A 53,373-nucleotide genomic window follows, 5' to 3' on the forward strand; every position below is an offset into this window, starting at 1 on the left:
CAAAGGACGGGGTGGCAAAGGGTTCCGTGCCCTACCCCCCCGCCCCACTCCCCCCGATCCCGGTTGTGAGCGATACAACAGCCCAAACCCCCCCCCCCCCCCCCCCTCCCCCCCCCCCCGGGCCCTGTCGGGTCAGCGGGGGCGTCAGGCCGTCGTCCACCACACCGTCGTGTCCGCCGGGACCTTCGCCTCGCCGGCCGCCTCGGTCACCTCGCCGCTGGCCAGCAGCATCCGCCCGTACGCGGGCATCGCCACCGACTCGCCGGTGGTGTTGGCCACGCACACGAAGTCCCCGCGCCGGAAGGCGACGACGCCCTCGGGGGCGCGCAGCCACTCGACGGCGTCGCCCGCGCCCAGGTCGGCCTGCTCGCGGCGTACGGCCAGCGCGGAGCGGTACAGCTCCAGGGTGGAGCCGGGCTCGCCGGTCTGCGCCTCGACGCTCAGCTCGCCCCAGTCGGCCGGCTGCGGCAGCCAGCTGCCGCCGTCGCCGAAGCCGTACGACGATCCCGTGCGTGTCCAGGGGATCGGCACCCGGCAGCCGTCGCGGAAGCCGTCCTGTCCGGCGCCCCGGAAGTACGCCGGGTCCTGGCGCACCTCGTCGGGGAGGTCGACGACGTCCGGCAGGCCGAGTTCCTCGCCCTGGTAGACGTAGGCCGAGCCGGGCAGCGCCAGCATGAGGAGGGTGGCCGCGCGGGCGCGGCGCAGGCCGAGTTCGCGGTCGCCGGCCAGGCGGAGCTGGGTGCCGAGACCCGCCGGGTTGGCGAAGCGGGTGGCGTGCCGGGTGACGTCGTGGTTGGAGAGGACCCAGGTGGCGGGGGCGCCGACCGGACGCATGGCGTCCAGTGTGCGGTCGATGACCGTGCGCAGCTCCTCGGCGTCCCAGTGGGTGCCCAGGTACTGGAAGTTGAAGGCCTGGTGCAGTTCGTCGGGGCGGACGTAGTTGGCGGTGCGCTCGACGGTCGGGGTCCACGCCTCGGCGACGAAGATGCGCTCGCCGGAGTACTCGTCGAGGATGCGCCGCCACTGGCGGTAGATGTCGTGGACGCCGTCCTGGTCGAAGAAGGGCGTGACATCGTTGCCCAGCAGCCGCAGTTCGTCGTGGGAGCCCAGGTCCGGCAGGCCCTCGGCCTTCACCATGCCGTGGGCGACGTCGATGCGGAAGCCGTCGACGCCCATGTCCAGCCAGAACCGCAGGATGGAGCGGAACTCGTCGCCGACGGCCGGGTGCTCCCAGTTGAAGTCGGGCTGCTCGGGGGCGAACAGGTGCAGGTACCACTCCCCCGGCGTGCCGTCGGGCTCGGTGACCCGGGTCCAGGCGGGGCCGCCGAAGATGGACTCCCAGTCGTTGGGAGGCAGTTCGCCGTTCTCACCCTTGCCGGGACGGAAGTGGTAGCGGTCGCGGGCCGGCGAGCCGGGGCCCTCGGCGAGGGCGCGCTTGAACCACTCGTACTGGTCGGAGGAGTGGTTCGGGACCAGGTCGACGATGATGCGCAGGCCCAGCGCGTGGGCGTCGCGGATCAGCGCGTCGGCGTCCAGCAGGTTGCCGAACATGGGGTCGACGGCCCGGTAGTCGGCGACGTCGTAGCCGGCGTCGGCCTGCGGGGAGGCGTAGAAGGGGCTGAGCCACACGGCGTCCACGCCGAGGTCGCGCAGGTACGGCAGGCGGGTGCGGACACCCTCCAGGTCGCCCATGCCGTCGCCGTTGCTGTCGGCGAAGCTGCGCGGGTACACCTGGTAGATGACGGCGTCCCGCCACCAGTCATGGCGCCCTGCGACGGTGGCGACGGCGGAGGTGGGGGCCGGTGCGGCGGAGTGCTGCTGGCTCATGACGTCCTTGTGATGTGACGGAGTTCCGGTCATGGAGACATGGGTGCGGGAGGGTGGGGGCGAGGCGGCCGGCCGCGGTGCTGCGGGGTCGGATGGGCACCGCGGCCGGACGTTTTCCCGGGCGGGCGTCAGCCCTTGGTCCCGCCGGCGGTCAGGCCGGTCACCAGGTTCTTCTGCACGAGGTAGAAGAACGCGGAGACGGGTATCGCGACGAGTACGGCGGTGGCGGCCATCAGGTGGCGCTGCGCGTCGTGCTCGCTGACGAAGCTCTGCAGACCGACCGCGAAGGTGTACTTCGTGTCGCTCAGCATGAACGTCGAGGCGAAGGCGACCTCGCCGAACGCGGTGATGAAGCTGTAGAAGCCGGCGACCGCGAGGCCCGGCCGGGCGAGCGGCAGGATCAGCCGGAAGAAGGTGCCGAAGGGGGTCAGCCCGTCGACGCGCCCGGCCTCGTCGATCTCGAACGGGATGGTGTCGAAGTAGCCCTTGAGCAGCCACGCGCAGTACGGCACCGCGGTCGAGCAGTAGACGAGGATCAGGCCGAGGTAGCTGTCGACGAGCTGGAGCTCGGACAGGATCTGGTACATCGGCACGATCAGCACGGCGATGGGGAACATCTGGGTGACCAGCAGCACCCACATCAGCTTCTTGTAGCCGGGGAAGCGCATCCGCGAGACCGCGTAGCCGGTGGTGGCGGCGACCATGACGCCGATGACCGTGGTGCCCAGCGACACGATCAGCGAGCTCTTCAGCCAGTCGAAGAACTGCGTGTGCTGGAGCACGTACGCGTAGTTGTCGAAGGTCATCTTCGACCAGATGCGCTCGGGGTGCAGGTAGTCGTTCTTGTCCGGGCCCAGCGACAGGTAGACCAGCCAGGCGACCGGGAAGAGCGCGATGAGGCTCGCGACGGTCAGGATGCCGTGGGAGGCGAGGGACGCGGCCCGGCTGCGTTCGCCGCGGCCACGCCCCGGGCGGGGCGGCTCGGGGGACGCGGTGACCTGCTCCGCCGGAGCCTTGGTGTGCGCGGTGGTGGTACTCATGGCGGCTCCTGCCTCAGTTCGCGAGCTGCTGCTCATTGCGGTTCAGCCAGCGGCGGTAGAAGGAGGTGAAGACGATCAGGATGGCCAGCAGCAGGATGCCGTAGGCCGCGGACTGCGCGAAGTCACGGGGCTGCTGTCCGAAGCCGAGCTGGTACGCCCAGGTGACGAGGATCTGGGCCTCGGGGGCGGTGTTGCCGAACAGCAGGAAGATCACGGCGAACTGGTTGAAGGTCCAGATGACGCCGAGCAGGACGACGGTGGAGCTGACGGACCTGAGGCCGGGCAGGGTGACGTAGCGGAACCGCTGCCAGGCGTTCGCGCCGTCCATCTCGGCGGCCTCGTACAGGCTGTTGTCGATGGACTGCAGGCCGCCGAGGAGGGAGACCATCATGAACGGCACACCGCACCAGGTGTTGACCATGATCGCGGCGAAGCGCTGCCAGAAGGTGTCCTCGAGCCACGCGGGCGTCGGCAGGTGCAGCCAGTCCAGGCCGGAGTTGATGATGCCCTGGTCGGCGAGCATGAAGCGCCAGCCGAAGACGGTGACGAAGGTGGGCACGGCCCACGGCAGGACCAGGATCAGCCGGTAGAAGGTGCGGCCGCGCAGCTTCTGGTTGAGCAGCAGGGCGAGGCCGAGGCCGATGAAGAAGTGCAGTCCGACGCAGACCGCCGTCCACACGATGGTCCAGATGAAGTGCGACCAGAAACGGTCGTACGCGGTCGGGCCCCACAGGATGTCGGCGTAGTTGTCCAGGCCGACGAACTTGTAGGTGGCCTCGATCTCGTTGACGCCGATCGTGCGGCCCGTGTTGAGGCTGTTGGCGTCGGTGAGGGTGAGGTAGAGGCCGTACCCGAGCGGGTACAGCACGAGGACGCCGATCACGACGGCCACCGGCGCGATCATGGCGTAGGCGTACCAGTGCTTCTGGTAGCCGTCTTTCAGACGCCGGCCAAGGCCGGGCCGCGGGGTGCGGTCACCGCGGCGCTTGCCGGTCGCGCGGTCGATGGCGACTGTCATGGTTCGACACCTTCGGGAGCATCGGGACGAGCGGGACGATCAGGGGGTACGGCGCCGGGGGCTGCGGCGCGCAGGCCGGTGGCCGCCGGGTCCCCTCCCCCCACGGCGGGGGACCCGGCGGCCGCGCGGACCTACTTGCTGAAGTCCGGCACCAGCTTGGCGATGGCGGTCTCCGCGTCGCCCAGGCCCTCGTCCAGGGACTTCTTGCCGCCGGCGATCTGCGGCAGCTCGTCGTCGAGCGGGGTCAGCAGGGAGCTGTACTCCGGCAGCGCGGGGCGCGGCTGGGCGGAGGGCAGGACCGTCTGGTAGCCGGCGATGCCCGGGTCGGTCTTGACCTTGTCGGTGTAGGCGTCGTCGCGGGTCGGCAGCGTGGAGTTCTTCAGGGCGACGGTCTCCTGCGACTTCGCGGAGGTCATGAAGTTCACGAACTTCAGCGACGCCTCCTGGTGCGCCTTGTCCGAGCCGGCGTACACCGAGAGGTTGTGGCCGCCGGTCGGGGCGCCCGCCTTGCCGGTGGAGCCGGCCGGGACGGTGGCGATGCCGAGGTTGTTCTTGTCCTTGAAGGCGGTGCCCTTGTAGAAGTTGGTGATCTCCCACGGGCCCTGGATGATCGAGGCGACCTTGCCGCTGACGAACGCCTCCTGGATGTGGGCGTAGGCGTCGGCGGTGGTGTCGGCCTTGTGCAGGCCCTTGCCCTCGAACAGGCTCAGCCAGGTGCCGTAGGCCTTCTTCGCCTCGGGCGACCTGACGGTGATCTTCTTGGCCTCGACGTCGACCGTGTCGGTGCCCTCGCCGTACAGGAACGGCTGCGCGTAGTAGCCGGCCGTGGAGGCCCAGTAGCCGTCGACGCCGGTCTTGTCCTTGATGGTGGCGGCGGCCTTCTTCAGGTCGTCCCAGGTCTTGGGGGCCTCGACGCCGGCCTTCGCGAACAGTTCCTTGTTGTAGACGAAGGCGAGGGTGTCGGTGACCAGCGGGACGCCGTAGGTCTTGCCCTCGTACTTGGCCTGCTCGATCAGCTTGGGCTGGAACTTGTCCTGCTCGGCGAGGGCCTCGGTGCCGTCCAGCGGCAGGAAGAAGCCCTTCTTGGCGAAGGCGGCGGTCCAGCCGACGTCCGTGCGCAGCACGTCCGGGGCGCCCGAGGCACCGGCGGCGGTGTCGAACTTGTTCTGCGCCTGGTCGAAGGGGACGTTGACGTACTTGACCTTGATGTCCTTGTTGGCGGCCTCGAACTCCTTGACCAGGGCCTTGTAGGTCGGCGCCTCGTTGGTCGCGTTCGAGGTGTCCCAGTACGTGATGGTGACCGGTCCGCCCGACCCGCTGTCGTCGCCGTCCCCGCCGCACGCCGTCGCCGTGAGGGCGAGGGACGCCACCAGAGCGGTGGCCGCTATGCCACGCCGCATGAGTTCTCCTTGAGGGTGAAAGCCCGAGTGGTGCAGGGTGCGGGCCCGTCCGCCGCTCCTGCCGACTGCCGACCGCGCCTTTGCCGCCGTCGGGCGACGTGAACGTAACAGCGCCGCAAGCTCGACGGAAAGGTCTTGCAGCAAAAAAGTGCAAGAAGTCTCTGAAGTTATCCGGGCGTGACCTCCCGGCGACCGTCGCGAGACGCTTGATTGCGGGGATCGAGCGGTATCGGGCCGGTTGTGCAAGACTCTGCAAGCTCTTGCCGTCACTTTTCCTGAGGGAGCGCGATGACGCAGCAGCCCGCGCCGGGCCGTCCGACGGGCCGTCCAGCAGGCCGCCCAACAGGCCGCCCACGACGCCCGATCGGTGTGCAAGGCAGCGGCCGACAGGTACAGTCCACCCCTGTGACCACACGGCTTGCCGACATCGCCGCCCAGGCGGGGGTGAGCGAAGCGACCGTCAGCCGCGTTCTCAACGGCAAGCCGGGCGTCGCCGCCACCACCCGCCAGTCCGTACTCGCCGCTCTCGACGTGCTGGGTTACGAGCGCCCCGTGCGGCTGCGGCAGCGCAGCGAGGGCCTGGTGGGCCTGATCACCCCGGAGCTGGAGAATCCGATATTCCCGGCGCTGGCCCAGGTCATCGGCCAGGCGCTGACCCGCCAGGGCTACACACCGGTCCTCGCCACCCAGACCCCGGGCGGCTCCACCGAGGACGAGCTGACGGAGATGCTGGTCGACCGGGGGGTCGCCGGGATCATCTACGTCTCCGGTCTGCACGCCGACACCACCGCCGACATGCAGCGCTACGAGCGGCTGCGCGCACAGGGCGTGCCCTTCGTCCTCGTCGACGGTTTCTCGTCGAAGGTGCAGGCGCCGTTCATCTCCCCCGACGACCGCGCCGCGATGAACCTCGCGGTCACGCATCTCGTCTCGCTGGGGCACACCCGCATCGGGCTGGCTCTCGGCCCGAAGCGGTTCGTGCCGGTGCAGCGCAAGATCGAGGGTTTCGTCCGCACCGTCCAGGACCAACTGGGCATGGACGCCGAGGCCGTGGAGAAGGAGCTCGTCCAGCACTCCCTCTACACCCTGGAGGGCGGCCAGGCGGCGGCCACCGCGCTCATGGAGCGGAGCTGCACCGCGGTGGTCTGCGCCAGCGACATGATGGCGCTGGGCGCGATACGGGCGGCCCGGCAGCGGGGCCTGGAGGTGCCCAGGGACTTCTCGGTCGTCGGCTTCGACGACTCACCGCTGATCGCCTTCACGGACCCGCCGCTGACGACCGTCCGCAAGCCGGTCCCGGCGATGGGACAGGCGGCGGTGCGCACGTTGCTGGAGGAGATCGGCGGGACGCCCGCGCCGCACAGTGAGTTCGTGTTCATGCCGGAGCTGGTCGTGCGCGGCTCGACGGCGTCGGCGCCCGGAGAGCGCCACCGGCCCTGAGTCCTCCCGTGGTTTGGCCGGATGCGACCCCGGTCCGCCGGGGGGATGATCGGGGGGAGAAGGCTTTTCTGGCAGACTTCATGCCTATGGGTGACACGACCGTGAGGACCACGGAACGCCAGGAAGAGGCCGTTCCGCACCCCGTCACGGAGGAGACGGGGCGGGATCTCCTGCGCCGGCTCCGCGCGCCGCGCCGGCCCCGCCTGTGGTTCGAGATCCTGTTGATCGCGGTCAGTTACTGGACGTACTCCCTCGTCCGCAACGCGGTACCGGAGCAGCGGACACAGGCGCTGCACAACGCGGACTGGATCTGGCGGGTCGAGCAGCAACTCGGCGTCGCCGTCGAGCAGTCGGTCAACCACGCCGTGAACTCGGTGACTTGGCTCATCATCGGCATGAACTACTACTACGCCACGCTGCACTTCGTGGTGACCCTGGGCGTGCTGGTGTGGCTGTACCGCAGCCATCCCGGCCGCTACGCGGCGACCCGGCTCGTGCTCTTCGCGACGACGGGCGTCGCCCTGGTCGGTTACTACCTGTATCCGCTCGCCCCGCCCCGCCTGATGAACGGCGAGCACTTCATCGACACCGTGATGGTCCACGAGACGTGGGGGTCGATGGCGTCCGGCGACCTGAAGAACATGTCGAACCAGTACGCGGCGATGCCGTCGATGCACATCGGGTGGTCGGTGTGGTGCGGGCTGACGATCTTCGCCCTGGCCTCGGTTCCGTGGGTGCGGGTGCTGGGGCTGGTGTATCCGGTGCTCACCCTGGTGGTGATCGTCGCCACCGCCAACCACTTCTGGCTGGACGCGGTGGGCGGGGTGCTGTGCCTGGGGTTCGGGTACGCGGTGGCGGCCGCCTGGTACGGGCGCCTGCCGCACGCGCTGCCGCGGACGGTGGTGGCGCGGCGAGGCGCGGCGCCTTCGCCCACACGGGCGTAGGACCAACCTCCACCGCCCCGCCCTCCTACCGCCCTTCACCCTTTCTGACGGGCCGGTCCCTCAGGCGCTCCCGGGGGCGCGGGTGACCTCCCAGGCCGCCTCGATCATCCGGAAGACCTCGTCCACCGCGGCTTCCGGATCGGCCGCCTCACGGGCGAGCGAATAGGCGTCGATCGCGAACCTCGCGATCGCCCGGCAGGCCGTCGTGGTCTGCGACAGGCCGGGATCGGCGGCGAGGGCCGCCGCCAGCGACTCCGCGTGGCGCAGCCTCATCGACTCCTCGTACTTCCGCAGGGCGGGTGATCCGTCGATCATGCGCCGGATCGGCGCGGCGCCGTCCGCCGTGCAGTGCCGCACCAGCGCCAGGACCTCGCGGCGCAGTGCGGGGACGAGCGACTCGTGCGGCGCACGGCCGGTGACCGCCTGCGTGAGGCGTCGCTCGAAGTCCTGGTCCTGCTCGAACACCAGGGCCTCTTTCGAGCCGAAGTGGGAGAAGAGCGTGGTGACGGCCACGTCGGCCTCGGCGGCCACGTCCCGGATGCCCACCGCGTCATAGCCGCGTTCCAGGAAGAGCCGCAGGGCGGTGTCGGCGATCTTCTGGCGGGTCGCGGCCTTCTTGCGCTCACGGCGTCCGGACTGCACGGTCATGCGCCTGACACTACCAAATACAAAACCGCAACCGTTCCTAAAACCTAACCGTTAGTGTTACGGTCGCCGGCATGAGGAAAGTGAGCTTCGCCGAGTTCGGCGGTCCGGACGTTCTGCAACTCATCGACGCCGAGGAGCCCCACGCGGGCCCCGGCCAGATACGCATCGCCGTGCGGGCGGCGGGCGTGAACCCCGTCGACTGGAGGGTCCGGGAGGGCCAGGTCCTGGGCGCCCATCCGATCCGGTTGCCCGCCGGAGTCGGGCTGGACGCCGCGGGGGTGGTGGACGAGATCGGTGAGGGCGTCGAAGGGATCGAGGTGGGCGACCACGTCTTCGGCGAAGGTTCGAGCACCTACGCCGAGTTCGCCGTGCTGGGGGCCTGGGCCCGGATGCCCGAGGGGCTGACGTTCGACGAGGCGGCCGGGTACCCCTCCGTCGTGGAGACCGCGCTGCGCGTCATCCGCGAGGTCGGTGTGCGGCCCGGGCAGACGCTGCTGGTCAGCGGTGCGTCGGGGGGAGTCGGGTCGGCGGTGCTGCAGATCGCCCGCGACCGCGGCATCACGGTGATCGGCACGGCCGGGGCCGCGAACCAGGACTACCTGCGGAGCCTGGGCGCCCTCCCCACGACGTACGGGGAGGGCTGGGCCGAGCGGGTGCGGCGGCTCGGCCGGGTCGACGCGGCTCTCGATCTGGCCGGCTCGGGTGTGATCCGCGAGCTCGTCGAGCTGACCGGGGATCCCCGGAGGGTGGTGTCCATCGCCGATCTCGATGCGCCGGAGTCCGGTGTCCGGTTCTCCGGAGTGGCCGGGAGCGTGCCCGACGCGCTCGCCGAGGCCGTCGGCCTCATCTCACGGGGACGGCTGCACATCCCGGTCGAGAAGTCGTACCCGCTCGCCGAGGCCGCGGCGGCGCACATCGACAGCCAGGCCGGTCACACGCGCGGGCGCCGGGTCATCGTCGTCTGAGCCGCTTTCCCGCGCGGCGGCACGGCCCGGCGAGGGGCCCTGGACCCTGGATCACCAGGGTTCAGGCGTAGAACAGGTCCTCCATCACCACTCTGGCCCGGCGGGCCGTGCGGCGGTACTCGTCGAGCATGTCGCCCGCGTGGCCGGGGCCGTGCCCGAGGTAGCGGCCCACCGCCGCCAGTTCGCGGGGGTCGCTCGGGAACGTGTCCCCGGCCCGTCCGCGCACCAGCATCACCGCGTTGCGGACGCGCGTCGCCAGTACCCACGCCTCGTCGAGCGTCCCGGCGTTCTCCGCCGAGACGAGGCCGGCGTCGCACGCGGCGGCCAGGGCCCGGCGCGTCCGGGTGGTCCGCAGCCCCGCCTCGGTGTGGCCGTGCCGCAGCTGGAGCAGCTGCACGGTCCACTCGACGTCGGACAGTCCGCCCGGCCCCAGTTTGGCGTGCAGCTTGGGGTCCGCGCCGCGTGGCAGCCGCTCGGACTCCATCCGGGCCTTGAGCCGCCGGATCTCCCGTACGGCGTCCTCCCCGAGCCCGTCCGCCGGGTACCGCAGCGGATCGACCAGCTCGGTGAACCGCCGCCCGAGATCCGCGTCGCCGGCGACGAACTCGGCCCGCAGCAGCGCGTGCCGCTCCCACACCAGCGACCAGCGCCGGTAGTAGGTCTCGTACGACTTCAGGGTCCGCACCAGCGGCCCGGACTTGCCCTCGGGCCGCAGGCCGGCGTCGATGAGCAGGGGCGGGTCGGCGCTCGGCACCTGGAGCAGGCGGCGCATCTCGGAGACGACCTTGTTCGCCGCGTCCGCCGCCTCCCGCTCGTCGACCCCGTCCCGCGGCTCGTGCACGAACAGCACGTCCGCGTCCGAGCCGTAGCCCAGCTCGTGCCCGCCGAACCGGCCCATGCCGATGATCGCGAACCGGGTCGGCAGGGTGTCGCCCCAGCCCTCCCGCACGACCGCCCGGAGCGTCCCGGCCAGTGTCGCCGCCGTCAGGTCGGAGACGGCGGCGCCGACCCGGTCCACCAGGGCGCCCTGGTCGGCCTCGACGGGCTGCGCGTCGGTGCCGTAGGAGCCGACGATGTCCGCGGCGGCCGTACGGAACAGTTCCCGGCGCCGGACCCCGCGCACCGCCGTGACCGCCTGTACCGCGCCGTCCGCGCGGCGGACCGCGGCGAGTGCCTCCTGCTCCAGCTGGAGCCGCCCGCGCGGCGCCAGCCCGCCGGCGTTGCCGTCCCCGAGCAGTGCGACGGCCTCGGGCGCCCGCATCAGCAGGTCGGGGGCGAGCCGCCCGGCGGAGAGCACGCGGGCGAGGTTCTCGGCCGCCGCTCCCTCGTCCCGCAGCAGCCGCAGGTACCAGGGCGTCGTGCCGAGCGCGTCGGAGACCTTGCGGAAGTTGAGCAGGCCGGTGTCCGGGTCGGCGGAGTCGGCGAACCAGCCGAGGAGCACGGGCAGCAGGGTCCGCTGGATGGCCGCCTTGCGGGTGACGCCGGACGCCAGCGCCTCCAGGTGCCGGAGCGCGGCGGCCGGGTCGGCGTATCCGAGGGCGACCATGCGTTCCCGGGCCGCCTCCGCGCTGAGCCGGGCCTCGCCCGGCGCCAGCTGGGCGACGGCGTCGAGCAGCGGCCGGTAGAACAGCTTCTCGTGCAGCCGGCGCACGACGGAGGCGTGCCGCTTCCACGCGCGCAGCAGCCCGGTGACCGGGTCGTTGCGCAGGCCCAGCGAGCGGCCGAGGCGCCGCAGGTCGGGCTCGTCCTCGGGCACCAGGTGGGTGCGCCGCAGCCGGTGGAGCTGGATGCGGTGCTCCATGGAGCGCAGGAAGCGGTACGCCTCGTCGAGCTGGGCGGCGTCGGCCCGGCCGACGTACCCGCCCGCGGCCAGTGCCTCCAGCGCGTCCAGCGTCGTGCCGCTGTGCAGGGAGGTGTCGGACCGCCCGTGCACCAGCTGGAGCAGCTGCACGGCGAACTCGACGTCCCTGAGCCCGCCGGGACCCAGTTTCAGCTGCCGGTCGACCTCGGCGACGGGGATGGTCTCCACCACCCGGCGGCGCATCTTCTGCACGTCCGGGACGAAGTTCTCGCGGTCGGCGGCCTGCCACACCAGGGGCTGGAGGGCGGCGACGTACTCGGCGCCGAGGCCGGGGTCGCCGGCCACCGGGCGGGCCTTGAGCAGCGCCTGGAACTCCCAGGTCTTGGCCCAGCGCTGGTAGTAGGCGAGGTGGCTGCTGAGGGTGCGCACCAGCGGGCCGTTGCGTCCCTCCGGGCGGAGGTTGGCGTCGACGGGCCAGATGGAGCCCTCGACGGTCGTCTCGGAGCAGATCCGCATCAGGTGCGAGGCGAGTGCGGTCGCGGCCCGCAGCGCCTTGGTCTCGTCGACGCCGGGGACGCCCTCCGCCGCCTCGCCGACGAAGATGACGTCGACGTCGGAGACGTAGTTCAGCTCGTGTCCGCCGCACTTGCCCATCGCGATCACCGCGAGCCGGCACAGCGCCGCGTCCTCGGGCGCGGCGGCCTCGGCGAGGGCGAGGGCGGCACGCAGGGTGGCGGTGGCGAGGTCGGCCAGCTCGGCGGCGGTCTCGGCGACGTCGATGGTGCCGCACACGTCGCGGGCGGCGATGGACAGCAGGCAGCGCCGGTAGGCGACGCGCAGGGAGACGGGGTCGGTGGCCTCGGCGAGGCCGCGTTCGAAGTCCTCCACGCCGCGGTGCAGGTCACGGGGTTCGTAGGTGACGAGGGCCTGCCAGTCACCGGCGTGCCGCGCGAGGTGGTCGGCGAGCGCCTCGGAGGCGCCGAGCACACCGAGGAGACGGTCGCGCAGCGGCTTGGCCGCTATCAGGGTGTCCAGCAGCTCCCGGCGGGCGGTGGGGTCCGGCTGCGCCTCCAGGAGCCGGACCAGGCCGTGCAGGGCGAGGTCCGGGTCGGCGGTGGCGCCGAGCGCCTCCAGCAGGACCGGGTCGTCGCGGACCGGGGCCAGCTCCACGCCGTCCAGCAGCCGCTCGGCGGCCGAGGGATCGGTGAAGCCGTGCCGCAGCAGCCGCGTGAAGGTACTGCTCCTGCGCCCCGGCGCCGTCATCCCGGCCTCCTGTCGGACTGGCGTTTCGTCGAACCCACGGACCCACGGCTCCACGGCTCCACGGACTGTCGGACCCTCGAACCGTCGGATCAAGGTCGTACGCCTGAGCGTAACCGGGAAGGCGTGCGCGGGCGCCGGGGCGTACCGGTCTCGGTCTCCGGTGACCGTTCCGGTAGACCGCTCCACACTCGTACGATATCTTGTACAAGCCGTGAAGGGAGGCACCGGTATGTCCATTACCGCGAGTGAGGCCCGTCAGAACCTGTTCCCTCTGATAGAGCAGGTCAACGAAGACCATGCCCCGGTACACATCACCTCCCGCAAGGGGAACGCCGTACTCATGTCCGAAGAGGACTTCACGGCCTGGACGGAGACGGTGCATCTCCTGCGTTCCCCCAGGAACGCCCGCCGCCTGCTCGACTCCATCGCCGAGGCCGAATCCGGCGGTGCGCGGCGGCGTGAACTGATCGATCCGGACACGGAGCGCCCGTGAAGATCACTTTCACGTCGCACGGCTGGGAGGACTACGTCCACTGGGCCGAGAGCGACCGGAAGGTGACCAAGCGGATCAACAAACTGATCACCGACATCACACGTGACCCGTTCAAGGGCATCGGCAAGCCTGAGCCGCTGAAGGGCGACCTGTCGGGCTACTGGTCACGGCGCATCGACGACACGCATCGCCTGGTGTACAAGCCGGTCGACGGCCAGCTGGTCATCGTCCAGGCGCGATACCACTACTGACAGCGAAGACCGACAAGACAACCGGCAACCGACAACCGACGCTGACACTGACACCGACACCGACACTGACAACTGAAACTGACATCGTGCTCGGCAAGGACACCGAAGGAGCCAGGCCATGGACTTCACCCTCGAAGTGATCCCGCTGCCCGTGACCGACATCGACCGCGCCCGGGACTTCTACCGGGACAAGGTCGGCTTCCACGTCGACATCGACCAGGAGGTCATGCCGGGGATGCGCATCGTCCAGCTGACGCCGCCGGGCTCGGGCTGCTCGATCGCCCTCGGCGACGCCATCTGGGACATGGCGCAGGGGCAGACCGCGCCGGCCCCCGGCACGTACCAGGGCCTGCAGTTGTGCGTCGCCGACATCAAGGCGGCCCACGCCGAGCTGGTGGGGCGTGGCCTGGACGTCTCCGAGCCGGTGCAGTACTCCCCGGACGACGGCGCCACGTTCATGTACTTCAAGGACCCCGACGGCAACGGCTGGGCGGTCCAGGAGTACCGGCGCCGGGAAACTGAGCCGCTGCACCAGCTGCTGGCGGACCTCAAGCGGCAGCGCTAGGGGCCCCCGGTCGACGGGCGGGCCCCCGGTCAGGTGGCCGTCTTCCTGGGCCACGGCAGGTGGTAGAGGCCGAGCGGCGCCGGGGGCGGCAGGGGGGCCGCCGCCGGGCCGGAGGAGTCCGCCCGGAAGGAGTGCAGCAGGAGGGCCACGAGCCGGCGGGACGCCGCGAGGGCGGCTTCCGTCGACCGGGCGTTGATGCCGTTGTTGGCCATGAACACGAGCGTGAGGTCACTCCGGTCGAAGTCGGCGCGCAGCCGCCCGGCCTCCTTCGCCCGCCGGGCCAGCACCGCGAAGCCCTCCTCGGCGCGCACCCGGGTCTCCTCGAACTCCGACGCGTCCGGGAACCGGGTGAGGAACGCCGCGGCGAAACCCCGGTCCAGGATGTTCAGCGCGCACACCTTCTCGACGACCCCGCAGAAGCCCGCCCAGGGATCGGGGTCGGCGAGCGCCTCGTCGATGGTGCCCACGCAGGCCGTGAACTGGTCGGCGAAGACCGTCGTGACGAGCGACTCGCGGGTGGGGAAACGCCGGTAGAGCGTGGCGATCCCGACACCGGCGCGGCGGGCCACGGCGGCCATCGGCACGTCCAGGCCCCGGGCGGCGAACAGGCCGCGGGCGGCCTCCAGGATGCGGTCGCGGTTGTGGCTCGCGTCCGCGCGCAGTCCGGACGGCATCCGAGAAGAACCAGCGGCCATGTCTCTCACATTAGCCGAAGTGGACGACCCCGTCCGGTTACGGGCCTAGCGTTCGGGACATGAGTGAGATGCGCGCGGCGCTGTACGACAGGTACGGCCCCCCTGAGGTCCTGTACGAGGGCACCGTGCCCAGGCCGGTCGCCGCACCGGGCGAGATCCTGGTGCGGGTCCTCGCCGCCAGTGTCAACGGCGGTGAACTGGCCGGACGGGCGGGGAAGGTCAGGCTGGTGACCGGACTGACGGGACGGGGCTTCCCCAAGCGGACCGGCATGGACTTCGTGGGCGAGGTCGTGACCCCGGGGCCGCCCGGGTCCGGCGTCGCGGCGGGCGACCGGGTGTGGGGGCTGCTGCCCCGCCACCGTATGTTCGGCAGCGCCGCGGAGTTCGTGGCCGTACCTCCGGAGCGGGTGGCCCCCGCCCCCTCCGCCCTCGATCCGGTCCAGGCCGTGTCCCTGCCCGCCGGGGGCACGACGGCCATCACCGCCCTGCGGGACAAGGCCCGCCTCCGGGTGGGTGAGCGGCTCCTGGTCCGCGGGGCCGCCGGAGGGGTCGGCAGCGTCGCCGTCCAGCTCGGCCGGGCCTACGGGGCCCACGTCACGGCTCTGGCGGGGGCCCGGAACCTCGGCTTCGTCCGTGACCTCGGCGCCGACGAGGCCTTCGACTACGCCACCACCGGTGCGGCCGGTCTCGGCCGGTTCGACGTCGTCCTCGACACGGTCGGCACCGGACTGCGCGCCTACCGCCGGCTGCTTGCCCCCGGGGGCCGCATGGTGGCGATCGCCTTCGACCTGGCGCACCCGGCCGCGTCGATCGCCTACCTGCTGGCGTCGACGGCGTTCGGCTCGCGCCGCGTACGGTTCTTCAGCGGCAACCCCACCCGCGCCCTGTTCACCGAACTGACGGCCCTGACGGAGAGCGGCGCCCTGCGTCCCGTGGTGGACACGGTGCACCCGCTGGCCGACATCGCCGCCGCCCACCGGGCGTTGGAGCAGGGGGGCGTACGCGGCAAGCACGTCATCCGCGTCGGCTGAGCCGCGACCGGGCAGGCCGGCGTGCGTACCGCCGACCGCCTCACACCCGCGGCCTCACACCCGCGGCTTCGCGCCCCGCTCCGCCAACAGGTCCGTCATCAGCCGGATCTCCGACTCCTGCGACTCCACCATGCCCTGGGCCAGCCGCTTCTCCACGCCGACCGTGCACCGGTCGGCGCACCCCTCGGCCATGTGGACGCCGCCCTTGTGGTGCTCGGTCATGAGCTGGAGGTAGTAGACCTCCGCCTGCCTGCCGTCGAGCGTCGCCAGCTTCTCCATCTCGGCGTCGGTGGCCATCCCCGGCATCAGAGAGCCCTCGCCGGCGGAGGGCGCGTCGCCCATGCCCATCCAGGTCATCGGCGGGTCGGACGACACCTTCGGCAGCCCCCACAGGTCGAGCCAGCCGATCATCATGCCGCGCTGGTTGGCCTGCGTCTGCGCGATGTCGTAGGCGAGCCGCCGCACCTCCTCGTCCTTCGTGCGGTCGCGCACGATGTACGACATCTCCACGGCCTGCTGGTGGTGCACCGCCATGTCCCGCGCGAAGCCGGCGTCCGCCGAGTCGGCGGACGGGACGCGGCCCGCGCCGTCGTCCCCGGCGACGGCGTAGGTGATCCCGCCGGCCAGGACGAGGACCGCCGCGGCGGCCCCCGCGATCCAGCCGGCCTGTTTCGGTGTCACTCGGACAGCCCGTTCGTGCAGGCGGCGCCCGGCTCGGGGGTCTGCTCGCCCTGGACGAACTTCTCGAAGAACTTGTCCACGTTCGGGTCGTCGGCGCCCGTCACCGTGCGCTGGTGGCCCCAGGCGGTGAGCATGATCGGGTCCTTCTGCTTGTCGTCCGGGCTCATCAGGGAGTACGGCGTCTTCTTCACCTTCGCCGCGAGCTTCGCCACGTCGGCCTTCGGCGCCTTGTCGGTGTACGTCACCCAGACGGCGCCGTGCTCCAGCGAGTGCACGGCGTTCTCGTTCTTCAGCGGCTTCGTGTAGACGTCGCCGTCGCAGTTCATCCAGACCTGGTCGTGGTCACCGCCGACCGGGGGCTCGGCCGGGTAGGACACCTCTTCGGTGACGTGGTTGCGGCCGAGCGTCCCCTTCCAGGTCTGCACCCCGTCCTCGCCGGCGACGAACTTCCCGGAGGTCTTGCCGTCGGACGCCGTGTCGGAGGAGGAGTCGTCGGACTGCGACCGGACGAGGACCACCCCGCCGACGACGAGACCGGCGACGACCACCGCGCTGACCGCGATGGTGAGGATCCGGTTCCGGCGGTCGCGGGCCTCCTCGGCGCGCCGCATCTCGGCTATGCGTGCCTGTCTCGCCGTGTTGCTGGTCTTCTTCGCGGAACCCATGAGGTGTGCCCTTTCGGGAAAAGGGGGGCGGTGGAGTCCGCTGATCGTAATGGCGGTGGAGGGATGAATCGTAGGGAGATCACAGGATCCGTCGCCGGGGGAGCCCAGGAATGGCCCGATCGAACAGGTGGCCTCTACCCTGCGGGGAGGGCCCGTGGGCCGATCGAGGCCCGCAACGCGTACGAAACCGTGCTGTGGTGTGATGCTCGGGTGCGGGGCCGCCTTCCGCCGTACCGGAGACAGGCGGCCTGACCAGCGAGGATGGGGAAGCGGAAGATGGACAAGCAGCAGGAGTTCGTGATCCGGACGCTGGAGGAGCGCGACATCCGGTTCGTACGCCTGTGGTTCACGGACGTACTGGGCTTCCTCAAGTCCGTCGCCGTGGCCCCGGCCGAGCTGGAGCAGGCCTTCGACGAGGGCATCGGCTTCGACGGCTCCGCGATCGAGGGCTTCGCCCGGGTCTACGAGTCCGACATGATCGCCAAGCCGGACCCGTCGACGTTCCAGGTCCTGCCCTGGCGCGCGGAGGCCCCGGGCACGGCCCGCATGTTCTGCGACATCCTCATGCCGGACGGCTCCCCGTCCTTCGCCGACCCGCGCTACGTCCTCAAGCGCGCCCTGGCCCGCACCTCCGACCTGGGCTTCACCTTCTACACCCACCCGGAGATCGAGTTCTTCCTGCTGAAGGACAAGCCGGTCGACGGCTCGGTACCGACCCCGGCGGACAACTCCGGCTACTTCGACCACACCCCGCAGAACATCGGCATGGACTTCCGCCGCCAGGCCATCACCATGCTGGAGTCGATGGGCATCTCGGTGGAGTTCTCCCACCACGAGGGCGCCCCCGGCCAGCAGGAGATCGACCTGCGCTACGCCGACGCGCTCTCCACGGCCGACAACATCATGACGTTCCGCCTGGTCATGAAGCAGGTCGCGCTGGAGCAGGGCCTGCAGGCCACCTTCATGCCGAAGCCGTTCTCGGAGTACCCGGGCTCGGGCATGCACACCCACCTCTCCCTCTTCGAGGGCGACCGCAACGCGTTCTACGAGTCGGGCGCCGAGTACCAGCTCTCCAAGGTCGGCCGTTCCTTCATCGCGGGCCTGCTGCGGCACGCGGCGGAGATCTCCGCCGTCACCAACCAGTGGGTGAACTCGTACAAGCGCATCTGGGGCGGCTCCGAGCGCACGGCCGGCGCGGGCGGCGAGGCCCCCTCCTACATCTGCTGGGGCCACAACAACCGCTCGGCCCTGGTCCGCGTCCCCATGTACAAGCCCGGCAAGACCGGCTCGGCCCGCGTCGAGGTCCGCTCCATCGACTCCGGCGCCAACCCGTACCTGACCTACGCCGTCCTGCTGGCCGCCGGCCTGAAGGGCATCGAGGAGGGCTACGAACTCCCGCCGGGCGCCGAGGACGACGTCTGGGCCCTCTCCGACTCGGAGCGCCGCGCGCTGGGCATCGAGCCCCTCCCCCAGAACCTCGGCGAGGCCCTCGCCCTGATGGAACGCAGCGACCTGGTCGCCGAGACCCTCGGCGAGCACGTCTTCGACTTCTTCCTCCGCAACAAGCGGCAGGAGTGGGAGGAGTACCGGTCCCAGGTGACGGCGTTCGAACTGCGGAAGTCGCTGCCAGTGCTGTAGGGACAGGCCGGTCGGACGGCCTCCTCCCCATGTGAATGGGGAGGCTGGGCTTTCGGCGGCAGTGCCCGGCGCGAATGGCGCGGTTCTGTCTCCTTGTTCCCATTCGGCTGTGTTCGCTCGTTATTCCAGGCGGAATTGCACGAGAGTTGAGTGATCGTTTTCGTGGTAGAGTTTCGGTGAATTCGCAGAACGCCGCGAAAAAAGGGGAATGGTGTGAACACCGAGAAGGTCACGGCTCGACGTCTTACGGCCGAAGAGCTTACGGGATTGAGTCCTCAGGACGAAATCTTCGTCTCGGCGGAGATGGACGGCCTTCCTCTCGACTGCTACGCCCCGGCCTCCCTGACGGAGCCGGGTAAAAATTTCGAGGGGGGCTCCTTCACCGCGAGGACGGTATTCGGTCAGGAAATCCGTGTTCTCCCGGACAATGCCGAGGAGCCCGGGATCTGGGTTGCCGACAAGACCGGGGAAGAGATCGAGGTTCTCCAGAATGCCGGCGTACTCCTGAACCTCGCCCTCTTCGTTCCCAACGGGAGCAAGGAATCCCTGGAGTCGCTCTACTCCGCGGCCCGGGACGCCTTCGGCGCGGGAATCGTCCAGCGCTGGAGCGAGCAGGTCATCACGGTGCCGGACGTCAAGGTCGACCTGTTCGAGGAGCCGGCCCGGGCGCGGAAGAACGCGAGCGGCCAGATCCGCGACCGCCGCGCCCTGGACATCTATCCGACCCGAGTGCGGTTCATGGAGCCCAGCGACGGCTGGAAGTTCATCGTCGAACCGCACAAAGAGGTCATCGACGAGACTCCGACCATCTGACCTGATGGCACTGACCTGACGGCACTGACCTGACGGCACCTTGACCTCAGCACTTCGCGAGAGCCCGCCGGCCTGCCGGCGGGCTCTTCCGCTGGGCCGGCCGCGACCGTCCGGCCTTCCGGCACGGCTCCGAGCGGCTGCTCGACCCCGGTCGAACCCCCTCCGTCGTGTCACACCCCCTTGTGCCGGAGTCCGACCCGAAACGTCCCTCGGACCCACACACCGTTCATCACACGGCCGCATGGAACGCGGGGGAAAGAGGCGAACCGGGTCCACCATGCGCGTCCTGGGCCCGGAGGGCACCCACTACCGACGGGTATTGTGAAGGCGCGGGCCATTTCCATAACGGCATTCGCACACTGATGAATACGGCGACGCCGCGCGGGAGATCCCGACAGCGCGCGGCTGGTCGGAAGATCACCGGCGTGCTTGGATCAGTGCGCGGCACGCCGGTGAGCGGTTCCGGATCCCCACTCCGGATTCCAGGCGTGCTTCGCCGCTCTGAATTCGTGCATACGAAAGGAAAGACCTGCCATGAACCTCGTCCCCCAGGTCGAAACGGCTGAAATCTCCGACGCGGACCTGGACCAGGTGTCCGGCGGCCAGATCGGCATCGACGCCGGCGCGGCCGTCATCACGGTCGGTGGTACCGCCGGCGCGGGCCTCTACGCGGAGGCCGGCCCGCTCGCCGTCAGCGGCGGCCTCGGCGCCTCGGTGACGCCCGGCGGTGCCGCGGAGGGCCACGCACGCACCACCAGCTTCTGAGCCACACCGCTGACGTGCGCTGACAACAGGTGAAGGCGGGCCCCGGACCGACAGCATCCGCCGTCGTCCGGGGCCCGCCCATGTCAGCTCAGTCCTCGCCGACGCTGCGCTAGGTGGAACCCGGGCGCTGCTGCCGGGCCTCGTCCTTGAGGTGCCGGCCGGAGTCCCGCGCCTGACCGGCGACCTCGCCGCCGCGGTCGCGGGCCTCGTCCTGTGTGGTGCGGGCGGCCTGCGCCGCGCTGTCCTTCACCTCGGCGGCCGCGCTCTGCGTCACCTCCTTGGCGCCTTCCTTCAGGTGCTGCGCGGACTCGGCGGCGGCCTGCTTCACCGGCTCCAGGGCCTCGCCGCCGCGCTCCATCAGCTCGGCGGCCTTCTCCTGCTCGGTCCGGGAGGCGGGCAGCAGGGAGGACGCCAGCAGGCCGACGCCGAAGGCGACCAGGCCGGCGGCCAGCGGGTTGCCCCGGGTCTGGCGGCGGGCCATCTCGGGCGCCTGCTGTGCGGCTTCTCCCGCCTGGCCGGCCGCGCCGCGCGCCGCCTCGGCCGCCCGCCCGGTCCCTTCCTGGACCGAGCCCGCCGCGGAGTGCGCGGTGTCCGAGACCGAACCCGCCGCGGAGTGCGCGGTGTCCGAGACCGAACCGGCGGCGGAGTGCGCGGTGCCGGTGACACTGTGGACGGTGTGCGACGCCGTGCCCATGACCCGGTCGCGCACGCCCGATACCGCGCCGCGCATCCTGGCCCGGCGGCGGCGGACCGCCCGCCGGGGACTGGTCCGCTCGGCGAGCTGGTCCACGTCCGTGGAGAGCTGGCCGCGCGTGGCCTCGATCTCGGCCCTCATCTGGTCGGGTGACGTGCCCATTCCGCGTTCTCCTTCATGGTCTCGACGGTTCGCTCGGGCTTCGGGGAGACCGTGCGCATGCCCGCGCGGCCCTTCATGTACAGCACGGCCGCGACGACGGCCCACACCGCGGTCACGATCAGGGCCGCCCATCCCCCGTCCATGACGTTGGCCAGGCCCAGCACGGCGGCCAGCGAGAGGAACAGGAGGACCATGTAGCCGGCGAAACCGGCTCCGCCGAACATTCCGGCGGCCTTGCCCGCCCTCGTTCCCTCCTCCTTGATCTCGGCCTTGGCCAGCTCGATCTCCTGCCGGAAGAGGGTCTGCAGGTCCGCGGTCACGCGGGACATGAGCTGCCCGACGGACCTGTCGTCGACGTGCGGTTCGGTGGGGCGTGCGGGGCGGGGCGCGGGTCGGACGGTGGCCATCTCACACCCCCGGGTGCGCACGTCCCGGCGCGCCGCCCGGCGGTATACCGGTGGCGGGTGGGACCGGTGCGCTGGCGGGGGCCACCCGCGGCGGGGCACCCGGCGCGGGGCCGGGCGGCAGCGGCGCGGTGTCCGGGGCGGCGGCCAGGCCGTCGCGGCCCGCCGGACCGGTGGCCGGCCCCTGTCCGGAGCCGTCCGACCGGGCGGCGCTGCCCGCCTTCGCCAGGCGCCCGACGGCCAGTCCGGCCAGTAGCGCGCCACCGAGGAAGGCCCCGGGGCGCCGGCGGGCGAAGCCCTGGAGGTCGGACACGAGGCCTTCGGCCCCCTGCCTCTCCAGGTAGCCGGCCGCACGGTGCCCCCGGTCGGCCGCCTGCGTCGCCAGGCCGCGGACCGCGGACTCCTTGTGGGCGTTCTCGGCGAGGTCGGCGAGGTCGTCCGCCCACTGCCGCAGCGTGCCGGCCGCGCGCCTGGTCTGGCCGTTGGCCTCGGTCATCGCACGGCCGCGCAGGTCCTGGATGGCCGTACCGGCCTGCTGCCGGGCCTCGTCGGCCACGTGCCTGGCCTGTTCCGCCGCGGTTCCGGCGACCTGGCCCGCGGCCTGTCCGGCCTGCCCGGCCGTCGCGGCGGCCTCTGTTCTGACCTTGTCCCCGGTTTTGCTCCTGGGGCCGGTCTGTACGGACTCACTCATCGGCGACTTCCCCTCGTCGGATGTCCTGTGTGAGGTCCCGTGTCCGTCTCCCGGACGACCCGGCGTGTGCCGGAGGGCGCACACCGGGCGTCACACGTGACCGTCCGTCTCACGACGAGTGGCTATTTGTCGGCCTTTGACACACTTTCCGCCCCAGTAATCTCCCGCTCCTCGCGCTCCTGCCCTCCCCCACCGGGCGGGCCCCGCGACGATCGGCGGACCCGGGCCGGCCGGTCGCGCGGAGAAAACCGCAGGTCGCCATCGCCGGGCCCGGCCCGGGCCCTCCCGGCACCTGTCCCTGGGAGACGGGCGCCGGACGTTACCGGCGGACCGTTTCCGCGGGCTCCGGCACGTGGCCCGCGACCACGCGTTCCCGCCCGGCGACCGGAGCGGAAGCGGCACGGCGGCGGTCCACCGCGTAGGCCGCGCCCGCGACCGCCACGCCGAGCACCGCCAGCGCCGCGCCCGCCGTCGCCGGGGAGGTGGCGCCGAAGCCCGCCGCGAGGGCGAGGCCGCCGATCCAGGCACCGCCGGCGTTGGCGAGGTTGAAGGCGGCCTGGTTGGCGGAGGAGGCCAGCGAGGGGGCCGCGGACGCCTTCTCCATGACCATCAGCTGGAGCGGGGAGCCGGTGAGGAAGGCGGCCATGCCCAGGAGGGCCACCGCGACGGCCGCGGTGACCTCCGTGCGCATCAGGAGCGGGAAGAGGGCGAGGACCAGGACCAGCGAGGCGAGGCCGCCGAAGAGGGTGCCCCGCAGGGAGTGGTCGGCCAGCCGGCCGCCCAGCAGGTTGCCCGCGGTGGCGCCGACGCCGAACAGCGCCAGCAGCAGCGTCACACTGGCCTCGGCGAACCCGGCGGCGTCCGTGAGCATCGGGGTGATGTAGCTGTACGCGGAGAACAGCGCGCCGAAGCCCGCGACCGTCGTGCCGAGCGCCAGCCAGACGGGGAGGGAGCGCAGGGCGGCCAGTTCGCCGCGCAGGCCGGTGGTGGGTGCGGGGGCGTTCTCGCGGGGGATCAGCGCGACGAGTGCCGCTATGGCCGCGACGCCGATCGCGCTCACGCCGAGGAAGGTGGCCCGCCAGCCCAGCTGCTGGCCCATGGCCGTGGCCGCGGGCACGCCGACGATGTTGGCGACCGTGAGGCCGAGGAACATCAGGGAGACGGAGCGGGCCTTGCGTTCCGGCGCCACCATCCCGGTGGCGACCACCGCGCCGACGCCGAAGAAGGCACCGTGCGGCAGACCGCTGACGAAACGGGCGGCCAGGAGGGAGCCCTCCCCGGGCGCGACCGCGGAGAGCGCGTTGCCGGCCACGAAGAGGACCATGAGGGCGATGAGGACCGTACGGCGCGACATCCGGGCGGTCGCCGCCGCGAGCAGCGGGGCGCCGATGACGACGCCGAGCGCGTAGGCCGAGACCAGGTGGCCGGCGCTGGGGATCGAGATGTTCAGGTCTTCCGCGACGTCGGGCAGCAGGCCCATCATCACGAACTCGGTCGTACCGATGCCGAAGGCGCCCACGGCAAGGGCGAGCAGGGCCAGGGGCATGAGGGGTCTCGCCTTTCGAGCGGAGGTGTCCGTACGGGATGGGCGTCTGTCTGGACGCCCCATCCGGACGTCGTTATGTTCCCGTACGGAACAAAGCCTCTCAGGGCGAGTATTCCACCGGCGAATCTCAGGAAGCCGTTGTGTCGACCTTCACACGGGCGGCGATCGGAAGGTGGTCGCTGCCGGTCTCGGGGAGGGTCCAGCTGGTCACCGGGTCGACGCCGGTGACCAGGATCTGGTCGATGCGGGCCATCGGGAACGACGCGGGCCAGCTGAAGCCGAAGCCGTTGCCCACGGCACCCTGCGGGGAGCGCATCTGGGAGGTGATCGCGGTGAGCGCGCGGTCGTTCATGGTGCCGTTGAGGTCGCCGAGCAGGATCTTGCGGGGCAGCTTCTCGTGGGAGATGGCCTCGCCGAGGGCCTCGGCGCTCTTGTCCCGCTGCCGGGCGGTGAACCCGGCCTCCAGTTTCACCCGTACGGAGGGCAGGTGGGCGACGTACACCGCGACCGGGCCGGACGGGGTGGCGACGGTGGCGCGCATCGCGCGCTTCCAGCCCAGCCGGATGTCGACGGCCTTCACGTCGCTCACCGGGTACTTGCTCCACAGCCCGACGGTGCCGACGACCGCGTGGTGCCGGTACTTCGGCTCCAGCGCCCGCTCGTACGTCGGCACGGCGGACGCCTTCAGCTCCTCCAGGGCCAGCACGTCCGCGTCGGCCGCGGCCACGGCGCGGGCGGTGCCGGCGGGATCGGCGTTGTCGGCGTTGACGTTGTGCGTGGCCACCGTGAGGTCACCGCCGGCGCCGGTCTTGTCGAAGAGCAGGCCGCCGAAGAGGTTGAGCCACACGCTCACCGGCAGCACCAGCGCGATCAGCGCCGTCGCCGACTTGCGGACGACGGCGATCACCAGCAGGACCGGGACCAGCAGGCCGAACCACGGCAGGAAGGTCTCCGTGAGGCTGCCGAGGTTGCCGATGGCGTTCGGGATGCGTGAGTGGGCCGCCATGACGCCGGCCAGGAGCAGGGCCACCGCGGCGGTGACCAGGCCCCGGCGCCAGATCCGCCGGTCGCCGCGCCAGCCGGTGACCAGCCGGTCGAACAGACGCCGAATCCGGGTATCCCGGCGCTCGGGACCCGAGTCGCCGTTGTCCGTCTCCGTCATGTACGCCTGCTGCGCCATACCGTTGCCTCACTGACTGCCGTGCACACCGTCGCCCCCCGTGACTCAGCACCCTAGGGGATGATCGGTTCCGATCCTGCCGTCCCATGACGGCCGTACGGGCACGAGGACGCACGAGGCGGAGTCCGGAGTTCCGGTGACCGTCGACACGGTCGGCCCTGTGACACAACGGGCACATTTCACCCCCTCCCTCCCCTTTCCCTCCCTCCCCTTTCCCCGCGCGAATTCCCCCTCGCGCTAATTTCCCCCGCGCGTCCTTCCCGGCGCGCGACGTTCCGCGTGCGCGGCCTTCCCCCCGCACGCGACATCCCCCCTCGCGCGCCCCGCGACGGGGGCCCCTAGCCGCCGGGGCTCACGAGGTGCCACCATGGAAGGGATCCGGGGACGCCGTCAGGGCGCCTCGAGATGACATGAAGGAGCCGTTGCCATGACGCAGCTCTCGGCTGCCCAGACGCCTCAGCGCAAGCCCGCCGACGGGAACAAGGCGCTGTACGGAGGCAAGAGCAACCGTCGTATCACCGTCCGGGACATCACCGCCGCCAAGGAGCGCGGCGAGAAGTGGCCCATGCTCACCGCGTACGACGCGATGACCGCGTCCGTCTTCGACGAGGCCGGCATCCCGGTCATGCTCGTCGGCGACTCCGCGGGCAACTGCCACCTCGGCTACGACACCACCGTGCCCGTCACGCTGGACGAGATGACGATGCTCTCGGCCGCCGTCGTACGGGGCACCAGCCGCGCCCTGATCGTCGCGGACCTGCCCTTCGGCTCCTACCAGGAGGGTCCGGTGCAGGCGCTGCGCTCGGCGACCCGGCTGGTGAAGGAGGCCGGGGCCGGTGCGGTCAAGCTGGAGGGCGGCGAGCGCTCGCACCGGCAGATCGAACTGCTGGTGGAGTCCGGCATCCCCGTGATGGCGCACATCGGCCTCACCCCGCAGTCCGTCAACGCCATGGGCTACCGGGTGCAGGGCCGGGGCGAGGAGGCGGCCCAGCAACTGCTGCGCGACGCCAAGGCCGTGCAGGACGCGGGTGCCTTCGCGGTCGTCCTGGAGCTGGTGCCGGCCGAGCTGGCCGCCGAGGTGACGCGGACGCTGCACATCCCGACGGTCGGCATCGGGGCCGGACCCGGCACCGACGCCCAGGTGCTGGTGTGGACCGACATGCTCGGGCTGACCGGCGGCCGGGTGCCGAAGTTCGTCAAGCAGTACGCCGACCTGCGCAAGGTCATGGGCGACGCGGCGAAGGCGTACGCCGAGGACGTCGTCGGCGGAACGTTCCCGCAGGACGAGCACTCCGTCCACTGAGCCATCGCGGCACCGAACACCGGCCCCGGGGGATATCGATACCCCGGGGCCGGTGTCGGCCGGATGTCGGTGGTTTGTCGGCGGGGGCTGACAACGTCGTCGGCATGAAGCGAATCGACGACAACCCCCCGGCCGCGGGCAGCGCGGTCACCGTGCGGGGGCTGGTCAAGCACTACGGCGAGACCAAGGCGCTGGACGGTGTCGACCTGGATGTGCGCGAGGGCACCGTGATGGGTGTGCTCGGGCCGAACGGCGCCGGCAAGACCACCCTCGTCCGCATCCTGTCCACCCTGATCACCCCCGACGCCGGCCGGGCGCACGTCGCCGGCTACGACGTCGTACGGCAGCCGCGGCAGCTGCGGCGGGTGATAGGGCTCACCGGGCAGTACGCGTCCGTGGACGAGAAGCTCCCCGGCTGGGAGAACCTCTACCTGATCGGCCGGCTGCTCGACCTGTCCCGCAAGGACGCGCGCGCCCGGGCCGACGAGCTGCTGGAGCGGTTCTCGCTCACCGAGGCGGGCAAGCGGCCCGCTGCCACCTACTCGGGCGGCATGCGGCGCCGCCTCGACCTCGCCGCCTCCATGATCGGGCACCCGGCGGTGCTGTACCTGGACGAGCCCACGACCGGTCTGGACCCGCGCACCCGCAACGAGGTGTGGGACGAGGTCAAGCGCATGGTCGGCGACGGCGTCACCGTGCTGCTCACCACCCAGTACATGGAGGAGGCCGAGCAGCTCGCCTCCGAGCTGACCGTCGTGGACCGCGGCAAGGTCATCGCGAACGGCGGCATCGAGGAGCTGAAGGCCAAGGTCGGCGGCCGCACCCTGCGCATCCGCCCGGCCGACCCGCTCCAGCTGCGCCCGCTCGCCTCCTACCTGGACGAGCTGGGCATCACCGGGCTCGCCAGCTCCACCGTGGACACGGAGCGCGGCGCCGCCCTGGTGCCGATCCTCAGCGACGAGCAGCTGACCGCCGTGGTCGGCGCGGTCACCGCGCGCGGCATCACGATCGCCTCCATCACCACCGAACTGCCCAGCCTGGACGAGGTCTTCCTGTCCCTCACCGGCCACCGCGCCAGTGCCCCGCAGGACACCGCGCCCGCCGACGCCCGCGAGGAGGTCGCCGTATGAGCGCCACCACCACCGCCCCCACAGCTCCCGCCTCCCCGGTCCCCGTGCGGCCGGCCGGCGACGCCCGGATCTCGGTGCGCGGGCATCTGCGGCACACCAGCGCCCTGGTCCGCCGCAACCTGCTGTGGATCCGGCAGGACCCGGAGTCGATGTTCGACGCCATCCTGTTCCCGATCGTCTTCACGCTCCTGTTCGTGTACGTCTTCGGCGGCTCCATCGGGCAGTCGCTGGGCGGCGGCCAGGAGGCGTACGTGCAGTACGTCGTCCCCGGCCTGATGGCCATGATGGGCATGACCATGGCCCAGGGAGTCGGCACCGGCTTCAACCAGGACTTCAACTCCGGTGTCATGGACCGCTTCCGGTCGCTGCCGATCGGCCGCGGCTCGGTGCTGTTCGCCAAGATCGCCGTGGAGCTCCTGCGGATGCTGTTCGCGACCGCGGTGCTGATGGTCGTCGCCGTTCTCGTCGGCTTCGACATCACCAACTGGGCCGGGCTGCTGGCCTCGGTCGGTCTGTCCGCGGTGTTCGGCTCGGCCCTGATGTGGGTGTTCATCACCCTCGGCGTGATCATGAAGAACGCGCAGTCCGTGCAGGGGATGGGCTTCCTGGTGCTGATGCCGCTCCAGTTCGGCTCGTCGATCTTCGCGCCGACCGACTCAATGCCGGGCTGGCTGCAGTCGTTCACCGACTACAACCCGCTCTCCGCCCTCGCGGACACCGCGCGCGGGCTGATGGTGGGCGGCCCCGTCACGCACGACCTGTGGGTGACGCTGGGCTGGTCGGCGGCCCTGACGGCGGTGATGGCGCCGGTCGCCATCCACAAGTTCCGTACGAAGAGCTGAGTCGCGTTCGCCTCAGACGAGGGCGGTGGCCTCCTCCACGGAGAGACCGCCGCCCTCGGCGTACGCGGCCTCGTACGCCTCGGAGTCGAGCACCTCGCGGACCCGCTCGGCGGCCCGGTCACGCGCGTCCCGCTCCAGGCCCATCGGGACGTGGTCCGGCGGCAGCATCGCCTCGGCGGCGCCGATGCAGCGTGCGGCGTCCACGGCCCGGCGCCCGCCGTCCACGCGGGCCAGCGCCATCGCGGCGATGGTCAGGTAGCCGGAGCGCATGTGCGGGGCGATGGCCGCGGACAGCGGGTCCTCGGCCCGCTCCAACGACTCCCGGATCTTGGTCAGGCACTCCTCGTGCCGGTCCTCCAGCGTGGCGATCCACGCCTCGGCGGCGAGGATGAAGGCGTCGAAGACGATGAAGTGCGAGATGACGAAGTCCTTGCGCAGCAGCCGCAGCTGCATCCGCGCCTCGGCGGTCCGGCCGGTCATGCCGAGCCAGCCGGCGAGGAAGAGCCGGGCGGCCGGCATGGCGCCGCTGTGCCCGGCCACGTCGGCGCGGTCGACCACGGCGTACAGGATGCGCTCGCCCTCCTCGCCGTCGCCCGCCTCCAGCAGCACACTGCCGAGGCGGGCCTCCAGGACGTCCACCTGGGCGTGCGCGCCGAGCCGCTCGGCGTGCTGCGCGGCGGCCCGGTAGTCGGCGGCGGCGAGCCGGAACTCGCCCTTGCGCTCCCGGGCCTCGCCGCGGGCGGCGAGGGCCTCGGCGGTGCCCCAGGCGTCGCCGAGGCGGCGGTAGATCTCCAGCGCCTCGTCGGCGTCACTGGTGGCGTCGCCCGCCCACTCGGCGCGGTTGGCGAGGAAGTTGGCGCGCATCTGGAGGCTGCCGGCCAGCGCCCAGTCGTATCCCGGCGTCTCGCGGCAGGTGCGCACGGCGCCGTCCATGATCTCGCGCAGCCGCTCCATGTCGCCGGAGAGCACCACGGCGAAGAACCAGAGCAGGCCGGGAGGGAAGCAGGTCTGGGGCATGCCCGGTTCGTACGTCTCGGTGATGGCGCGCAGCTTCCGCTTGGCCGCCGGGCTCTGCCAGGCGTCCAGCTCGGTGTCCATGCAGGCGAGATGGGCCAGGTGGACGCCGCGGCGGGCCTCGGCGAGCACTTCGCCGGTCATCGGGGGCGGGGCGGCCGTGCACCGCTCCCACACCGGCTCGGCGCGGCGGACCGGCTCGGCGAACGGGTCCGGGCCGAGGGTCATGACCTCGCTGAACCAGTTCCGGGCCTCCACCCGCATGTCGCGCATCTGCCAGTACCAGCTCAGCGACAGGGCCAGGCTCAGCGCCTCCTGCTCGTCGCGCTCGGCGACGGCGTGGCGCAGGGCGGTGCGCAGGTTCTCGTACTCGCGCTCCAGCCGCTCGACGGCGGCGAGCTGCCCCGGGCCGCGCAGCAACGGGTCCGTGGTGCGGGCGAGTTCCCGGTAGTACGTCAGGTGCGCGCGCTCGGCGGCGGGTCGGCCTCCGGTCTCGTCGAGGCGTTCACCGGCGTACTCGGCGACGGTCTCCAGGAGCCGGTAGCGCATCCCGTCGCTCCCGGACGGCGCGGCCACGACGAGGGACTTGTCGACCAGGGAGCCGAGCGCGTCCAGGGTGGCGGGCCCGCACACGGCCTCGGCGGCGGCGAGGTCGCAGCCGCCCGCGAAGACGGACAGGCGTCCCAGCACGTCCCGTTCGTGCCCGTCGAGCAGGTCCCAGGACCAGTCGACGACCGCGCGCAGTGTCTGCTGGCGGGGCAGGACGGTGCGGCTGCCGGAGGTGAGCAGGCGGAAACGGTCGTCGAGGCGGTCGGCGATCTGGCGCGGGGTCAGCATCCGCAGCCGGGCGGCGGCCAGTTCGATGGCCAGCGGCAGGCCGTCGAGGCGGCGGCAGATCTCGGCGCAGGCGGCCGCAGTCTCCTCGTCGGCGTCGGTACGGAAGCCGGGGCGGGCGGCGGCGCCCCGGTCGGCGAGCAGCCGCAGCGCGGCCGGCTCGGGCAGCGGCTCCACCGGGCGCAGCAGCTCCCCCGGTACGCCGAGGGGTTCCCGGCTGGTGGCGAGGACGGTCAGGTTCGGGCAGCGGGCGAGCAGTTCCTCGGCGAGGCGGGCGGCGGCGTCGACGACGTGCTCGCAGTTGTCGAGGACGATGAGCATGCGGCGCCGGCCGCAGTGCTCGACGAGGCGCTCGACGGCGGTGGCCTGCCGGTCGGTGGCGGCGACGGCCCGCATCTCCTCGGCGCCGGCGCCGTACAGCACGGTCTCGCGGGCGCCCAGCGCGGTCAGGACGGCCTCCGGTACGGCGTCGGGGTCGTCGACGGGCGCGAGTTCGGCCAGCCACACGCCGTCCCGCGCCGTGTCCCCGGCGCCCTCCGCGGCCTCCTGCGACAGCCGGGTCTTGCCCGCACCGCCGGGCCCGAGGAGGGTGACGAGCCGCGTGGTGGCCAGGTCGGAACGGAGGGCCTCCAGGTCGGCGGCCCGGCCGACGAACGAGGTCAGCCGGGCGCGGAGGTTGCCACGGGGGCGGGGCGCCGCGGCGGCGACAGGGGGCTCGGGAGCTCCGGGGGCGGCGGGAGCTCCGGGGGCGGCGGGAGCCGGGGACGGCAGGGACGGCGGGGAGGACGCCGGGGACGCCGGGGACGCCGGGGACGCCGGGGACGCCGGGGACGCCGGGGACGCCGGGGACGCCGAAGGTATCCCGCCGGTCTCGTGTGTCGCGGGCGTCGCGGACATGGGGGGCGTGGGGGGCATGGGGGGCTTCGCGGCCACGGGGGTCGCGGCCACGGAGGGTTTCTCGGGCGCCCCGGGATTGAGCAGCGCCCCGTGCAGGGCCCGCAGTTCGGGCCCGGGATCGGTGCCGAGCCGGTCCGCGAGCAGCCGGCGTACGGCCTCGTAGGCGGCCAGCGCCTCGGCGGCGCGGCCGGTGTCGCGCAGGGCGCGCAGCCGAAGGGCCTGGAGAGGCTCGTCCAGTGGGTGCTCGTCGCACAGCGCGGTCAGCTCGGGCAGGGAGGGCTCGGCCTGTCCGAGGGCCAGGGCGGCGGTGTGGCGCGCGCGCAGGGTGTCCAGGCGCCGGGTCTCCCAGCGGGCCGCCTCGGCGGTGCGGTCGGGCAGGTCGGCGAGGGCCGGACCGCGCCACAGGGCGAGGGCGTCGTCGAGCGCCGCGGCCGCCTTGGCGGGGTCGCCGTCGGCGAGGGCGCGGGTGCCCTCGCCGGCCAGCCGGTCGAAGCGGTGGAGGTCGACGTCGTCGGGGGCGGCGGTGAGCCGGTAACCACCGTCGGCCGAGGCGACCGCGTCCGCGCCGAGCGCCCGGCGCAGCCGCCCGACCAGCGCCTGCAGGGCGCCCGGTGCGTCGGCGGGCGGGTCGCCGTCCCACACCTCCTCCACCAGCAGCCCCGCCGGCACGGCCCGGCCGGGCCTGAGCGCGAGCACGGTCAGCAGCGCGCGCAGCCGCGCCCCGCCTACCGGGACGAGGGTGCCGTCGGGGCGGAGTACCTGAGTGGTGCCGAGGATGCGATAGCGCACGGGGTCCATTGTCCCCGCTGCCGTCGAAGCCGGTCACGGGGTTTCGACGGTGCGGCGCGTGGAGCCGCGGGTACCGGCGGCGGGACCACCGGCTCCGGGCGCCGGCGGGACCACGTCCCGGAACCTCCCGCCGTTGTTCCGGAACCCCCCGCCGCCCGCGAGACGTTTTCCCGGTGCGCCCGGTACGGTCGGGCAGTCCCGCCGGTCCCCCGGCCGGCCCCGCAGGCCCCATGTGTGTCCGACAGCCAGGGAGTCCCATGACCACCGCCACCTCCCGCCCCAGCGACCGGCGGATCAGTCCCGTGTTCCTCGGGATCGTCGCCGTCACCGCGGTCACGGGCTGGGCCACCTGGACCGGGTACGCCGAGCAGCCCGGCGTGGCGGTGTTCCTGTTCGTGACGGGCGCGTGGGTCGTGTCGCTGTGCCTGCACGAGTACGCGCACGCGCGCACCGCCCTGCACAGCGGGGACATCTCGGTCGGCGCGAAGGGCTACCTCACGCTGAACCCGGTGAAGTACACGCACGCCCTGCTGAGCATCGTGCTCCCGGTGCTGTTCGTGATCATGGGCGGGATCGGTCTGCCCGGCGGTGCGGTCTTCATCGAGCGCGGGCGCATCCGGGGACGTTGGCGGCACAGTCTGATCTCGGCCGCGGGTCCCCTGACCAACGTGCTCTTCGCGATCGTCTGCACGGCGCCGTTCTGGCTGGACGCGCTGGACGGCGTGCCGCGGGACTTCCGGATGGCGCTGGCCTTCCTGGCTCTGCTCCAGGTGACGGCCGCGATCCTGAACTTCCTGCCGGTGCCGGGCCTGGACGGCTACGGGGTGATCGAGCCGTGGCTGTCGTACAACGTGCGGCGGCAGGTGGAGCCGCTCGCGCCGTTCGGGCTGCTGATCGTGTTCGCGCTGCTGTGGATCCCGGCCCTCAACGGCGTGTTCTTCGACGCGATCGACGCGATCCTGCGCTCCCTCGGGATCGGCGAGATCGACACCTACTGCGGTTTCGAGCTGTACCGCTTCTGGCAGACGGACGAGCTGTGCACCGTCAGCCCGTGACGGACGTGGCGCGCCGGGCGTCGCGGCCCCGCTTCACGTAGTACCAGCACATGTTGGACGACACGCCGGACAGCAGCACCCACACGACGCCGATCACGACGCTGCCCTGCACGAAGGAGACGACGGCGGCGGCCACCGCGAGGACGCAGACGGCCAGGGCGTAGAGGGCGAGGCGGGGCATGGGGCGGGCTCCTGTCGGGGGACACGTGCGGGTACTGCGCCGGCGCGGCCGGCACCCCCAGTGTCCCCCATCGCCTCACACGTCGGTGACGCGGAGCCCGGCGTGCGCCTTGTAGCGGCGGTTGACGGAGATCAGGTTGGCGACGAGCGACTCGACCTGGTGGGCGTTGCGCAGCCGTCCGGCGAAGACGCCGCGCATGCCGGCGATGCGCCCGGCGAGGGCCTGCACGATCTCCACGTCGGCGCGCTCCTCGCCGAGCACCATGACGTCGGTGTCGATCTCGTCGATCTCCGGGTCCTGGAGGAGGACGGCGGACAGGTGGTGGAAGGCGGCGGCGACCCGGCTGTCCGGCAGCAGGGCGGCGGCCTGCTCGGCGGCGCTGCCCTCCTCGGGCTTGAGCGCGTAGGCGCCCTTCTTGTCGAAGCCGAGCGGGTTGACGCAGTCGACGACGAGCTTGCCGGACAGTTCCTCGCGCAGGGCTTCGAGGGTCTTGCCGTGGCCGTCCCAGGGCACGGCGACGATCACGACGTCGCTGCGGCGGGCGGTCTCGGCGTTGTCGGCGCCCTCGACGCCGTGCCCGATCTCCTCGGCGGCGGCCCGGGCGCGCTCGGCGGCGCGCGAGCCGACGATCACCTTCTGGCCGGCCTTGGCGAGGCGGTAGGCGAGGCCCTTGCCCTGGGGGCCGGTGCCGCCGAGCACGCCGACGACGAGCCCGGAGACGTCGGGCAGGTCCCAGGGGTCCTTGGCGGGGGCCTTCTGTGCAGCACTGTCGGTAGAGGTCATGGGCCGACCCTACGTCCGTACCGGCCGCCGGACGGGTTCGGGTTCCACCCGGTGTCGGGCCGTTTCCGGTGCGTCCCCGGTGCGTCCCCGGTGCGTCCCCAGAGCGCCCTCGGTGCGTCCCCGGAGCGCCCTCGGTGCGTCCCCGGAGCGCCCTCGGACCGTCTCCGGGGAGTCCCGGGCAGTCCTCCGGCCGTTCCCGGGCCGTCCCCGGGTCGGGCGAATTCCGGGCGAATCCCGGGCCGCGCGGGCCGGGTTGCGGCAGGATGCGGGCCCATGGACGCCGTACGGGTCGCGCTGCTGCGGGACGTGCTCGCCGGAACCGAGTGGCTGGGGGCCACCCGGAGGTTCGCGGGGGCGCTGCGCGGGTCCGTGGTCCCGCACGGCGGCGGGCTGCTGCTGGTGGGCACCGCCGGGTACGAGCCCTGGCACCTGGCGGCGCACCTGGTGGACGAGGCCGCCTGGTCGGGGACGCCGGAGCTGGCCCCCACGCTCGTACGGCACGACGCGCGCCCGTCGGACCCGGCGCACCTCGCGGTGGGTCTCGGGCGGCTGGCGGCGGCCCGGCGCGGGGAGACGCTGCTCGTGGTGACACCCGACGATCCGGGCGCCCCGCTGCTGGAACGGGTGCACGACGCCCGCCGGGCCGGCGCGACGGTGCTGGCGCTCGGCACCGGCGAGCGGGAGCTGACGGCCCTGGCGCACGAGACGCTGGCCGTGCCGGACGGCGCCGAGCTGGACCTGGACACGGTGCAGCACCTGGTCAGCGCGGCGGCCGGCGAGAACGCGGTGCCGCCGCCCCGGGGCCGCCGCCGCTTCCGGGACCGCCTCTCCCGCCTGGCCGACCACCTGACGGCCCCGCCTCCGTCCCGCTGGTGACCGGACGTCCGGGCAACGGCTGTCAGTCCTGTCAGCCCTGTCAGCCCTGTCAGCCCTGTCAGCCCTCGTCCGCGCGCCCCTCGGCGGAGGCGTCGTGCCACCTGGGGTCGTTCTCCCACTCCAGGTTGCGCTCGCGGGCGGTCTGCATCGCCTGCTCGGCCTCCGTGCGGGACGCGTACGGCCCGAAACGGTCCTTGCCCGGGCAGTCCGGCCCCTCCTCGACCTTCCGGTGCTCCAGGCAGTAGTACCACTCGCCCGGTTTTCCGACCGTGCGCTTCTTGAACAAGGCCATGACCGGCTCCTTTCACCCACCTGCCGGGGACATGCTCTCGCAGGCCCGCTGGTTAGACTCGCTGACATGTCTGGCCAGTCGCTGCTCGTACCAGGGGAGCTTTCTCCCACCCGTTCCGTACCCGGAAACATCCGCCGGCCCGAGTACGTGGGCAAACCCGCGCCGACGCCCTACACCGGACCGGAGGTGCAGACGCCCGAGACGATCGAGGCCATGCGCGTGGCCGGCCGGATCGCGGCGCGGGCGATGGAGGAGGCCGCGAAGATCATCGCGCCCGGCGTGACGACGGACGAGCTGGACCGGGTGGCGCACGCGTACATGTGCGACCACGGCGCCTACCCCTCGACGCTCGGCTACCGCGGTTTCCCCAAGTCCCTGTGCAGCTCGGTCAACGAGGTCATCTGCCACGGCATCCCCGACTCCACGGTGCTGCGCGACGGTGACATCGTCAACCTCGACGTGACGGCGTACATCGGCGGTGTGCACGGCGACAACAACGCGACCTACCTCGTCGGCGACGTCGACGAGGAGAGCCGGCTGCTGGTCGAGCGCACCCGCGAGGCGCTGGCCCGCGCGATCAAGGCGGTCAAGCCGGGCCGGCAGATCAACATCATCGGCCGGGTCATCGAGTCGTACGCGAAGCGGTTCGGGTACGGGGTGGTGCGGGACTTCACCGGCCACGGGATCAACTCGTCGTTCCACTCGGGGCTCATCGTCCCGCACTACGACAGCCCGCACGCGACGACCGTCATCCAGCCCGGGATGACGTTCACCATCGAGCCGATGCTGACGCTCGGGACGCACGAGTACGACATGTGGGACGACGGCTGGACGGTCGTCACGAAGGACCGCAAGCGGACGGCGCAGTTCGAGCACACGCTGGTGGTGACGGACTCGGGGGCCGAGATCCTCACCCTTCCGTAGCCCCGCCGCGTCTCTTCCCCAGGCCCGCTCTCCTCGGAGGGCGGGCCTTCGCGCGTCCGGGTACGCTTTTACCGACAGGGCGTCGGAAAAGTATTGACTTAGGTAAGCCTAACCATAGAAAATCGGCCTCATGGACTCCTTCTCGACCCTCATCCGCACGGCCACCCACGAGCAGCACGTGGAGGCGGAGACCTCCACCTTCATGAGCGACCTGCTCGGCGGCCGGCTCGGCGTCGACGCGTACGCGCGCTACACCGAGCAGCTGTGGTTCGTCTACGAGGCACTGGAGGGCGGCGCCGGGCGGCTGGCCTCGGACCCGGTGGCCGGGCCGTTCGTCCGGCCGGAGCTGACGAGGCTGGCCTCGCTGGAGCGGGACCTGGCCCACCTGCGCGGCCCGCGGTGGCGCACGGGGCTGACCGCCCTGCCCGCGACCGAGGAGTACGCGGCCCGGGTGCGCGAGTGCGCCGAGCAGTGGCCCGGCGGGTACGTCGCCCACCACTACACGCGCTACCTCGGCGACCTGTCCGGCGGGCAGATCATCCGCGACAAGGCGGAGCGGACGTGGGGCTTCGCCAAGAAGGGCGACGGGGTCCGCTTCTACGTCTTCGAGGAGATCACCAACCCGGCCGCGTTCAAGCGCGAGTACCGCGAGCTGCTGGACGGCATCCCCGCGGACGACCTGGAGAAGCAGCGGGTCGTCGCCGAGTGCAAGCGGGCCTTCGCCCTGAACACGGCGGTCTTCCAGGGACTGGGCGAGGAGTTCCCGCTGTCGGCGTGAGGAGGACCGGCCGGGCCGGCACGACGGCTGCCGGCACGACGGCTATCGGCACGACGGCTGCCGGCACGACGGCTGCCGGTGCGAGGGCAGCCGGCACGACGGCGGCCGGTCCGCGGGCGCGGCGCCGGGCCGCCGTCACCGCCGTCACCGCCGTCACCGCTCCAGGCGTACCCGTCCGCCGATCTCGACCCAGCCCTCGGGCTGCGGGGCCGTGAGGATCTGCGAACCGACACCCTGGGTGATGTTGAGGGCACGCCCCAGCCGCTCGGTCAGCAGCAGCGCCGCGGCGCCCGTCGCCTCGTCCTCGTCGATCCCGTCGTCCCGCCCCGGGAAGGCGCGGGCACGGATACGCCCGGCCGCCTCGTCCTCCCAGGCCCAGGCGTAGATCCACTCCCCCGGTGGCGGCACCCGCAGGTCGTCGACCTCGGCGACGGTGGCGTACTGGCGCAGGGTGCGCGGCGGCGCCCACTCGGGGCGGGCCTCGATCCAGCTGAACTCGCCGTCCAGTCGGGCGCCCACCGCTCCGGCCGGGGTGACGAGTTCGGGCACGTCGAGCAGCCAGGCCGTGCCGACGCAGGGATGGCCGGCGAACGGCAGGCGCAGGGTGGGTGTGTAGATGTCGACGACGCCGCGCTCGGGGTCGTCGACGAACACGGTCTCGCTGAAGCCGAGTTTCGCGGCGAGCTCCTGCCGCTCGGCCCGGTCCGGCAGCACGGAGCCGTCCCGGACGACGCCGAGCTCGTTGCCGTAGCCGCCGTTCGGCGCGCAGAAGACGCGCAGTACGTCGTAGTCAGTCACCGGCGCATTCAAGCATCGCCGGGGCGGCGGGCGCGTCCCGGCCACGCGGGTCTCCGGGCCGGGGCCCGGAGACGGTGCGGGCCGGGACGCACGGTCCGTTACGCCTGCGTCCGCCGCCTGCGCGCCGCGAACACCGCGCCCGCGCCGACCGCGACCGCGACGCCGGCCGCCGTGCCCAGGGCCGGGCCCGGGATGTCCGCGCCGGTGGAGGCCAGGCTGCCGCCGCCGCTCGAGCCGCCCGTGGTCGTGCCGGTGCCGCCGATGGTGGAACCAGTGCCTCCGGTCGTCGAGCCGGACGCGCCGCCGGTGCCGCCCGTGGTGCCGGAGCCGCCGCCCGAGCCGCCGGTCGTGCCGTCGCCGTCCGGCAGCTGTGCGTCCTCGCTCAGCGCCACGGACAGGTCGACCGCGTCGAGCGCGGTGCCGGCCCGGTAGTTGCCGAAGACCTGCTCGCCGGCGGCGGTGAGGGTGGCGGCGACGCCGTCGACGGTGATGACGTCGTTCCGGGCGGTCAGATCGGCGGACTTGGCCTTGAGGTCGGCCAGGACGACGCCCCTGGTCCGCGTGCCCAGGCTGTTCACGTCGGCGGTCAGTGTGCCGGTGCCGCCGTCGAGGGTGGCCTTGAGGTTGCTCAGGGTCAGGTCGAGGCCGTACGTGCCGTTCGTCTCGTGGCCCTTGAAGTTCACGGCGCCCTGGTAGGAGGCGGTGAGTGTGTCGGCGTCCGTGTCGTAGGTGCCGGTGGCGTCCTTGAAGGTGAAGGCGCCGTCTCCGGCCGCCTGGGTGGCCCCGCCCGAGACGGTCACCCCGCCCTTGGCGTGGCCGTCGACGACGTAGGTGCGGAAGGTCTCCTTCACGCCCCAGCCGAGGGTGCCGTCGGCTATCTCGCCCTTGGCGGGGGCCGCGGTGGCGGGGGCGGTGGCGGAGGGGGACGAGCCGGTGCTCGCGGTCGCGGTCACGCTCGGGCCCGGCGCCGTCGAGGTGGGCTCGGTGGCCGTCGGCTCCGGGCCCTCCGGCTGGGTCTGCGTCGCCGTCGGTGAGGGGATGGTGGAGGGCTCGGTGGTGGGGGCGTCGGTGGTGGGCGTGGGGCGCGCCGGCCGGGTCGCGGCCGGCGGGCCGCCGGCACAGGTGCTCTCCGAGCAGCTGCTGTCCGAGGTCTACGACCAGCCGGTGGAGGTGCTGCCGCACCCGCGCACGGGGGCGGTGCTGGTCGTCCCGAGGCGCGTGCCGTGACGGGAGGTCACGGTGTGGCCGCTGTACCCGGTCCCGGGGTTCGCGCGCCGCCTCGCCCCGGTAGGGTTCGCCTCCGGGAAGGGGAAGGTGAAGAAGACCTGATGAGCAGGGATCGCGGCCCTCGTAGGCCCCGCAGGCTTGACCAGTGCGCGCTCATAGCCGCCTCGGCGACCGCTTTGTCGTTGACGGCGAGCGGCTGCGTGGTGGTGCACGGAGAGCGCGAGGTGCTCCCCGCGACCACCCGGGCCGAGGCCGCGAAGGCGCTCCAGGAGTTCACCTCCGCGTACAACGCGGCCGACAAGGCGTACGACGCCTCCCTCGACGCCGAGCACACCACCGGCGCCCTCGCCGCCATCGACTCGGCGCGGCTGAAGGCGGGCCGGGCCAACAACCCGGGCGGCAACGCTTCGCACACGCCGCTGGAGCTGACGGACGCGAAGTTCACGATCCCGAAGAAGGCGGGCTGGCCGCGCTGGTTCGTCGCGGACGCCAAGGGCAACAAGGGCGGCGACTCGCGCTGGGTGCTGGTCTTCACCCGGGACGGCCTGGAGGAGACCTGGCAGGCCGCGTACCTGACGCTGGTCGCGCCCGGGAAGATGCCCGAGTTCAAGACCGACCGGGACGGCTGGGCCGAGGCCGTCCCCGCGAACACCACCGGCCTGGCCGTCCCGCCCGCCGGCCTGAGCAAGGGCTACACGACGTATCTGAAGGACGGCGGGAAGGCCTTCGCGGACGGCACCCACACCAGTGCCTGGCGGCAGTCGCGGGAGAAGCGGTCGATCCGCCCAGGCCTGGTCACGCAGTTCATCGACGAACCGCTGACGAACGGCGACTACGCGCCGCTGGCGCTGCGTACGGAGGACGGCGGGGCGCTGGTGTTCTTCACCACGCGGCACTACGAGAAGCGGACCGCCGCGCAGGGCACGTCGGTGCCGGCGCCGAACAAGGACGTGCTGGCGCTGACGGACGGCGAGATCAAGCAGTCCCTGACGATGGAGTTCGTCTCCAACCAGATCGCGCTCGACCCGGCGGACGGCTCGGGCGCCGGGCAGGTGTCGGTCCTGGGGCGGGTCCAGGGTCTGACGTCGGCGAAGGGCGAGTAGCGGCGGCGGGTGGCACCGCGCCGGCTCAGCGGCGCAGGGGCCAGGCCTCGCCCGCCTGGTCGCTCTCCTCGCCGGCGTGCCGGGCGCACGCGTCGGTGAGGGTCTCCAGCAGCGTCAGCGGGTCCGGCAGCGGGTGCTCGGGGCCGCGCACCCAGTGCACCGTCCGGCCCTCACCGGGCAGCCGGGCGGGCGGTACGAGGACGTACGAGCCCCGGCAGTGCCAGCGCAGACCGGGATGCTCGTCCATCGTCTCGGGGTGGCAGTCCAGCTCGCAGGGCCACCACTCGTCCTCGTCCTCGGGGGTGCCGCGGGTGAGGGTGAAGAGCAGCATGCGGCCGTCGTCGCTCTCGGCGACCGGGCCGACCTCGATACCCGCGTCGAGCAGGCGCTGAAGCGCCTCGCGACCGGCCTGGAGGGGGACGTCGAGGACGTCGTGCACCATGCCGGTCGCGGTGATGAAGTTGGCCTCGGGCTGGTGGCGGGCCCAGCGCTCGATCTGCGCGCGGTCGGTGGTGGACTGCGTCTGCCAGGCGAAGGACACCGGGTGCCGGGCCGGCGTGGGGCAGCCGACGCGGTCGCAGGAGCAGCGGTATCCGGCCGGGTGCGCGGCGGGCGCCAGCGGCAGTCCCGCACCGGCGGCGGCGAGCAGCAGGTCCTCCCGGCCACCGTCACCGGGGGCCTCCTTGGGGCGGCGTCCGCGCAGCCACTGGGAGAGTTTGCCCTGCAGGCCGCTCCGACCGCCGAACTCCGCGCTCATCTATCCCCTTCGCCTCGCCGTCGTGCGCACCAGCATGCCCTATGGTCGCACCATTCCGCGCTTCGGGGTCGGGAAGGGACAAACTTCCCCGGTCGGGTTTCCCGTGTCGGGTTTCCCGTGTCGGGTTTCCCTGGCCGGGTCTCTTCGCCGGGCTCCGTCGGTCATCGCGGCGCGAGCCCGTGGAGCGCGTAGTCGACGAGTGTGTCGGTGTAGGCGTGGGAGATCGGCCCCGTGTGCTGGAGCCAGCGCTGGGCGAGCGGGGAGACGAAGAGCTCCAGTCCGATGCGCGGATCGATATCCGGCCGTACGTGGCCGGCCTCCTGGGCGGCGCGCAGCCGGTCGGCGTGGAGCTGGAGCGACGGCTCCAGGAGCCGGGCGACGAACTCCCGGCCGAGCTGTTCGTTGACGACGCCCTCCGCGGCCAGGGCGCGGTAGGGGGCTTCGAACTTCGGATCCCCCAGTTCGTCGACGGTGGCGCGCAGCACGGTCTTGAGGTCGGCGGCGACATCGCCGGTGTCCGGGATGGTGTACGCCTCCTCGCCGGCGGCCTGCACGGCCCGCTCGCCCAGGTCGAGGAATGCCTCCAGCAGGACGTCCGCCTTCGAGGACCACCAGCGGTAGATCGTCTGCTTGCCGACGCCGGCGCGGGCGGCGATGCCCTCGATGGTGGTCTTCGGGTAACCGACCTCCGCGACGAGCGCGAGGGCGGCGTCGTAGATGGCCTGGCGGGACCGCTGACTGCGACGGGTGGCGTCGGGGTTCTGCCGGTCGGGGGCTGTTGTCGTCTGGGTGGGGACTGCTTTCTGGACGGCCATGTATCGAATTTACCAGGTTGACAAGACGGTGCGTCTCGCCGGACAGTGGACCGTGGAAGCAGTCGAGACGATACGTCTCGTACTCATGCTCGTACCGAGAGGGGAGAGTCCCATGTCCCGAGGTGGAGCCGGAAACATGCTGGGCGTCGGCGGCACGCGCCGCAAACTCACCCGCGACGCCCTGCGCGGCGGCGACCGGACCGGCCGGATCGGCGGCGGACCGGACCCGCAGGCGCAGAAACGCGAACTGCTGCGCAGGCTCCAGGAGCGGCAGCAGAAGGACCGGGAGGAGGCCGCCGCGAGCGACGGGACGTCGTGAGGGAGGGGTAGGCGGACGGCCCTCCGGGCGGCGCCGGCAGGGCGTCGGCGGCAGGCGTCGGCCGGTCGGCGGCGCCCGGGAGGCCGCCATCGGACCGGCCCGGGGTGCGGCAGGCCGCACCCCGCCGGTCAGTGGGGCTGCGGCCGCGCGTTCTCCAGGTAGTGCAGGACGGCCGCCACGCGCCGGTCGACCTGGTCGGCCGGGGACAGGTCGAGCTTGGCGAAGATGCTGCGGATGTGCTTGTGGACCGCGCCGTCGGTGACGACGAGCCGTCCGGCGATGGCGCTGTTGCCCAGGCCCTCGGCCATCAGGGCGAGCACCTCCCGCTCGCGCGGGCTGAGACGCTCCAGGCGGGTGTCCTGGCGGGTCCGGGTGAACAACTGGGCGACGACCTCCGGGTCGACGGCGGTGCCCCCTGCCGCGACCCTGCGCAGCGCGACCATGAACTCCTCGACCCGCCCGACGCGCTCCTTGAGCAGGTAACCGAGGCCGCCGACCCCGCCGGTGAGCAGGTCGGTGGCGAAGGACTGCTCGACGTACGCGGACAGCACCAGGACGGCCGGCGCGGGGCGGCGGCGCCGGGCCTCGACGGCCGCGCGGATGCCCTCGTCGGTGTGCGTGGGCGGCATGCGTACGTCCAGGATGGCCACGTCGGGCTCGTGCTCGTCGATGGCGTCGAGCACCGACTCGGCGGTGTCCGCGGTGGCGACCACGTCCAGGCCCTCCGCGCGCAGCAGCAGGGCGAGGCCCTCGCGCAGCAGGGGGTCGTCCTCGGCGATCACGATCCGCAGGGGGCGGTCCGCGCCGCCGGTCGTGCCACGGTCCATTTCACGTTCCACGGGGGAGGTCCACTTCCAGGGTCGTCGGTCCGCCGGGCGGGCCGGCCCGGCGCGGGGTGCCGTCGTGGGCCGCGAGGCGGCGCCGGACACCGGTCCGGTGCGAACCGCCGCCCTCGTCCGCACCGCCCCGGCCGTCGTCCCGGAGGGAAGCTCGCCGGCCGTGCCGTTCCGCGGTACCGCCGTCCGCCCCTCCCCGTCCTTCGGCCGACGACCCTACTGGCTCCGGGGGTTGGCCGTCATGTCCGGCCGGACGCCGTGCCCGCTCACGCCTCCGACGGGGGCCAGGGATCGCCCCAGTCCGCGTCGCGGGCGGCCTTGTACAGGTCGCCGTGGCGCTTGGTGACCGTCCGGCGGCCGAGCCGCTCGTGCGGGCTGGACGGCGACGTCTCGCACAGGTCGAGCAGGACCTGGCCCTTGCGGATCTGCGGACGCCGGACCACCCGGGAGGGGGCGGGGCCGGCCGGGAACCGGGTGGCGGCGACGTAGCTGAACTTCTCGTCCTCGTAGGCGAGCGAGCCGCCCTTGACCTGACGGTGCAGGGAGGAACGGCTGACCCGGGCCGCGAAGTGGCACCAGTCCGTGCCGGGCACGATGGGGCAGGCGGCGCTGTGCGGGCAGGGGGCGGCGACCTGGAAGCCGGCGGCGATCAGCCGGTCGCGGGCCTCGATGACCCGGGCGTAGCCGTCGGGGGTGCCGGCCTCGACGATCACGACGGCCTGCGCGGCGGTGGCGGCGGCGTCGACGAGCGCGTCGCGGTCGGGGCCGGTCAGCTCGTTGAGGACGTAGGAGACGGTGACGAGGTCGGTGCTCTCGACGGTGAGCGCCGCTCCGATCCGGGAGCGCTGCCAGCGGACGTCGCGCAGGGCGGGACGGGCGGCGGCGATCTCCCGGCCGAGGGCGAGCGCGGGCTCGGCCCAGTCGAGCACGGTCACCGGGCGAACGCCCTCCCACGTGTCGCTGACGGCCCAGGTCGCCGCGCCGGTCCCGCCGCCGATGTCGACGTGGCTCCCGGGCGCCCACCCGGGCACCGTGTCCGCGAACGCCGCCAGCGCCGACCGCACGGCCGCGAAGGTCGCCGGCATGCGGTACGCGGCGTAGGCGACGACGTCGGCGCGGTCCCGCAGGATCGGGGCGTCGGTCGGGGTGGCCCCGCGGTAGCTGGCGATCAGCCGCTCCACGGCCTGGGCGGCCTGCCGGGGCGGCAGCCCGTCGACCAGGTCGGCGAGGGCGGCACGCAGGGCGTCGGCGGGGGTGGCGGGGTCGTTCACCCGGTGATTCTACGGGGCGGGCCGGGTGGGCCGAGTGGGCTGGGCGGGCCGGCGGTGAGCGGGGGCGGGGATGCGGGCGGCCTCCCCCGCCGGACCCGGCTCGCGCAGGCCGCCGCGGGCGCCCCGCTCAGGTCTCCCGCACCGCCCGCACCGCGCGGGCCACCCGCGTCCCCAGCGCCGCCCGGGGCCGGTTGTCGGGGGCGCGGCGACGGGGATGGACCGTGTTGGCGAGGAGGATCGCGAACGTGTCCGTCGCCCGGTCGAGGACCAGCATCGTGCCCGTGAAGCCGGTGTGTCCGGCCGCACCGCGCCCCGCCAGCCCGCCCATGAACCACGGCTGGTCCAGGGCGAACCCGAGCCCCGGCTCGGTCAGGAGCAGTTCCACGAAGTCGGGGCCGAGGATGCGCGCCGGCCCGTACGAGCCGCCCGCGAGCAGCGTGCGGCAGAAGACCGCGAGGTCCCGGCCCGTGGAGAACAGCCCCGCGTGGCCGGCCACCCCGCCGAGTGCCCACGCGTTCTCGTCGTGGACGACGCCGCGCAGCATCCCGCGGTCCGCCTTGGCCCACGGCCGCCGCTGGTCCTCCGTCGCCGCCGCGCCCGGGCACGGCCCGAAGTGCGTCGCCGTCATGCCCAGCGGCCGGGTGATCCCGTCGTGGACGAGGACGTCGAGGCCGCGGCCGGTGACGCGTTCCAGGACCTGCTGGAGGAGGAGCATGTTCAGGTCCGAGTAGCAGTACGTGCCGGGCACTCCCACCGGTGGCTCCGCGCGCAGCCGCCGCAGCCGTTCCTCGTCGTCGGCGCAGTCGTACAGCGGCAGTTCGGGCCGCAGCCCGGAGGTGTGGGTGAGCAGCTGCCGTACGGTGACGCGGTGTGCGGCGGCCGCGCGGAAGTCCGGCAGGTAGGCGCCGACCTCGGCGTCGATGCCGAGGGTGCCCCGTTCGATCTGCTGCACGGCGGCGACCGCCGTGAACACCTTGGTGAGGGACGCCAGGTCGAAGGGCGTACGGACGGCCGTCGGCACGCGGGAGCGGGCGGGCAGCTCCACGCCCGTGTCGGTGCGCGGGTCGTAGGACGCGTAGCGCACGGCCCAGCCCGCCGCCTCCTCGACGGCGAGCACGGGTCCGCGGCCGACGGCCACGACGGCGCCCGCCGCCCAGGGACGCTCGCCGGCGGTGAGGCCGTGCACCTCCTCGACGACACGGCGGAGCTGCTCGGGGTCGAGTCCGGCCCGCTCCGGCGAGTCGCTGCGCAGTCTCGGAGCGCTCAGCTCTCTTCTCCCTTCCCGGGCGCACGCCCGGCCGCCGTCCGTCCCGCCGCAGGCCCGGCCGCCCGTCCTGCCGCCCGTCCTGCTGCCTTTCCTACCGTCTGTCCGGCGGCAGGACGGCACATCCCCACCAGGAACGCGAGCGCCACCAGCGCCGCCACCAGCTGGACGACGGCCATCGGCAGGGCGGTGTCCTCCCCCGCGATCCCGACGAGCGGGGAGGCGATGGCGCCGATGAGGAAGGAGGACGTGCCGAGCAGCGCGGAGGCGGAACCGGCGTTCTTCTTGACCCGCATCAGGGCGAGGGCCTGGGTGTTGGGCAGGCTGATGCCCATCGCGGACATCAGCACGAACAGCGCGACGGCGACCGGCGCCAGGCCGACCTCGCCGAAGACGCCCAGCGACATCAGGAGCAGGGCGGTCGCGGCGGCGATGACGATCAGGAGGCCGAGGCCCAGCACGCGGTCCAGACGGGCCCGTCCGACCAGGATCTTGCCGTTGATCTGACCGACGACCACCAGGCCGATCGAGTTGATGCCGAACAGCAGGCTGAACGTCTGCGGGGAGGCGCCGTAGATCTCCTGGATGACGAACGGGGACGCCGAGACGTAGGCGAACAGCGAGGCGAAGGCGAAGCCGCCCGCGAGCATGTACCCGGTGAAGGCGCGGTCGGCGAGCAGGCCGCGCATCGCGTGGAGGGTGTCGCCGACGCCGCCGGCGTGCCGTTCGGCGGCCGGCAGGGTCTCGGGGAGCTTGGCCCAGACGATCCCGCCCAGCACCACCCCGACCACGGTGAGCACGACGAACACGCCCCGCCAGTCCGTCACGCGCAGGATCTGCCCGCCGATGAGCGGCGCGACGACCGGGGCTACACCGGAGATCAGCATGAGGGTGGAGAAGAAGCGGGCCATGGCCATGCCGTCGTACAGGTCGCGGACGACGGCCCGGGAGATGACGATCGCGGCGGCGCCCGCGAGTCCCTGCACCAGCCGGAAGGCGATGAGGAGTTCGACGGAGTGGGCGATCGCGCACAGGGCGGTGGCGACGACGTAGACGGCGAGGCCGGCCAGGAGCGGGCGGCGGCGGCCCCACTTGTCGCTCATCGGTCCGACGACGAGCTGGCCGAGGGCCATGCCGGCCAGGCAGGCGGTGAGCGTGAGCTGGACGGTGGCGGCGGATGCGCCCAGGGTCCGGGTGACCTCCGGGAGCGCGGGGAGGTACATGTCCATCGCCAGCGGCGGCGTCGCGGTCAGGCTCCCGAGGATGAGGGTGACGAGCAGCCCGGTGCGGCGGGTGGCACGCAGCGTGCGGGCGGCCGGTCCCGTTTCCGGACCGGCCGCCTGTGCGGTCTGCGTGGTCTGCGTGGTTTTGGTGGTGATCTCCGTGGCCTGCGTGGCCTGCGTGGTTTTCGTGGCCTGCGTGGCCCGGGTGGTCTTCGGTGTGGTGTCCGGTGCGGTGGTCGTGTCCGGTGACTCGTGCGGTATGGACGGCCCGCGCTCGGGCATGTGCCCCTCCCTCTTCGACAGATCCGGCACCTATGCTCTCAGCTCGTACGGACTTGAACGAACAGACTTGAACGAACCTGAACGAGGGTGGGGCAGGGTGTCAGTGGAGACCGGGCAGAAGGTGCGCTGGGGAATTCTGGCGACCGGCGGTATGTCGGCGAGGTTCACGGCGGATCTGGTCGATCTGCCGGACGCGGAGGTCGTGGCGGTGGCCTCGCGGACCGAGGCGTCGGCGAAGGCGTTCGCGGAGCGGTTCGGGATACCGCGGGCGTACGGCGACTGGGAGACGCTGGCGCGGGACGAGGACGTCGACGTGGTGTACGTCGCGACCCCGCACTCGGCGCACCGGGCGGCCGCCGGCCTGTGCCTGGAGGCGGGGCGGAACGTGCTGTGCGAGAAGCCGTTCACGCTGAACCTGCGCGAGGCGGAGGAACTGGTCGCGCTCGCCCGGCGGGGCGGCAGCTTCCTGATGGAAGCGATGTGGATGTACTGCAACCCGATGGTGCGGCGGCTGAAGGCGCTGGTCGACGACGGCGCGATCGGCGAGGTCCGCAGCCTGCAGGCGGACTTCGGGCTGGCGGGGCCCTTCCCTCCCGCGCACCGCCTGCGGGACCCGGCGCAGGGCGGCGGCGCGTTGCTCGACCTGGGCGTGTACCCGGTGTCGTTCGCCCAGCTGCTGCTCGGTGAGCCGTCGGACATCGCGGCGCGGGCGGTGCTCTCGGAGGAGGGCGTCGACCTCCAGACGGGCGCGCTGCTCTCCTACGAGAGCGGCGCTCTCGCCTCGGTGCACTGCTCCATCACCGGTGGTACGCCCAACAGCGCCTCGATCACGGGCTCCCAGGGCCGTATCGACGTCCCGGACGGCTTCTTCTTCCCGGACAGCTTCGTGCTGCACCGGGACGGCCGGGAGCCGGAGGAGTTCCGGGCCGACCCGGCCGACGGGCCCCGGGCCGGCCTCCACCACGAGGCGCGGGAGGTGATGCGCGCCCTGCGCGCCGGCGAGACCGAGTCCCCGCTGGTCCCGCTCGACGGCACCCTGGCCGTGATGCGGACGCTCGACGCGATCCGGGACCGCGTCGGCGTCCGCTACCCGGGCGAGACGGGCGCGCCGGTCGTCACGCCGGCTTGAGCCCCTGCTCCCCCGCCTCCGTCACGAACGACGCGGCGGTCGTGAGCGGCGCGCCCTCGGTGGTCACGTGGGACACCGTCTTGAAGTCGACGCGCGCCAGCCGGCGGTCGAGCGAGACGGTCGCGTAGCCGCGCCGCCCGTCGAAGAACTTCAGGTGCGGGTTGGCGGCCATGAGCGTGTCCCAGTTGGACGGCTTCTCCGAGCCGTCGCGGCCGCTCGTGACGGAGGTGGTGACGATCTCGGTGCCCAGGGTCCGGGAGCCGGGGTCGTCGAAGTCGCGCTTGATGTCGAAGCCGTAGTGCACGTGCACGTCGCCGGTGAGGACCATCAGGTTCTCGACACCGGCGGCCTGCGCGCCGGCCAGCACCCGTTCGCGGGAGGCCGGGTAGCCGTCCCAGGAGTCCATGGAGACCTTGGACGGTGAGGCGGTGGAGTTGAACCGCTGCGAGAAGGTGACCTGCTGGGGGACCACGTTCCACAGGGCGTCCGACCGGTGCCAGCCGTTGATCAGCCAGCGTTCCTGCGCGTCGCCGGTCATCGTGCGCGAGGGGTCCTCGGACTCCGGTCCCGGGAACTGCCAGCCGTCGCCGTAGGCCTGGTTGGAGCGGTACTGGCGGGTGTCGAGCACGTCGAACTGGGCCAGCCGGCCCCAGTGCAGGCGGCGGTAGAGCTTCAGGTCGGCGCCGTCGGGCAGCTGCGGGCGGCGCAGCGGCATGTTCTCCCAGTAGGCGCGGTAGGCGGCGGCCCGGCGGATGAGGAACTCCTCCGGCGGGACGCTGTTCTCGGGTGTCCCGCCTGCGTAGTTGTTCTCGGTCTCGTGGTCGTCCCAGGTGACGACGAACGGGTGCGCGGCGTGCGCGGCCCGCAGGTCGGGGTCGGACTTGTAGAGGGCGTACCGCAGGCGGTAGTCCTCCAGGGTCACCGTCTCGTGGTTGAAGTGGGCGGGCAGGGTGCCGGCCGGGTAGGCGCGGGAGCCGCCGACGTCGTTGACGGCGTACTCGTAGAGGTAGTCACCGAGGTGGAGGACGACGTCCACGTCCTCCTGGGCGAGGTGCCGGTAGGCGGTGTAGTGGCCCTGGTCGTAGCGCTGGCAGGAGACCAGGCCGAAGGTGAGGCCGGAGACCCGGCTGCGCCCGGCGGGCGCGGTGCGGGTGCGGCCGGCCGGGCTGACCCAGCGGCCGGCGCGGAAGCGGTAGTAGTAGACGTGGCCGGGGGCGAGGTGGTCGACCTCGACGTGGACGGCGTGGTGGAACTCGGGGTGGGCGGTGGCCCTGCCCCGTCTGACGACGCGGCGGAACCGTTCGTCGAGGGCCAGCTCCCATTCGACGGTGACGCGTTCGGCGGGCAGTCCGCTGTCGGCCTGGTACGGGACGGGGGCCAGGCGCGTCCACAGCAGGACGGAGTCGGGCTGCGGGTCGCCGGAGGCGACACCGAGCGTGAAGGGGTCGTCGGTGAGCCGCGCCGCGTCGAGTTCGGCGGCGCTCGCGGTGCCGGCGGCCGGCAGGTTCACGGCGAAGGCGAGCGCGGCGGCGGCGCCGGTGACGGTCAGGAAGCGGCGGCGGCCCAGGTGCCGGGCGGCGGCGCGGAGCTCGGGCGCGTGCGAGGGCTGGGCCTGGTGGTTCGCGGGTGTCATCCGTTCCTCCCCTTGCGGTGGTTGCAAGGGGCATTCGACGGGCCGGGAACGGCACGCCCTTGGCGCGGACATGGCGAGCTCATGTCGGAAGGGTGAGGTCCGCATGATCGCCGGCCCGTACGCTGCCGACTCATGAACACCGTGAGAACCACTGACGAGGAACAGAACGGCAAGGAACAGGCCGGCGGGGAACAGGTCGGCGGGGAAGGGGCGCAGCGCGTCGCCGTCGTCACGGGCGCCGGCTCCGGCATCGGCCGGGCGGTCGCCGTCGAACTGCTGGCCGCCGGCTGGTCGGTGACCCTGGCCGGGCGGCGTCCCGGGCCCCTGGAGGAGACGGCCGCACTGGCACCGGCGGGCGGCACGGCACTCCCGGTCCGCGCCGACGTGTCACAACCCGACGACGTGGCGGCCCTGTTCACCGCCGTACGCGACCGCTTCGGGCGGCTGGACCTGCTGTTCAACAACGCCGGGACGTTCGGCCCGGGCGGCGTACCGGTCGAGGAACTGCCCTACGAGGCGTGGCGGCACGTCGTGGACACCAACCTCAACGGCGCCTTCCTGTGCGCGCAGGCGGCGTACCGGCAGATGAAGGAGCAGGACCCGCGGGGCGGCCGTATCATCAACAACGGCTCGATCTCGGCCCACACGCCGCGCCCGCACTCGGTGGCGTACACGGCGACGAAGCACGCGCTGACGGGCCTGACCAAGTCACTGTCGCTGGACGGCCGGCCCTACGGCATCGCGGTCGGCCAGATCGACATCGGCAACGCGGCGACCGACATGACGGCCGGGATGCAGACCGGCGCGCTCCAGGCCAACGGGGAGACGGCACCCGAGCCCGTGATGGACGTCGCCGACGTGGCGCGCACGGTGCGGCACATGGCGGAGCTGCCGCTGGAGGCGAACGTGCAGTTCGCGACGGTCATGGCGACGGCGATGCCGTACGTGGGGCGGGGCTGAGGCCCCCACCCCGATCCACACAATCGGAATTTCCCGGTCCGCTGTATTGCGGCCGGTGGCGAACATATGCTCAACTCTCCTTCACGAGAGCTTCACACTTGGAGTGTTGAGCTTCGGTAACTCCGCAGACCATTCCGAGGGGGAGGCGGCAGCCGTTCCGCCGCACCGGGTGGGGGTGGATCCCGCGGGCGACCGCGGGGTACGCACCGGTGGGCGGAACGGCTGCCGCGCAGATCACCGCCTGGGTCAGCGCCCCGGGTCCGGTCGGCGTCCGCCCTCTGCTCCCCGCCGAGCGGCCCCTTCGCCGGCGCGCCCGCGCTCTTCTCGGCCTGCGCGACGTTCTCCTCGGCCTGCGCGACGGAACGGAACCCGGGTATCGGCACGGCCCACGGGGCGCGGCCACAGCCGGGCCAGGACGACGTGCGGGCGTACGGCCGCCCACGGTGAGGCGGGGCCGGGACCGGTCCGTCAGCCCCGCGCCGACTACGCCTGCCCGGTCTCGAACCGCGCGATCCGCCCGTCCTCGCCCACGGTGAAGCTCCACCGCGTACGCATCTCGCCCCAGGTGTCGTTGCTGTAGCGGGCGATGAGGGCGCGACCGCCGTTCGACTCGTTGTCGACCTCCATGTGGCCGTGGGAGGAGAAGATCTCCTGGTCGATCCACTGGGCGAGGTCCCGATCGTCCCCGTCGTCGGCCATGGTGGCGTCCGGCGCGAGCAGCGCGAGGAAGGCCTCGCGGTCGTGGGCGTTGACTGCGGCGACGAAGGCGCGGACGGCCGGGTCGCTGAGTCGCGTCGTCTGAATGGTCATGCCGGCCAGCGTCACACCGCCCCCGGGCCCTCGCCACCCGACCGGCCACCCGGCTCGACCGGCCCCGACCCCCAGGCTCGACCGGCCCCGACCCCCAGGCTCGACCGGCCCCGACCCCCAGGTTCGACCGGCCCCAGCCCCCGGGCTCGACCGGCCCCGGCCCGGCCGGCTCCTGCCCTCCCGCCCGACCGGGTGACCGGCCCGCCGCGTGGGTCCACCACCCGAACGGCGTCCGCGGCGGGCCCGCGCGGCGCGGGCGGGCGACGGTGGGGAGATGAGCCGCCGCCGTCTGCGAGGGAGTCGACGTGAACTGTTTTGACCGGCGTGATCTGGGGCTGCTGCTGCTCCGACTGGGTACCGGCGGCGTCCTGGCCGCGCACGGCGCGCAGAAGCTGCTCGGCTGGTTCGGCGGCGGCGGGATCGAGGGCACCGGCCAGGCCATGGAGGCCATGGGCTACGCGCCGGGCCGGGCCAGCGCCACCGCGGCGGGCCTCGCCGAGGCCGGTGGCGGGGCGTTGCTGGCACTGGGACTGGCCACCCCGGCCGCGGGTGCGGCAGCGGCCGGAGCGATGGCGGGCGCCGCGGCGGTGCACGTCCCGAGCGGCTTCTTCGCCCAGGCCGGCGGTTACGAGTACGCGGCGTCGCTCGGTCTGACGGCCGTCGGCCTCGCGGTCACGGGCCCGGGCCGCCTCTCCCTGGACCACGCCCTCGGCCACACCGTCAACCGGAACTGGATGGTCCCGGTGGCGTTCGCGGCGACGGCCGCGGCCACGACGGTGGTCGTGGGGGCACGCAACAAGCGGGTGCGGAAGGCGGCGGAGGAGCAGCAGGAACCGCTGTTCGACTGACGCGGCGGTCCCATACCGCGCGCCGCGCCACCCGTGGCAGGCTGCCGCGCATGAGCGACGACGATCACGGCAGCCCGCCCGCCGGTCTCTGGGACACCATCGACGACCTGTGGCGGTGGCTGGAGACGGACCAGCCCGTCGGCGGCGGGGAGGGCCTCCTGCTGCGCATGCTGAAGCTGTCCGAGGAGGTCGGCGAGGTCGCCGAGGCGGTGATCGGCGCGACCGGCCAGAACCCGCGCAAGGGCGTCACCCACACGTGGGAGGACGTCGAGGCGGAGCTGTGCGACGTCGTGATCACGGCGCTGGTGGCCCTGCGGACGCTGACGCCTCAGGCGCGGGAGGTGTTCGGGCGGCATCTGGCGCGGGTGGCGGAGCGGTCTCTGGGGACGCCGGGGACACCGGGAGCACCGGGAGCACCGGGAGCACCGGGAGCACCGGGAGCACCGGAGGTACCTGGGACGCCGGGGACGCCGGCCGCCTGAACGTGGCGGAGCCCGGGAGTCGTATCCAGCTCCCGGGCCCCTGGGGATGCCACCCAATTGCGCACGCCGGCGGCGTTTAAGAGGACGGATCAGTCATCAGGCCGTCGTGTTCTTCCTTTGAACTACCGCACCATGGGAGAGGTGCAGGCGAGAGTCGAACTCGCATCCGACGGCGTTCGTCCGTCCCCGGTCGATCCGGCGATCGGCGGCGATACTGAAGCTGGAGCGAGAGTCTGAGATTGACGGCCCGGACGATCGTCGCCCGCGCCTCTTCAGGCTGAACTTCAGTTTCAGCTTGCGCTCGTCGCGCGAACCGGTCCTCAATCCGGCCCGCGCCTGTCGCGCACCCCCGCGCTCGCACGCGGGGGCATCTGTGGAGGCTACCCGTGCCCGGCCTCAGCCGAACAGGTAGCCGAACACCGCGTCGCCGACCCGCTGGTCGGTGACCTCGGCGCCGTTGGCCTCCTCGCGGGCGAACTTCACGGCCTGCTGGAGCTTCTCGACCCGCTCCAGCAGCTCGTTCACCCGCCGCGCCGGAAGCGCCCCGGAGAACTTCACGGTCGTCCAGTACCCGATGGGCACGTCCTCGTAGTACACCTCGACCTGCGCCGGGTGCTTGTCGGTCGCCTCGGCCTTGACGTGGTTGCGCGGGACCTTCTTCGTCCGGATCGTGCGGACCGGGTCGGTCTTCCACCAGTCCGTGGACGGGTCCTGGGACCAGGACTCGGCGGCGTCGAGCGTGGGGAGCTTCTTGACGAAGGTGTGCAGGTCGGTGAGCTGCTTCTCCAGGAAGAGCAGGTAGCTGACCGGGACGTCCGCGACGACCGTCCGCCCGTCGACCGTGACGTCCGCGCGGGCCGCGCAGTTCGCCCAGTCCTTCGTCGCGGTCACGTCGAACAGCCGCGTCAGCGACGCGGACATCTCGCGCAGCACGTCCTCGGCCCGCACCTGCACCCGCGTCGACTCGGGCGGCAGCTGCTCGCCCTCCTCGTCCTTCGGCTGGTACGTACGCGTGATCCCGGCGAGCAGCGCCGGCTTCTGCACCTTCTGGTGCGCCGCGGTGATGTCCTGGAGCGATTTGCTCTTGACGCCCTTTTCGACAGCGATGATCTGGTTCAGCTTCGCCATGTCGGTCCCCCTTCGAACAGGCATGAACATATCCCAGTGCCTCGGGGGCGTGCACGTCCTTTTGGGGCCGGCGGGCGGACGCTCGTGGGGGGGGGGGGGGGGGGGGGGGGGGGGGGGGGGCGGGGGCGGGGGGGGGGGGGGGGGGGGGGGGGGGGGGGGGGGGGGGGGGG

52 protein-coding genes and 2 pseudogenes are annotated in these 53,373 nt (G+C 72.6%); 25 read left to right on the forward strand and 29 right to left on the reverse strand.

The features are described from left to right. Window positions 1-144: 144 nt before the first annotated feature. From ACZ7G3_RS28345 to ACZ7G3_RS28360, 4 genes are all read right to left on the reverse strand, one after another. Entirely contained in the window at window positions 145-1,827 is a 1,683-nt protein-coding gene (locus ACZ7G3_RS28345; RefSeq protein ID WP_470928804.1) for a glycoside hydrolase family 13 protein, read from the reverse strand. A 128-nt stretch (window positions 1,828-1,955) separates the two neighbouring features. Then, window positions 1,956-2,867 (reverse strand): sugar ABC transporter permease, encoded by a 912-nt coding sequence (locus ACZ7G3_RS28350; RefSeq protein ID WP_426601177.1) that lies wholly within the window; start codon window positions 2,865-2,867, stop codon window positions 1,956-1,958. A gap of 13 nt (window positions 2,868-2,880) precedes the next feature. Next, window positions 2,881-3,885, reverse strand: coding sequence for a carbohydrate ABC transporter permease (locus ACZ7G3_RS28355; protein ID WP_426601176.1), 1,005 nt, complete (start codon window positions 3,883-3,885; stop codon window positions 2,881-2,883). Between the two features lie 131 nt (window positions 3,886-4,016). Then, window positions 4,017-5,285, reverse strand: coding sequence for an extracellular solute-binding protein (locus ACZ7G3_RS28360; RefSeq protein ID WP_470928806.1), 1,269 nt, complete (start codon window positions 5,283-5,285; stop codon window positions 4,017-4,019). Window positions 5,286-5,690: 405 nt separating this feature from the next. Between ACZ7G3_RS28360 and ACZ7G3_RS28365 the strand changes: the two genes are divergently transcribed. Beyond that, a complete protein-coding gene (locus tag ACZ7G3_RS28365) occupies window positions 5,691-6,725 on the forward strand; it encodes a LacI family DNA-binding transcriptional regulator (RefSeq protein WP_470928808.1) in 1,035 nt (344 codons plus the stop codon). An 86-nt stretch (window positions 6,726-6,811) separates the two neighbouring features. Continuing rightward, window positions 6,812-7,669: a phosphatase PAP2 family protein gene (locus tag ACZ7G3_RS28370; RefSeq protein ID WP_470928810.1), complete on the forward strand. Its 858-nt coding sequence runs from the start codon at window positions 6,812-6,814 to the stop codon at window positions 7,667-7,669. A 60-nt stretch (window positions 7,670-7,729) separates the two neighbouring features. Here ACZ7G3_RS28370 and ACZ7G3_RS28375 read toward each other — a convergent pair whose 3' ends face one another. Then, complete coding sequence (locus ACZ7G3_RS28375; RefSeq protein WP_470928812.1) at window positions 7,730-8,317, reverse strand: TetR/AcrR family transcriptional regulator; 588 nt, start codon at window positions 8,315-8,317, stop codon at window positions 7,730-7,732. 71 nt (window positions 8,318-8,388) lie between these two features. Here ACZ7G3_RS28375 and ACZ7G3_RS28380 point away from each other — a divergent pair, with 71 nt between their 5' ends. Next, window positions 8,389-9,282, forward strand: a complete 894-nt coding sequence (locus ACZ7G3_RS28380; RefSeq protein WP_470928814.1) for an NADP-dependent oxidoreductase — start codon at window positions 8,389-8,391, stop codon at window positions 9,280-9,282. A 61-nt stretch (window positions 9,283-9,343) separates the two neighbouring features. Here the strand turns inward: ACZ7G3_RS28380 and ACZ7G3_RS28385 are convergent, their stop codons facing one another. Further along, the gene (locus tag ACZ7G3_RS28385; protein ID WP_470928816.1) at window positions 9,344-12,346 is read right to left on the reverse strand and encodes a bifunctional [glutamine synthetase] adenylyltransferase/[glutamine synthetase]-adenylyl-L-tyrosine phosphorylase; all 3,003 of its coding nucleotides are present in this window, start codon (window positions 12,344-12,346) and stop codon (window positions 9,344-9,346) included. Between the two features lie 229 nt (window positions 12,347-12,575). Here ACZ7G3_RS28385 and ACZ7G3_RS28390 point away from each other — a divergent pair, with 229 nt between their 5' ends. From ACZ7G3_RS28390 to ACZ7G3_RS28400, 3 genes are all read left to right on the forward strand, one after another. Further along, the gene (locus ACZ7G3_RS28390) at window positions 12,576-12,839 is read left to right on the forward strand and encodes a type II toxin-antitoxin system Phd/YefM family antitoxin (RefSeq protein WP_279563697.1); all 264 of its coding nucleotides are present in this window, start codon (window positions 12,576-12,578) and stop codon (window positions 12,837-12,839) included. Then, window positions 12,836-13,090, forward strand: a complete 255-nt coding sequence (locus tag ACZ7G3_RS28395) for a Txe/YoeB family addiction module toxin (RefSeq protein WP_426558628.1) — start codon at window positions 12,836-12,838, stop codon at window positions 13,088-13,090. The genes ACZ7G3_RS28390 and ACZ7G3_RS28395 overlap by 4 nt, the downstream gene beginning before the upstream one ends. A gap of 118 nt (window positions 13,091-13,208) precedes the next feature. After that, window positions 13,209-13,655, forward strand: coding sequence for a VOC family protein (locus ACZ7G3_RS28400; protein WP_426558630.1), 447 nt, complete (start codon window positions 13,209-13,211; stop codon window positions 13,653-13,655). A 29-nt stretch (window positions 13,656-13,684) separates the two neighbouring features. Here ACZ7G3_RS28400 and ACZ7G3_RS28405 read toward each other — a convergent pair whose 3' ends face one another. Continuing rightward, complete coding sequence (locus ACZ7G3_RS28405) at window positions 13,685-14,350, reverse strand: TetR/AcrR family transcriptional regulator (protein WP_470928819.1); 666 nt, start codon at window positions 14,348-14,350, stop codon at window positions 13,685-13,687. Between the two features lie 59 nt (window positions 14,351-14,409). Between ACZ7G3_RS28405 and ACZ7G3_RS28410 the strand changes: the two genes are divergently transcribed. After that, on the forward strand, window positions 14,410-15,381 hold the full coding sequence (locus tag ACZ7G3_RS28410; RefSeq protein WP_470928821.1) for an NAD(P)-dependent alcohol dehydrogenase: 972 nt from the start codon (window positions 14,410-14,412) through the stop codon (window positions 15,379-15,381). A 54-nt stretch (window positions 15,382-15,435) separates the two neighbouring features. On the opposite strand, the gene ACZ7G3_RS28415 is transcribed toward ACZ7G3_RS28410, so the two are convergent. Together ACZ7G3_RS28415 and ACZ7G3_RS28420 are read right to left on the reverse strand one after the other, a co-directional pair. After that, complete coding sequence (locus tag ACZ7G3_RS28415) at window positions 15,436-16,062, reverse strand: DUF305 domain-containing protein (protein ID WP_470928823.1); 627 nt, start codon at window positions 16,060-16,062, stop codon at window positions 15,436-15,438. Then, entirely contained in the window at window positions 16,059-16,727 is a 669-nt protein-coding gene (locus ACZ7G3_RS28420; RefSeq protein WP_470928825.1) for a DUF3105 domain-containing protein, read from the reverse strand. Before ACZ7G3_RS28420 ends, ACZ7G3_RS28415 begins: the two co-directional genes overlap by 4 nt. A 276-nt stretch (window positions 16,728-17,003) precedes the next feature. Here ACZ7G3_RS28420 and glnA point away from each other — a divergent pair, with 276 nt between their 5' ends. The 3 genes from glnA to ACZ7G3_RS28435 all read left to right on the forward strand — a co-directional run bounded on the left by glnA (window position 17,004) and on the right by ACZ7G3_RS28435 (window position 19,943). After that, complete coding sequence (glnA, locus tag ACZ7G3_RS28425) at window positions 17,004-18,365, forward strand: type I glutamate--ammonia ligase (RefSeq protein WP_351388604.1); 1,362 nt, start codon at window positions 17,004-17,006, stop codon at window positions 18,363-18,365. A gap of 213 nt (window positions 18,366-18,578) precedes the next feature. Further along, on the forward strand, window positions 18,579-19,178 hold the full coding sequence (locus ACZ7G3_RS28430) for a hypothetical protein (protein ID WP_470928827.1): 600 nt from the start codon (window positions 18,579-18,581) through the stop codon (window positions 19,176-19,178). A gap of 534 nt (window positions 19,179-19,712) precedes the next feature. Beyond that, a complete protein-coding gene (locus ACZ7G3_RS28435) occupies window positions 19,713-19,943 on the forward strand; it encodes a hypothetical protein (protein WP_470928829.1) in 231 nt (76 codons plus the stop codon). A 109-nt stretch (window positions 19,944-20,052) separates the two neighbouring features. Here the strand turns inward: ACZ7G3_RS28435 and ACZ7G3_RS28440 are convergent, their stop codons facing one another. The 5 genes from ACZ7G3_RS28440 to ACZ7G3_RS28460 all read right to left on the reverse strand — a co-directional run bounded on the left by ACZ7G3_RS28440 (window position 20,053) and on the right by ACZ7G3_RS28460 (window position 24,620). After that, on the reverse strand, window positions 20,053-20,799 hold the full coding sequence (locus ACZ7G3_RS28440; protein ID WP_470928831.1) for a DUF3618 domain-containing protein: 747 nt from the start codon (window positions 20,797-20,799) through the stop codon (window positions 20,053-20,055). Further along, window positions 20,775-21,206, reverse strand: coding sequence for a phage holin family protein (locus ACZ7G3_RS28445; protein ID WP_470928833.1), 432 nt, complete (start codon window positions 21,204-21,206; stop codon window positions 20,775-20,777). Before ACZ7G3_RS28445 ends, ACZ7G3_RS28440 begins: the two co-directional genes overlap by 25 nt. Before the next feature lies 1 nt (window position 21,207). Beyond that, on the reverse strand, window positions 21,208-21,894 hold the full coding sequence (locus ACZ7G3_RS28450) for a hypothetical protein (protein ID WP_470928835.1): 687 nt from the start codon (window positions 21,892-21,894) through the stop codon (window positions 21,208-21,210). Between the two features lie 319 nt (window positions 21,895-22,213). Then, complete coding sequence (locus tag ACZ7G3_RS28455) at window positions 22,214-23,440, reverse strand: MFS transporter (RefSeq protein WP_470928837.1); 1,227 nt, start codon at window positions 23,438-23,440, stop codon at window positions 22,214-22,216. A 127-nt stretch (window positions 23,441-23,567) separates the two neighbouring features. Further along, a complete protein-coding gene (locus ACZ7G3_RS28460; RefSeq protein WP_426601156.1) occupies window positions 23,568-24,620 on the reverse strand; it encodes an endonuclease/exonuclease/phosphatase family protein in 1,053 nt (350 codons plus the stop codon). 427 nt (window positions 24,621-25,047) lie between these two features. Between ACZ7G3_RS28460 and panB the strand changes: the two genes are divergently transcribed. The 3 genes from panB (at window position 25,048) to ACZ7G3_RS28475 (ending at window position 27,895) form a co-directional block, all read left to right on the forward strand. Further along, window positions 25,048-25,923 (forward strand): 3-methyl-2-oxobutanoate hydroxymethyltransferase, encoded by an 876-nt coding sequence (gene panB / locus ACZ7G3_RS28465; RefSeq protein WP_470928839.1) that lies wholly within the window; start codon window positions 25,048-25,050, stop codon window positions 25,921-25,923. A 104-nt stretch (window positions 25,924-26,027) separates the two neighbouring features. Continuing rightward, window positions 26,028-27,053, forward strand: coding sequence for an ATP-binding cassette domain-containing protein (locus tag ACZ7G3_RS28470; protein WP_426601154.1), 1,026 nt, complete (start codon window positions 26,028-26,030; stop codon window positions 27,051-27,053). Further along, window positions 27,050-27,895, forward strand: coding sequence for an ABC transporter permease (locus ACZ7G3_RS28475; protein ID WP_426601153.1), 846 nt, complete (start codon window positions 27,050-27,052; stop codon window positions 27,893-27,895). Before ACZ7G3_RS28470 ends, ACZ7G3_RS28475 begins: the two co-directional genes overlap by 4 nt. A 12-nt stretch (window positions 27,896-27,907) precedes the next feature. Here ACZ7G3_RS28475 and ACZ7G3_RS28480 read toward each other — a convergent pair whose 3' ends face one another. Next, entirely contained in the window at window positions 27,908-31,438 is a 3,531-nt protein-coding gene (locus ACZ7G3_RS28480; protein WP_470928841.1) for an AfsR/SARP family transcriptional regulator, read from the reverse strand. 248 nt (window positions 31,439-31,686) lie between these two features. On the opposite strand from ACZ7G3_RS28480, the gene ACZ7G3_RS28485 reads away from it, so the two are divergent. Next, window positions 31,687-32,484, forward strand: a complete 798-nt coding sequence (locus ACZ7G3_RS28485; protein ID WP_426601151.1) for a site-2 protease family protein — start codon at window positions 31,687-31,689, stop codon at window positions 32,482-32,484. Here the strand turns inward: ACZ7G3_RS28485 and ACZ7G3_RS28490 are convergent. Both ACZ7G3_RS28490 and npdG read right to left on the reverse strand, forming a co-directional pair. Next, on the reverse strand, window positions 32,474-32,665 hold the full coding sequence (locus ACZ7G3_RS28490; RefSeq protein ID WP_369177960.1) for a hypothetical protein: 192 nt from the start codon (window positions 32,663-32,665) through the stop codon (window positions 32,474-32,476). The two genes, ACZ7G3_RS28485 and ACZ7G3_RS28490, sit on opposite strands and share 11 nt — an antisense overlap. Before the next feature lie 75 nt (window positions 32,666-32,740). Continuing rightward, window positions 32,741-33,448, reverse strand: coding sequence for an NADPH-dependent F420 reductase (gene npdG / locus ACZ7G3_RS28495; RefSeq protein ID WP_426601149.1), 708 nt, complete (start codon window positions 33,446-33,448; stop codon window positions 32,741-32,743). A gap of 273 nt (window positions 33,449-33,721) precedes the next feature. Here npdG and ACZ7G3_RS28500 point away from each other — a divergent pair, with 273 nt between their 5' ends. Next, window positions 33,722-34,324 (forward strand): hypothetical protein, encoded by a 603-nt coding sequence (locus ACZ7G3_RS28500; protein WP_470928843.1) that lies wholly within the window; start codon window positions 33,722-33,724, stop codon window positions 34,322-34,324. Between the two features lie 58 nt (window positions 34,325-34,382). Here ACZ7G3_RS28500 and ACZ7G3_RS28505 read toward each other — a convergent pair whose 3' ends face one another. Beyond that, complete coding sequence (locus ACZ7G3_RS28505; RefSeq protein ID WP_426601147.1) at window positions 34,383-34,616, reverse strand: hypothetical protein; 234 nt, start codon at window positions 34,614-34,616, stop codon at window positions 34,383-34,385. A 66-nt stretch (window positions 34,617-34,682) separates the two neighbouring features. On the opposite strand from ACZ7G3_RS28505, the gene map reads away from it, so the two are divergent. Then, entirely contained in the window at window positions 34,683-35,540 is an 858-nt protein-coding gene (map, locus tag ACZ7G3_RS28510; protein ID WP_426522490.1) for a type I methionyl aminopeptidase, read from the forward strand. A gap of 130 nt (window positions 35,541-35,670) precedes the next feature. Further along, complete coding sequence (locus tag ACZ7G3_RS28515) at window positions 35,671-36,318, forward strand: biliverdin-producing heme oxygenase (RefSeq protein ID WP_470928846.1); 648 nt, start codon at window positions 35,671-35,673, stop codon at window positions 36,316-36,318. A gap of 153 nt (window positions 36,319-36,471) precedes the next feature. On the opposite strand, the gene ACZ7G3_RS28520 is transcribed toward ACZ7G3_RS28515, so the two are convergent. Further along, on the reverse strand, window positions 36,472-37,116 hold the full coding sequence (locus ACZ7G3_RS28520) for a PhzF family phenazine biosynthesis protein (protein WP_426601145.1): 645 nt from the start codon (window positions 37,114-37,116) through the stop codon (window positions 36,472-36,474). Window positions 37,117-37,214: 98 nt separating this feature from the next. After that, a complete protein-coding gene (locus tag ACZ7G3_RS28525) occupies window positions 37,215-38,069 on the reverse strand; it encodes an HtaA domain-containing protein (RefSeq protein WP_470928848.1) in 855 nt (284 codons plus the stop codon). Window positions 38,070-38,187: 118 nt separating this feature from the next. On the opposite strand from ACZ7G3_RS28525, the pseudogene ACZ7G3_RS28530 reads away from it, so the two are divergent. The 3 genes and pseudogenes from ACZ7G3_RS28530 to ACZ7G3_RS28540 form a co-directional block, all read left to right on the forward strand. Continuing rightward, window positions 38,188-38,343, forward strand: a pseudogene (locus tag ACZ7G3_RS28530) (hemin ABC transporter ATP-binding protein); the annotation flags it as partial. Window positions 38,344-38,346: 3 nt separating this feature from the next. After that, a pseudogene (locus tag ACZ7G3_RS28535) lies at window positions 38,347-38,470 on the forward strand (iron transporter); the annotation flags it as partial. Beyond that, window positions 38,445-39,446: an SCO2278 family lipoprotein gene (locus ACZ7G3_RS28540; protein WP_470928850.1), complete on the forward strand. Its 1,002-nt coding sequence runs from the start codon at window positions 38,445-38,447 to the stop codon at window positions 39,444-39,446. The pseudogene ACZ7G3_RS28535 and the gene ACZ7G3_RS28540, both read left to right, overlap by 26 nt. 25 nt (window positions 39,447-39,471) lie before the next feature. Here the strand turns inward: ACZ7G3_RS28540 and ACZ7G3_RS28545 are convergent, their stop codons facing one another. Further along, window positions 39,472-40,203 carry a bifunctional DNA primase/polymerase gene (locus ACZ7G3_RS28545; protein WP_470928852.1) on the reverse strand — a complete coding sequence of 244 codons (732 nt, stop codon included), beginning with the start codon at window positions 40,201-40,203 and terminating at the stop codon, window positions 39,472-39,474. A 161-nt stretch (window positions 40,204-40,364) separates the two neighbouring features. Beyond that, complete coding sequence (locus ACZ7G3_RS28550; protein WP_470928854.1) at window positions 40,365-41,018, reverse strand: TetR/AcrR family transcriptional regulator; 654 nt, start codon at window positions 41,016-41,018, stop codon at window positions 40,365-40,367. A 112-nt stretch (window positions 41,019-41,130) separates the two neighbouring features. Here ACZ7G3_RS28550 and ACZ7G3_RS28555 point away from each other — a divergent pair, with 112 nt between their 5' ends. Beyond that, window positions 41,131-41,337 (forward strand): DUF6243 family protein, encoded by a 207-nt coding sequence (locus ACZ7G3_RS28555; protein ID WP_426601136.1) that lies wholly within the window; start codon window positions 41,131-41,133, stop codon window positions 41,335-41,337. 128 nt (window positions 41,338-41,465) lie between these two features. Here the strand turns inward: ACZ7G3_RS28555 and ACZ7G3_RS28560 are convergent, their stop codons facing one another. The 4 genes from ACZ7G3_RS28560 to ACZ7G3_RS28575 form a co-directional block, all read right to left on the reverse strand. Further along, window positions 41,466-42,164: a response regulator transcription factor gene (locus ACZ7G3_RS28560; protein ID WP_470928856.1), complete on the reverse strand. Its 699-nt coding sequence runs from the start codon at window positions 42,162-42,164 to the stop codon at window positions 41,466-41,468. A 275-nt stretch (window positions 42,165-42,439) separates the two neighbouring features. Beyond that, a complete protein-coding gene (locus ACZ7G3_RS28565; RefSeq protein ID WP_426601134.1) occupies window positions 42,440-43,444 on the reverse strand; it encodes a small ribosomal subunit Rsm22 family protein in 1,005 nt (334 codons plus the stop codon). A gap of 127 nt (window positions 43,445-43,571) precedes the next feature. Beyond that, on the reverse strand, window positions 43,572-44,630 hold the full coding sequence (locus ACZ7G3_RS28570) for a serine hydrolase domain-containing protein (RefSeq protein ID WP_426601133.1): 1,059 nt from the start codon (window positions 44,628-44,630) through the stop codon (window positions 43,572-43,574). Window positions 44,631-44,707: 77 nt separating this feature from the next. Then, entirely contained in the window at window positions 44,708-46,213 is a 1,506-nt protein-coding gene (locus ACZ7G3_RS28575) for a multidrug effflux MFS transporter (RefSeq protein WP_470928858.1), read from the reverse strand. A gap of 97 nt (window positions 46,214-46,310) precedes the next feature. Between ACZ7G3_RS28575 and ACZ7G3_RS28580 the strand changes: the two genes are divergently transcribed. Then, window positions 46,311-47,342, forward strand: a complete 1,032-nt coding sequence (locus ACZ7G3_RS28580; RefSeq protein ID WP_470928860.1) for a Gfo/Idh/MocA family protein — start codon at window positions 46,311-46,313, stop codon at window positions 47,340-47,342. Here the strand turns inward: ACZ7G3_RS28580 and ACZ7G3_RS28585 are convergent. After that, on the reverse strand, window positions 47,329-48,975 hold the full coding sequence (locus tag ACZ7G3_RS28585) for an alkaline phosphatase D family protein (protein WP_470928862.1): 1,647 nt from the start codon (window positions 48,973-48,975) through the stop codon (window positions 47,329-47,331). The genes ACZ7G3_RS28580 and ACZ7G3_RS28585 overlap by 14 nt on opposite strands. 132 nt (window positions 48,976-49,107) lie before the next feature. On the opposite strand from ACZ7G3_RS28585, the gene ACZ7G3_RS28590 reads away from it, so the two are divergent. After that, window positions 49,108-49,935 carry an SDR family oxidoreductase gene (locus tag ACZ7G3_RS28590; RefSeq protein ID WP_470928864.1) on the forward strand — a complete coding sequence of 276 codons (828 nt, stop codon included), beginning with the start codon at window positions 49,108-49,110 and terminating at the stop codon, window positions 49,933-49,935. A gap of 483 nt (window positions 49,936-50,418) precedes the next feature. Here ACZ7G3_RS28590 and ACZ7G3_RS28595 read toward each other — a convergent pair whose 3' ends face one another. Continuing rightward, entirely contained in the window at window positions 50,419-50,745 is a 327-nt protein-coding gene (locus ACZ7G3_RS28595) for a nuclear transport factor 2-like protein (RefSeq protein ID WP_426522504.1), read from the reverse strand. 305 nt (window positions 50,746-51,050) lie between these two features. Between ACZ7G3_RS28595 and ACZ7G3_RS28600 the strand changes: the two genes are divergently transcribed. Together ACZ7G3_RS28600 and ACZ7G3_RS28605 are read left to right on the forward strand one after the other, a co-directional pair. Then, the gene (locus ACZ7G3_RS28600) at window positions 51,051-51,593 is read left to right on the forward strand and encodes a DoxX family protein (RefSeq protein WP_426557832.1); all 543 of its coding nucleotides are present in this window, start codon (window positions 51,051-51,053) and stop codon (window positions 51,591-51,593) included. A gap of 50 nt (window positions 51,594-51,643) precedes the next feature. After that, on the forward strand, window positions 51,644-52,075 hold the full coding sequence (locus ACZ7G3_RS28605; protein ID WP_470928866.1) for a MazG-like family protein: 432 nt from the start codon (window positions 51,644-51,646) through the stop codon (window positions 52,073-52,075). Between the two features lie 396 nt (window positions 52,076-52,471). On the opposite strand, the gene ACZ7G3_RS28610 is transcribed toward ACZ7G3_RS28605, so the two are convergent. Next, entirely contained in the window at window positions 52,472-53,203 is a 732-nt protein-coding gene (locus tag ACZ7G3_RS28610; RefSeq protein ID WP_470928868.1) for a DUF7873 family protein, read from the reverse strand. Window positions 53,204-53,373 lie beyond the last annotated feature (170 nt).

Source organism: Streptomyces sp. NPDC037271, from assembly GCF_055603605.1.

Bases quoted from the DNA above. Each gene is read 5' to 3' on its own strand.
- ACZ7G3_RS28345 (WP_470928804.1), bottom strand. From the start codon at position 1,827: ATGAGCCAGCAGCACTCCGCCGCACCGGCCCCCACCTCCGCCGTCGCC.
- ACZ7G3_RS28350 (WP_426601177.1), bottom strand. From the start codon at position 2,867: ATGAGTACCACCACCGCGCACACCAAGGCTCCGGCGGAGCAGGTCACC.
- ACZ7G3_RS28355 (WP_426601176.1), bottom strand. From the start codon at position 3,885: ATGACAGTCGCCATCGACCGCGCGACCGGCAAGCGCCGCGGTGACCGC.
- ACZ7G3_RS28360 (WP_470928806.1), bottom strand. From the start codon at position 5,285: ATGCGGCGTGGCATAGCGGCCACCGCTCTGGTGGCGTCCCTCGCCCTC.
- ACZ7G3_RS28370 (WP_470928810.1), top strand. From the start codon at position 6,812: ATGGGTGACACGACCGTGAGGACCACGGAACGCCAGGAAGAGGCCGTT.
- ACZ7G3_RS28375 (WP_470928812.1), bottom strand. From the start codon at position 8,317: ATGACCGTGCAGTCCGGACGCCGTGAGCGCAAGAAGGCCGCGACCCGC.
- ACZ7G3_RS28380 (WP_470928814.1), top strand. From the start codon at position 8,389: ATGAGGAAAGTGAGCTTCGCCGAGTTCGGCGGTCCGGACGTTCTGCAA.
- ACZ7G3_RS28385 (WP_470928816.1), bottom strand. From the start codon at position 12,346: ATGACGGCGCCGGGGCGCAGGAGCAGTACCTTCACGCGGCTGCTGCGG.
- ACZ7G3_RS28390 (WP_279563697.1), top strand. From the start codon at position 12,576: ATGTCCATTACCGCGAGTGAGGCCCGTCAGAACCTGTTCCCTCTGATA.
- ACZ7G3_RS28400 (WP_426558630.1), top strand. From the start codon at position 13,209: ATGGACTTCACCCTCGAAGTGATCCCGCTGCCCGTGACCGACATCGAC.
- ACZ7G3_RS28405 (WP_470928819.1), bottom strand. From the start codon at position 14,350: ATGGCCGCTGGTTCTTCTCGGATGCCGTCCGGACTGCGCGCGGACGCG.
- ACZ7G3_RS28410 (WP_470928821.1), top strand. From the start codon at position 14,410: ATGAGTGAGATGCGCGCGGCGCTGTACGACAGGTACGGCCCCCCTGAG.
- ACZ7G3_RS28420 (WP_470928825.1), bottom strand. From the start codon at position 16,727: ATGGGTTCCGCGAAGAAGACCAGCAACACGGCGAGACAGGCACGCATA.
- glnA (WP_351388604.1), top strand. From the start codon at position 17,004: ATGGACAAGCAGCAGGAGTTCGTGATCCGGACGCTGGAGGAGCGCGAC.
- ACZ7G3_RS28435 (WP_470928829.1), top strand. From the start codon at position 19,713: ATGAACCTCGTCCCCCAGGTCGAAACGGCTGAAATCTCCGACGCGGAC.
- ACZ7G3_RS28440 (WP_470928831.1), bottom strand. From the start codon at position 20,799: ATGGGCACGTCACCCGACCAGATGAGGGCCGAGATCGAGGCCACGCGC.
- ACZ7G3_RS28445 (WP_470928833.1), bottom strand. From the start codon at position 21,206: ATGGCCACCGTCCGACCCGCGCCCCGCCCCGCACGCCCCACCGAACCG.
- ACZ7G3_RS28450 (WP_470928835.1), bottom strand. From the start codon at position 21,894: ATGAGTGAGTCCGTACAGACCGGCCCCAGGAGCAAAACCGGGGACAAG.
- ACZ7G3_RS28455 (WP_470928837.1), bottom strand. From the start codon at position 23,440: ATGCCCCTGGCCCTGCTCGCCCTTGCCGTGGGCGCCTTCGGCATCGGT.
- ACZ7G3_RS28460 (WP_426601156.1), bottom strand. From the start codon at position 24,620: ATGGCGCAGCAGGCGTACATGACGGAGACGGACAACGGCGACTCGGGT.
- panB (WP_470928839.1), top strand. From the start codon at position 25,048: ATGACGCAGCTCTCGGCTGCCCAGACGCCTCAGCGCAAGCCCGCCGAC.
- ACZ7G3_RS28470 (WP_426601154.1), top strand. From the start codon at position 26,028: ATGAAGCGAATCGACGACAACCCCCCGGCCGCGGGCAGCGCGGTCACC.
- ACZ7G3_RS28475 (WP_426601153.1), top strand. From the start codon at position 27,050: ATGAGCGCCACCACCACCGCCCCCACAGCTCCCGCCTCCCCGGTCCCC.
- ACZ7G3_RS28480 (WP_470928841.1), bottom strand. From the start codon at position 31,438: ATGGACCCCGTGCGCTATCGCATCCTCGGCACCACTCAGGTACTCCGC.
- ACZ7G3_RS28485 (WP_426601151.1), top strand. From the start codon at position 31,687: ATGACCACCGCCACCTCCCGCCCCAGCGACCGGCGGATCAGTCCCGTG.
- ACZ7G3_RS28490 (WP_369177960.1), bottom strand. From the start codon at position 32,665: ATGCCCCGCCTCGCCCTCTACGCCCTGGCCGTCTGCGTCCTCGCGGTG.
- npdG (WP_426601149.1), bottom strand. From the start codon at position 33,448: ATGACCTCTACCGACAGTGCTGCACAGAAGGCCCCCGCCAAGGACCCC.
- ACZ7G3_RS28500 (WP_470928843.1), top strand. From the start codon at position 33,722: ATGGACGCCGTACGGGTCGCGCTGCTGCGGGACGTGCTCGCCGGAACC.
- ACZ7G3_RS28505 (WP_426601147.1), bottom strand. From the start codon at position 34,616: ATGGCCTTGTTCAAGAAGCGCACGGTCGGAAAACCGGGCGAGTGGTAC.
- map (WP_426522490.1), top strand. From the start codon at position 34,683: ATGTCTGGCCAGTCGCTGCTCGTACCAGGGGAGCTTTCTCCCACCCGT.
- ACZ7G3_RS28515 (WP_470928846.1), top strand. From the start codon at position 35,671: ATGGACTCCTTCTCGACCCTCATCCGCACGGCCACCCACGAGCAGCAC.
- ACZ7G3_RS28540 (WP_470928850.1), top strand. From the start codon at position 38,445: ATGAGCAGGGATCGCGGCCCTCGTAGGCCCCGCAGGCTTGACCAGTGC.
- ACZ7G3_RS28545 (WP_470928852.1), bottom strand. From the start codon at position 40,203: ATGAGCGCGGAGTTCGGCGGTCGGAGCGGCCTGCAGGGCAAACTCTCC.
- ACZ7G3_RS28550 (WP_470928854.1), bottom strand. From the start codon at position 41,018: ATGGCCGTCCAGAAAGCAGTCCCCACCCAGACGACAACAGCCCCCGAC.
- ACZ7G3_RS28555 (WP_426601136.1), top strand. From the start codon at position 41,131: ATGTCCCGAGGTGGAGCCGGAAACATGCTGGGCGTCGGCGGCACGCGC.
- ACZ7G3_RS28560 (WP_470928856.1), bottom strand. From the start codon at position 42,164: ATGGACCGTGGCACGACCGGCGGCGCGGACCGCCCCCTGCGGATCGTG.
- ACZ7G3_RS28575 (WP_470928858.1), bottom strand. From the start codon at position 46,213: ATGCCCGAGCGCGGGCCGTCCATACCGCACGAGTCACCGGACACGACC.
- ACZ7G3_RS28585 (WP_470928862.1), bottom strand. From the start codon at position 48,975: ATGACACCCGCGAACCACCAGGCCCAGCCCTCGCACGCGCCCGAGCTC.
- ACZ7G3_RS28590 (WP_470928864.1), top strand. From the start codon at position 49,108: ATGAACACCGTGAGAACCACTGACGAGGAACAGAACGGCAAGGAACAG.
- ACZ7G3_RS28595 (WP_426522504.1), bottom strand. From the start codon at position 50,745: ATGACCATTCAGACGACGCGACTCAGCGACCCGGCCGTCCGCGCCTTC.
- ACZ7G3_RS28605 (WP_470928866.1), top strand. From the start codon at position 51,644: ATGAGCGACGACGATCACGGCAGCCCGCCCGCCGGTCTCTGGGACACC.
- ACZ7G3_RS28610 (WP_470928868.1), bottom strand. From the start codon at position 53,203: ATGGCGAAGCTGAACCAGATCATCGCTGTCGAAAAGGGCGTCAAGAGC.